Source organism: Actinomadura sp. NPDC047616 (assembly GCF_040642915.1).
In the GTDB taxonomy this organism is placed as follows: Bacteria; Actinomycetota; Actinomycetes; order Streptosporangiales; family Streptosporangiaceae; genus Spirillospora; species Spirillospora miaoliensis.
Map to the genome: position 1 here is coordinate 225,232 of NZ_JBEYTB010000003.1, position 55,976 is coordinate 281,207.

The window sequence follows — 55,976 nt, forward strand, 5'->3', positions numbered from 1 at the left end:
GTCACCCGCCCGTCCGGCGGCATCCACCTGTGGGCGCGGCTGCCGGACGGGACGAGCGACGTCGAGCTGGCCGACACGGCGCTGCGCGGCGGCGTGCTGGTGAGCGCCGGACGGCCGTTCTTCCCCGCCGAGCCGTCCGGCCCCCACCTGCGGCTCAGCTACGCCTCGGCCGCGTCCGAGGCCGAACTGGCCGAGGGCGTCCGCCGCCTGGCGGCCGCCCTGCACGCCGCTCCGGACGCCGCCGGCTAACCGTCCTGGGTGACGAAGCAGAACTCGTTGCCCTCGGGGTCGTGCCAGACCTGGAACGGGCGCGCCGGGTTGCCCAGCGGCTCGCCCGCCGGAGACGCGCCGAGACGCCGGGCGCGTTCGCCGGCGACGTGGATGTCGGGCACCCCCACGTCCAGGTGAACGCGGTTCTTGACCGTCTTGCCCTCGGGCACCCGCTGGAACGACAGCACGGGACCGTTCGGCCCCAGGGACTCCAGGTCGATCCAGTCGTCCTCGCGGGACGTCACCTTCATGTCCAGCAGCTCTCCCCAGAACGCCGCCAGGGCGTCGGGGTCGTTGCAGTCGATCGCCACGTTGGTCACCGTCGGCGCCATGGTCGCCTCCTTTGTCGACACCGGTCATCACCGTATGACGGTGTCTTCCCGCATCGCAACCGGTCAATCACGGATACCGGTGTCGCCCCTGGTAGCCTCGGTGCGGAGGGCAGGAGAGGATGATGGCCGAGATGCGAGCCGCGGAATCCGGCCCCGCCCTGCTGCTGCGGGACTTCGTCAACACGCTCGACGTCGAACGCGGCGTCGACCGCTTCACCACGCCCGGCGAGCTGGCGCGCTGGCTGGAGGGCCGCGGGCTGGTCGCGGGCCCGGCGCGCGCGACCAGGCAGGACGTCGCCGTCGCCGTCACCCTGCGCGAGGGCCTGCGCGCCGCCATGCTCGCCCACCACTCCCCCGCCGCCGGCCCGCCGCCCGCGGAGCTGGAGGGGGCGCTGGAGCGGCTGCCGCTGCGGGTCTCGCTGACGGACGGACGGCCCGTGCTCGTACCGGTCGGGTCCGGCGTGGCGGCCGGGCTGGCGCGGATCGCGGCGGCGGTCGTGGCGTCCACGGCGGACGGCACCTGGCCCCGGTTGAAGGTCTGCCAGGAGGACACGTGCCTGTGGGCGTTCCTGGACACGTCGAAGAACCGTTCCCGGGCGTGGTGTTCCATGCGCGTGTGCGGCAACCGCACCAAGACCCGCGCCTACCGGGCGCGCCGCCGCGCCGCGACCCCGGAGACGGCGACCCCGGAGACGGCTCCGGAGGCGGCGCCGGAGGCGGAAGGATCATGACGTGCGTCCGGGACGAGCGCGACCTGTAGCGTGATCGCGTACGCGCGAGGAGAGGACGGAACGTCATGGCCGATGTGGGCGTGCGGCCCGCGCGCCGCCCGGACGCGGCCGCCGTCGCCGACATCCAGGTCCGCGCCTGGCGGCGGTTCTACCGCGACCTGCTGCCCGCCGCCGTGCTGGACGAGGTGACCAGCCCGGCCGCCCGCGACCGCTGGCACGAGCGGTGGGCCGAGTCGATCACCGCGCCGCCGAGCCCACGGCACCGGGTGCTGGTGGCGGTGGCGTCCGACCTGGTCGTGGGGTTCGCCGCGCACGGCCCCGCCGACGATCCGGGCGCCGCCCCGGGCACCGCCGAACTGGTGACGCTGCTGGTGGACCCGGCGCACACCGGCGCCGGGCACGGCAGCCGCCTGCTGGCCGCCACCGTCGACCTGCTGCGCGACGACGGCACCGAGACGTTGATCACGTGGGTGTTCGAGGCGGACGAGGCGATGCGCGCGTTCCTCGGCTCGGCCGGGTGGGCGCCGGACGGGGCGTCCCGCACCCTGGACATGGGCGAACCGGTGCGCGAGATCCGCCTGCACACCGACATCCGCGAACCGCGGGACCGGCCCGAGCCGTAAAACCGGGGGCGGTGCGGGGCCGCTCCGGCCCGCCCTTATGTTGGAAGCCGTGCCCATGTCCATGCCCCTGACCTCGCCGACCGCGCCGACGCCGGCCCGTGCGACCGGCCGCCGCCGTTGGCTCGGCATGGCCGTGATCAGCCTGGGCGTCGCGCTGATCGTGGTGGACGCCACGATCGTCAGCGTCCTGCTCCCGCAGATCATCTCCGGGCTCGGCCTCACCAGCACCGACGCCGAGTGGGTGACGTCGGTGTACGCGCTGGTGTTCGCCGCGCTGCTGATCCCCTTCGGCCGGGCGGGCGACCTGTTCGGGCGGCGCCGCCTGTTCGTGCTGGGCGTGGGCGTGTTCACGGTCGCGAGCGTGGCCGCCGCGCTGGCGCCGGGCGGCTCGGCGCTGATCGGCGCGCGCGCCGCGCAGGGCGTGGGCGCCGCGATGATCCTGCCCGCCACCCTCTCGACGGTGCACGCGACGTTCACCGGACGGGACCGGGCCGTGGCGTTCGGGATCTACGGTTCGCTGATCAGCGGCATGGCCGCGCTGGGCCCGCTGGTGGGCGGCGCGGTGGCGTCCGCGTCGGGCTGGCGGTGGGCGTTCGGCGTGAACCTGCCGCTGGGCGCCGCGCTGGCCGCGGGGGCGCTGCTGCTCATGCCGGAGACCCGCGCGCCGCGTCCGGCGCGCGCGGGCGGACGGCGGGGCGCGCTGCGCGACATCGACTGGGCGGGCGGCGTGCTGTCGGCGCTCGGGTTCGGCGCGCTGATGTGCGGGCTGATCGAGGGCCAGTCCTACGGCTGGTGGACGGCGACCCGGGGGTTCTCGGCCGGGCCGTTCGACTGGCCCGCGACCGGGCTGTCGCCCATCCCGATCATGCTGGGGCTGTCGGCGGTGCTGCTGTCGGCGCTGGTGCTGGTGGAACGCGCGCGGGCCGCCGCGGGCCGCCCGGTGCTGCTCGACCTCACCCTGTTCAAGATCCCCGGCTTCCGGCGCGGGAACCTGACCCTGGCCCTGGTCAACGTGGGCGAGCTGGGCCTGCTGTTCGTGCTGCCGCTGTTCCTGCTGGGCGCGCACGGCAGCGCGCCGCTGCAGATCAGCCTGGCGATCCTGCCGCTGGCGGCGGGCGCGTTCCTGGCGGGCGGCGCCGCCGGACGGCTCGCGCAGCGCGGCGGCCCGCACCGGGTCGTCCAGCTCGGCATGGCGCTGGAGGTCGCCGCCGTCGTCGCGCTGGCGGTCACCCTCGGCCCGGCGACCGGCGGCCTCGGCCTGGCGCCGTGGATGCTGCTGTACGGGCTCGGGCTCGGCCTGACCTCCGCGCAGCTCACCAACGTGTCGCTGATGGACGTGCCGAGGGCGCAGGCGGGCCAGGCGTCCGGCACCCAGTCCACCTCCCGGCAGGTCGGCGCCGCCCTCGGCATCGCGTTCGTCGGCGCGGTGTTCGCCACCAGCCTCGGCAACGCCATGGCCGACCGGCTCCAGGACGGCCCCCTGACCGCGGACCGGCAGGCGGCGATCGTGCATGAGCTGCGCCACAGCGCCGGAACGTACGCGCGCGACCTGCACGACGCGCCCGGCATGGGCGACGTGGCACGGGCGGCGGACGAGAGCCTGGCCGTGGCGACGAAACGGGCCGTGCTGGCGACGGGCGCCGTCCTGGCGCTCGGCCTGGTGATGACGCTGCGGCTGCGTCCGGCCGCCGGCTCGGCGGGCTCCGGCGGAGGGCCGGGCGCACGCGGTGATCGGGATCGGCCAGAATCTAGGCGGTAACCCGTCCCGACGCACCGCGTCCCCGACCGAACAGCGTCCCCGAACAGCGTCCCTGAACAGAGGTCACCGTGGCCACGCTCTCCCAATGGGTCGCCGGATCCCGGCCCCGCACCCTGCCCGCCTCCGTCGTCCCCGTCGCCGTCGGCACGGGGGTCGCCATCGACCAGGACGGGTTCGTGTGGTGGCGGGCCCTGCTCGCGGCGTTCGTCGCGCTGCTGCTGCAGATCGGCGTCAACTACTCCAACGACTACAGCGACGGCATCCGCGGCACCGACGAGGCCCGCGTCGGGCCGCTGCGGCTGGTGGGCTCCAAGGTCGCCCCGCCCCGCCAGGTGCTGGCGGCCGCCCTCGGCTGCTTCCTCGCCGCCGCCGTGGCGGGCCTGGTGCTGGCCGCCGTGACCACCTGGTGGATCCTGCTGGTCGGCGCCGCAGCGATCCTGGCCGCGTGGTTCTACACCGGCGGCGCGAACCCCTACGGGTACCGGGCGCTCGGCGAGCTGTCGGTGTTCGTGTTCTTCGGGCTGGTCGCCGTCGTCGGCACCGTGTACGTCCAGACGGAGACGCTGCCGTGGGAGGCGTGGGCGGCGGCGGTGCCGGTCGGGCTGTTGGCCTGCGGGCTGCTGGTCGTCAACAACCTGCGCGACATCCCCACCGACGCCACGTCCGGCAAGCGCACCCTGGCCGTCCTGCTCGGGGACCGCCGCACCCGCGTCCTGTACGCCGCGTGCACCGCCCTGCCGTTCACCATCGTGCTGGCCGTGGCCGCCCCGCACCCGTGGGCCCTGCTCGCGCTGCTGGCCGCGCCGCTGTCGGTGCCGCCCGCGCAGACCGTGATGGGCGGCGCGACCGGCCCGGCCCTGATTCCCGTGCTGGGCCAGACCGGCCGTCTGCAGCTGGCGTTCGGCGCGCTTTTCGCCGTCGGCCTGGCCCTGTGAGCCGCGTCCCCTGGGCCTGCTCAACCAGCTCGGCCTGCTGGGCCTGCTAGGCCTGTTCGGGCGCGGCCAGCTCCCAGCGGATCTCGGGCTGGCCCGCGTCGACGAGGGCCTTGTTGACGGCGCTGAACGGCTTGGTGCCGAAGAACTTCTTGGCGCTCAGCGGGCTGGGGTGCGCCGACTCGAGCACGACGTGGTGCGCGCCCGTGACGAGCGGGGCCTTCTTGCGCGCGTACCCGCCCCACAGCACGAACACCACCCGGTCGGTCTTGTCGTTCAGCGCGCGGATGGCGGCGTCGGTGAACTGCTCCCAGCCCTTGCCCGCGTGCGAGCCCGCCTGCCCCTCGCGCACCGTCAGCACGGCGTTGAGCAGCAGGACGCCCTGGTCGGCCCACGGGGTCAGGTCGCCGGACTTGGCGACCGGCACGTCCAGGTCGGCGGCCAGCTCCTTGAAGATGTTGCGCAGCGACGGAGGCAGCCGCACGCCCTCGCGGACGCTGAAGCTCAGCCCGTGCGCCTGCCCCGGCCCGTGGTAGGGGTCCTGGCCGAGGATCAGCACGCGCGCCTGGTCGAACGGGCAGTGCCGGAACGCGTTGAACAGGTCCTCCCGGGGCGGGTACACGGTGCCGGAGTCGTACTCCTGCGCCACGAAGGCGCCCAGCCCGGCCATCGCCTCCGGGTCCAGCAACGGGCCCAGCCGGCGCCGCCAGTCGTCGGGCAGCAGCTCCATCAGGTCGAGCGACATCCACGCCTCCGTTTGGGGGGAAGTTTCGTTACGCGCACGCGCGGACGCGTGCGGGGCCGGCACGCCGTCGTCCGGCGCGTCCGTCTGCACGCACATTAGCCGCGCGCACTGACACACCGGGGACGAATCACCGGCGGCGACCAGAGCCATCCCTAAGATGAGGCCATATGCCCGACACCCCCCGTCGACGGCGCCTGGCCGCCTGCGCCGTCCTCGTCCTGCTCTGTCTCGCGGGGACCGCGGGGGGCTGCGGCCGCTCGTCCGGCCCCAGGACGCTGACCGTGCTGGCCGCCTCGTCGCTCACCGAGGTCCTCGGCGAGCTCACCACCGCCTACACCCAGACGCACCGGGACGTGCGGATGCAGACCGTCTTCGGCGGCTCCCAGGAGATGGCCGCGCGGCTGGAGGACCGCGGCACCGGCGACGTGCTGATCACCGCGGACGAGACGACGATGAACGACGCCGAGGCCGACCTCACCGGCCCCCGCCGCGTCGTCGCGCACAACTCGATGACGATCGCGGTCGCGCCCGGCAATCCCCGGCGCATCCGCGACCTGTCCAGCCTGACCCGGCCGGGCCTGCGGATCGCGATCGGCGCGGAGTCCGTCCCGGCCGGCCGCTACGCGCGTCAGCTGCTGGCCCGCGCGGGCCTGACCGTGCGGTGGACGTCCGAGGAGATCAACGTGCGGGCCGTGCTGGACCGGGTCCGCACCGGCGAGGCCGACGCCGGGCTGGTCTACATCACCGACCTGCGCTCGGCGGGCATCGCCACCAGCAGCGTGCCGATCCCCGCCGGGCAGAACGTCACCGCCACCTATCCGGCCGCCGTGGTCAAGGACAGCGCGCACGCGCGGGACGCGGGCGACTTCGTCGCCTGGCTCACCTCACCCACCGCCCGCGCGCTGTTCCACAAGTACGGCTTCGTCCTCCCGGAGGCTCCGCAGGCTCCGCAGGCCTAGCAGGCGGCGGCGGTCCAGGAGCATTCGAGGTCCGCACGCGGGGTGACCGTGCGGGCGGCGCGCCGGAGGGACGGACCGCCGGCGAGCCGGATCGCGATCCTGTCCTCGATGTCCTTGGGCGCGGACCGGGCACGGTAGCCGTTGAGGACGATCGAGAAGATCAGGCGGCGGTCGTCGGACCCCCTGACGTAGCCCGACAGGGCGGTGACGCCGGTGAGGGTGCCGGTCTTGGCGCGCACGTTGCCCGCGGCGGCGCTGTGCCTCATCCGGGACGCCAGCGTGCCGCCCACCCACGGGTGAGGGTGCCCGGCCACCGGCAGGGCGTCGGCGAAGGCGGGGAACCAGCGCCTGCCGCGCACCCGCAACAGCAGCTCGGACAGCTGCCGCGCCGTCGTCCGGTTCGAGCGCGACAGACCGGAACCGTCGGCGAACGTCAGACGCGAGGTGTCCACGCCGAGACGCCCCAGCTGGCGGCGCGTCACCGACAGGCCCGCGGGCCAGCTCCCGACGCCCTTCCTCTTACGGCCCATCGCCTTGACGAGGATCTCGGCGATGGTGTTGTTGCTGAGCTTCATGTAGGGGACGGCCAGCCTCCTCAACGGCATGGAGCGGCGGACGGCCACCCTCCTGGCGCGGGCGGGCGTACGGCCGCGCACGGTGGCGCCCTCGACGCGCACGCCGTGGGCGCGGAGCGCGGCGCGGAAGACGGCCGCCGCGTACAGGGTGGGTTCGTGGACGCTGCGCAACTGCCGGCGCACGGGCCCGTCCGCCGGATACGACCCGGTGACACGGATCGTGGTGGTGCCGCGCGGCCTGGTGATGGACAGCGTGGACCTCGTCCCGGGCGCGCCGGTCCTGGCCCGGTTGTCGACGGTGAGGTAGCGGGTCGAAGGCCACAACGCGACGTGGACGGGCGCGCCCCGACGGCCCGCAGCGACGTTCACCCGCACGGCCCCGGCGTGGAGTTCCCGATCCGGAGAAAGCGTCAGAGCGGACACCTGGGCGGCGTAGGCGTACTGCTCGTCGTCGGTCTCCCAGTCGCCCCCCAGGCGCCGGTCGTCGAAGTGGGTGTCGTCGGCGACGAGCCTGCCCTCGACGCGCCGGATCCCCGCCCTGGCCACCGCCCCGGCCAGCCGCCGGTAGTCGCGCGGCCGCAGCGTCGGGTCGCCGGTGCCCTTGAGATACAGGTCGCCGCGCACCCGCCCACCGCGACGGGGCCCGGACGCGACGGTCGTGCGGAACCGGTATCGGGGGCCCAGCACGCCGAACGCGGCCGCGAGGGTCTGCAGCTTCTGGTTGGACGCGGGCATCAGCGGCGTGTCGGCGCCCCGCTCGTACAGGGTCCGCCCCGTTCCCGCATCACGCACCACGACACCGACCCCGGCGCCCGCCAGACGCGGGTCGGCGAGGATGGCGCCGATGTCGCCCCGGAGGTCGTCCGGGTCGGCCACGACGGCACAGACCGCCGGCGTGGAGACGGCGGTGACGGCCGTCGTGGCCGCCACCACGGCGGCGAGCAGCACGCTACGCATGGCGAGAGCCTAGCGACGCAGCGTCACTCCAGCGTGGAAGGCAGGCGGCCGTTCTCGCACATGGCCACGCAGTCGTCGTGGCTCCTGAGCACGTCCAGGACGGCGGGATGCGGCGCGGCGTACACGGTGAGGTAGTCCTCCTCACCCAGCGCGGGGTCGGGACGGTAGGCCAGCGCGTCCTCCATGGCGGAGAACCGCACGTCGACGCCCGGCTTGTTGCCGCGCGGGTCGAGCCGCACCCACCGGTCGTCGATCAGCGCGGCGGCCAGCCCGTGCACGACGAAGCCGTCGCCGTCCCGCAGACGCTGGTAGCACAGCCCCGCCTGGACGCCGCCCGCCCGCAGCAGCGCCACGAACGCGTGCGCCTTGGCGTAGCACAGGCCGGTGCCCTCGCTCAGCACGTCCGACGCGCGCCAGGTGACACGGCGGTCGCCCGCGTCCAGGGAATGGGTCACCCGGTCGCGGACGTACTCGAACGCGCCCCGCGCGTAGGCGACGTCGTCGCCGGTGCGCAGCTCGGAGGCGACCCGCTGCACCACCGGATGCTCGTGGTCGATCGCCTCGTCCTCGGCGAGGTAGTCCCAGGGCTCCCCCGCGAAGCGCATCACAGCCCGAGCAGCGACTCGATGCCCACGGTGAGCCGGTCGGGCAGCCCGGCGACCGAACGCACGCCCAGCAGCACGCCCGGCATGAACGACTCGCGGTTCATCGAGTCGTGCCGGACGGTGAGGACCTCGCCGTGCCCGCCGAGCAGCACCTCCTGGTGGGCGATCAGGCCGGACAGGCGCACGGCGTGCACCCGCACTCCGTCCACGTCGGCGCCCCGCGCGCCCTTGAGCTCGGCGGTGGTGGCGTCCGGCGAGGGGCCCGTGCCCGCCTCGCCGCGCGCCGCCGCGACCAGCTCGGCGGTGCGGTGCGCGGTACCGCTCGGCGCGTCCGCCTTGTTCGGGTGGTGCAGCTCGATGATCTCGACGGACTCGAAGAACGGGGCGGCCTTCTGCGCGAAGTGCATCATCAGCACGGCGCCGATGCCGAAGTTGGGGGCGATGAGCACGTTGCCCTTGCCGTGCGCCGCCAGCCAGGACCGCACGGTGTCCAGCCGGGACGCGTCGAAGCCGGTGGTGCCCACCACCACGTGCAGGCCGTGCTCGACGCACCACCGCACGTTGTCCATGACCGCGTCGGGATGGGTGAAGTCGACCGCGACGTCGGCGGCGGCGAGCGGGTCGCGCACGTCGTCCTGGTCGACGGCGGCCACCAGCTCCATGTCGTCCGCGCCCTCCACGGCCCGGCACACCTCGGCGCCCATGCGTCCGCGCGCGCCCAGCACCCCGACTTTGATCACGTTCTCCTCCTGTTCGGACCGGTGACCGAGCCTATCCCAGCCGCAGGTCAGAGGGTAAAGTCGCGGTCGCCGAACGGGCCGATGACGGTGAGGGCCTGCGGCCCGGCCAGCACGTCGCGGGCCACCGCGCGCACGTCGTCCAGGGTGACGGCGTCGATGCGGGCCAGCACCTCGTCGACGGCCAGCAGCGACTCGTACACCAGCTCGCTCTTGGCGATGCGGCTCATCCGCGAGCCGGTGTCCTCCAGGCCCAGCACCATGCCGCCGCGCAGCTGCCCCTTGCCGCGTGCCAGCTCCTCTTCGGTCAGTCCGCGCTCGGCCACGGACGCGACCTCGTCCCGGCAGATGGACAGCACCTCGTCGACCTTGCCGGGCTGGCAGCCCGCGTACACGCCGAAGACGCCGCTGTCGGCGTACTGGGAGGTGTAGCTGTAGACCGAGTACGCCAGGCCGCGCTTCTCCCGGACCTCCTGGAACAGCCGCGACGACATCCCGCCGCCCAGCGCCGCGTTCAGCACCCCGAGCGCGAACCGGCGGTCGTCGCCGCGGGCGACGCCGGCGCCTCCGAGCACCAGATGGGCCTGCTCGGTGTCCTTGTCCAGCACGCGGACGGACGGGGACACCGAGACGGGCTCGCCGCCCAGCCGGGGCGGGTTGGGCAGCTCGTCGCCGGCCAGCCGGTCGGCGTAGGCCTCCCGCACCAGCCGGACGACCTCGTCGTGGTCGACCCGGCCCGCCACCGCCACGACCAGGTTCGGCAGGACGTAGCGCTCGCGGTAGTAGCCGTGGATGCGGTCCCGGGTCAGCGCGTTGATCGACTCGACCGTGCCCAGGATGGGACGGCCCAGCGGCTCGTCCCCGTACAGCGCGGCGGCGAACTCGTCGTGGATCAGGTCGCCGGGGTCGTCGTCGCGCATGTGGATCTCTTCGAGGATCACGCCGCGCTCGGCCTCGACGTCCTCGGGCCGGTTCAGCGAGGACGCCACCATGTCGCACACCACGTCGGCGGCCAGCGGCAGGTCGGAGTCCAGCACCCGCGCGTAGTAGCAGGTGTACTCCTTGGACGTGAAGGCGTTCAGGTCGCCGCCGACCGCTTCGACCGCGGCGGAGATCTCCAGCGCGGACCGGCGCGCGGTGCCCTTGAACAGCACGTGCTCCAGGTAGTGGCTGGCGCCCGCGTCGGCGGGGGCCTCGTCTCGGGAGCCGACGCCCGCCCAGATGCCGAACGCCGCCGAACGCACCGTCGGCATCGACTCGGTCACCACGCGCAGCCCGCCGGGCAGCACCGTCCGCTTGACCGGGCCGGAACCGTCGGTGCCGGGGTGGATGGTCTGGGTCGTTCCGGGCTCCTGCGCCCTCGCCGCCAGGGTCACGTGTCGCTCGCATTCACTCGGGGGCGGACGATCCGGCGCCTCGCGCCGGGTCGAAACGGGCCGACCGGCCACCCCAAGAGTAGGGGGAGGCCGGTCGGGAGGTCAGGCGACCGCAGCGAGGCTCCAGCGGAGCGCGGACCGCCTGACCGACTGACGGGGGTATGGGGGTCGCCCCCCATACGGTCAGGTGTTGCGCTGGGCCGCGTCGTCGCCTCCGCTGCGGCGGGTGCGGCGACGGCGCGGACGCCGGCGCTCGCCGCCCTCGGACTCGGAGGCGCCGCCGTCCTCGGTCGGCTCGGCGGTCTCGGCCACGGCGACCTCGCCGTCACCGTCGTCGTCGCCGGCGTCGGAACCGGCCGCGGCCTGCTCGCGCTCGGCGGTCTCGCGCTCGACGACGTCCACCGGCACCAGCGACAGCTTGCCGCGCTGGTCGATCTCGGTCACCTCGACCTGGATCTTCTCGCCGACCTTGATGACGTCCTCGACGTTCTCGATCCGGGCGCCGCCGTGCAGCTTGCGGATCTGCGAGACGTGCAGCAGGCCGTCCTTGCCGGGCAGCAGCGACACGAACGCGCCGAAGGCGGTGGTCTTGACGACCGTGCCCAGGTACCGCTCGCCCACCTCGGGCATGTGCGGGTTGGCGATCGCGTTGATCGCCTGCCGCGCGGCCTCGGCGGACGGGCCGTCGGTGGCGCCGACGTAGATCGTCCCGTCGTCCTCGATGGTGATGTCGGCGCCGGTGTCGTCCTGGATCGAGTTGATCATCTTGCCCTTGGGGCCGATCACCTCGCCGATCTTGTCGACCGGAACCTTGATGGTGATGATCCGCGGCGCGTTCGGGCTCATCTCCGCGGGCGCCTCGATCGCCTCGGCCATCACGTCCAGGATCGCCAGCCGCGCGCCCCGGGCCTGGCGCAGCGCCGCGGCCAGCACCTGGGCGGGGATGCCGTCCAGCTTGGTGTCCAGCTGCAGCGCCGTGATCACGTCACGGGTGCCGGCGACCTTGAAGTCCATGTCGCCGAAGGCGTCCTCGGCGCCGAGGATGTCGGTCAGCGTGACGTACTCGCCGCCCTCGTGGATCAGGCCCATCGCGATGCCGGCCACCATCGCCTTGAGCGGCACGCCCGCGTCCAGCAGCGACATGGTGGACGCGCACACCGAGCCCATCGAGGTGGAGCCGTTGGAGCCGACCGCCTCCGACACCTGCCGGATCGCGTAGGGGAACTCCTCGCGGCTCGGCAGCACCGGGATCAGCGCCCGCTCGGCCAGCGCGCCGTGCCCGATCTCGCGGCGCTTGGGCGAGCCGACCCGGCCGGTCTCACCGGTGGAGTACGGCGGGAAGTTGTAGTGGTGCATGTAGCGCTTGGTGCGATCGGGGTTGAGCGTGTCGATCGTCTGCTCCATGCGCAGCATGTTCAGCGTCGTCACACCCAGGATCTGGGTCTCGCCGCGCTCGAACAGCGCCGAGCCGTGCACCCGCGGGATCACGTGCGCCTCGGCCGCCAGGCTGCGGATGTCCTTGACGCCGCGGCCGTCGATGCGCACCCCGTCGCGGATGATGCGCTCGCGCACCAGCCGCTTGGTCAGGGCGCGGAACGCCGCGGGGATCTCCTTCTCCCGGCCCTCGAAGTCGGCGGCCAGCTTCTCCAGCGCGGACGCCTTGATCTCGTCCAGGCGGTTCTCGCGGGTCTGCTTGTCGGCGATCGTCAGCGCCTCGGTCAGCTCGGCGGCCGCGGTGGCGTTGACCGCCTCCAGCACGTCGTCCTGGTAGTCGGGGAACAGCGGGTACTCGGCGGTCGGCTTGGCGGCCTTGGCGGCCAGCTCGGCCTGCGCCTTGCACAGGGCGGCGATGAACGGCTTGGCGGCCTCCAGGCCCTCGGCCACCGTCTCCTCGGTGGGGGCCACGGCGCCGTCGGCCACCAGGGCCAGGGTGTCGCGGGTGGACTCGGCCTCCACCATCATGATCGCGACGTCGCCGTCCTCCAGCACCCGGCCGGCGACCACCATGTCGAAGGTGGCCCGCTCCAGCTCGGGGTGGGTGGGGAAGCCGACCCAGCGGCCGTCGATCAGCGCGACGCGCACGCCGCCGATCGGGCCCGAGAACGGCAGCCCGGCCAGCTGGGTGGACAGCGACGCGGCGTTGATCGCCACCACGTCGTACAGGTGGTCGGGGTGCAGCGACAGGATCGTCGCCACGACCTGGATCTCGTTGCGCAGCCCCTTGACGAACGACGGGCGCAGCGGCCGGTCGATCAGCCGGCAGGTGAGGATGGCGTCCTCGGACGGCCGGCCCTCACGGCGGAAGAACGAGCCGGGGATGCGCCCGGCGGCGTACATCCGCTCCTCGACGTCCACCGTCAGCGGGAAGAAGTCCAGGTTCTCCTTGGGCTTCTTGGACGCGGTGGTCGCCGACAGCACCATCGTCTCGTCGTCGAGGTAGGCGACGGCCGAGCCGGCGGCCTGGCGGGCCAGCCGGCCGGTCTCGAACCGGACGACGCGGATGCCGAGCGGTCCGTTGTCGATCACGGCCTGGGAGCTGTGCGCCCCTTCCATGCGCGCGCCCTGGCTCACGGGAATCTCGGTCACGGGAATCTCCTTGGTTTCTCGTGCGCCCTCGCGGCCCGGTTCCCGTGGATGTCGCGCTGTGCCGGTCTTCGATCGAAGCGCCCGGATCGTCCCACGTAGTCGTGCGTCCCCCACCCGTCTCCGGCGGAGGCATGATCCGGGAGCCACTACCGAGGACCGGCCCGCACCAGGGGGATGTCCGCGAGGCTCTTTCTGTGTTCAGTTATCCGGCCGGAGGCGGTTTCACTCCCGCCGGGCGGAAAAAGTCGGAGGGAGCGGCCCCGAGCGAGCCGCTCCCCCACCGTCCTAGCGGCGCAGACCGAGACGCTCGATCAGCCGCCGGTAGCGGTTGATGTCCTTGTTCTGCAGGTACTTCAGGAGCCGGCGACGCTGGCCGACCAGCAGCAGCAGGCCGCGGCGGCTGTGGTGGTCGTGCTTGTGCTCCTTGAGGTGCTCGGTCAGATCGTTGATCCGCCTGGTCAGCAGCGCGACCTGGACCTCCGGGGATCCGGTGTCACCCTCAGCGGTCGCGTACTCGGCGATGATCTTCTGCTTGGTAGCGGTGTCGAGCGGCACGTGGCTCCTTCAATGAGATCGTCATCCGCAGATCCCGCACCCTGGCGGGCGCTCGGGTCCGCATGATGCGTTCAGGAATAAGGGGGCGAGCCGCATGAGGGTGCAGCCCACCGGCCGGTATGGTTCCGGCGACTCTTCACCGTACCATGCCCGGCTTGTGCACCGGTCGCCGTCCCCGACGGACGGTGATCGTCCGGCTTCGCCCCGTGCGGGCCGCGTGACCCGTGCCGGCGTCCCGGCCGGTGCCGCCCTCCGGCCTAACTCGCGTCCGGGGCGGTGGCGGTGATCTCGCGGGTGCGCTCCACGTCCCGGTGCATCTGCTCGATCAGCGACTCGACCGAGTCGAACTTCAGCGTGTCGCGCAGGCGGGCCTGGAAGTCCACGGCCATGTGCTCGCCGTACAGGTCCAGGTCGTCGCGGTCGAGCGCGTACGCCTCGACGGTGCGCTCGCCGGTGCCCTCGAACGTGGGGTTGGTGCCGATGGAGATCGCGGCGGGCCAGCGGAAGCCCGGGTAGCGGTCGGAGTCGCACACCAGCCACCCGGCGTAGACGCCGTCGCGGGGGATCGCGGTGTGCGGCAGCGTCTCCAGGTTGGCGGTGGGGAACCCCAGCGCGCGTCCCCGCATGTGCCCGCGCACCACCACGCCCTCCACGCGGTGCGGGCGGCCCAGCGCGTGCGCGGCGCTCTCGACGTCGCCCGCGTCCAGCCGGGAGCGGATGTAGCTGGAGGAGATCGTGTCGCCGTTGGCCACCAGCGGCATGCCCTCGGCGGTGAAGTCGTACTTCTCGCCCAGCTCCTGCAGCAGCGCCACGTCGCCCTTGGCCCGGTGGCCGAACCGGAAGTCCTCGCCGACGATCACGTGCGCCGCGTGCAGCCGGTCGACCAGCACCGACTGGACGAACTCGTCCGGCGGCACCTTCGACAGCTCCAGCGTGAACGGCACCACGACCACCGCGTCGGTGCCGAGGCCCTCCAGCAGTCCGATGCGGCGCCCGGTGGTCGCCAGCAGCGGCGGATGGGTGCCCGGCCGGACGACCTCGTCGGGATGCGGATCGAAGGTGATCACCACCGACCGCAGGCCGCGCGCGCGGGCCAGCTCGGCGGCCCGGCCGACGATCCGCTGGTGCCCGCGGTGGACGCCGTCGAACACGCCGATGGTGACGACCGACCTGCCCCAGTCGGCGGGAACCTCGTCGAGGCCATGCCAGCGCCGCACCATGCACTCCCCTGCGTCGGAACCTGCCTGCCCGGTCTTTCCTGTCGCATCACAGACTGCCATGCGCGGCCCCGCCACACGACCGAGGGGGCCGCCTCACGACGACGACACCCGCCGGACCGCGAAGAGTTTACTCGGGGGCAACAATGGCCGGGCGACCCGCTACGGGACGAAGACGGCCAGCGGCTTGGCCACCCTGCCCTGCTCCTCCATCAGCGCCAGCAGCGTCCCGTCGGGCGCGAACACCCCGACCGGCCCCGGCCCCAGGCCCGCCGCGGGCAGCCGCCCGCCGTGCATGACCTTGCGCGCCTCGTCGGCCGACACCTCGCGGCGCGGGAACGCGGCCGCCACCGCCTCGGCCATCGGCAGGATCTCCAGCTTCTCGGCGAGCTGGTCCAGCGTGCGGGCCATGGCCAGGTCGTAGGGGCCGACGCGGGTGCGGCGCAGCGCGGTCAGGTGGCCGCCGCAGCCGAGCGCGGCGCCCAGATCGCGGGCCAGCGCCCGGATGTAGGTGCCGGACGAGCAGGTGATGGACGCGTCCACGTCCACCAGGTCACCGTGGCGGCGCACGCCGGTGACGGTGAACGCGTGCACCGTCACCGGACGGGCCGCCAGCGCCACCTCCTTGCCCTCGCGGGCCATCTTGTAGGCGCGTTTCCCGTCCACCTTGATCGCGCTGACCTGCGGCGGCACCTGGCTGATCGGCCCGGTCAGCGCCGCGACCCCGGCGCGCAGCGCCTCGTCGGTCACGTCCGCGGCCGACGCGACGGCGGTGATCTCGCCCTCGGCGTCGTCGGTGTTGGTGGACTGGCCGAGCCGGATCGTGGCGTCGTAGCCCTTCTCCGTCAGCGCCAGATGCCCCAGCAGCCGGGTCGCCGCGCCCACGCCGACCACCAGCACGCCGGTGGCCATCGGGTCGAGGGTGCCGGCGTGCCCGACCCGCCGGGTGCCGGCCAGCCGCCGCATGCGGCCGACCACGTCGTGGCTGGTCCAGTCGGCGGGCTTGTCGACGACGACCAGCCCTGAGATCTGTGCGCCGGTGCTCACCCTGCTCCCCCGTGGGTCCGCTGGTCGCCGGGGCCGCGCAGCACGGCGCGCAGCCGGTCGATGGTGTCGGCGGGCTCGCCCGTGGCGGTGAACGCCGCGGCGGTGCGGTGCCCGCCCCCGCCGAGCTCGCCGCAGGCGCCGCCCACGTCGACCCGGCCCCGGGACCGGGTGGAGACGTACCAGTCGCCCTCGTCGGTCTGCTTGCACACCACCGCGACCTCGGCGTCGTCGGCCCGCCGAAGCTGGTCGATGACGCCTTCGAGCTGGTCGTAGGGGACGCCGCGGTCGGCGCGGTCGGCCCGGCTGATCGCCGTCCACAGCAGGCCCAGGCCGCCAGCGGCGTCGCGGTCGAGCCGGGCCCGGCCCAGGGCGCCCGCCAGCACCTGCAGGTAGCCGAACGACGCGCGGTCCCACAGCTCGCGGCTCACCTCGTCGGGACGCACCCCCGCCTCCAGCAGCCGCGCCGCCATCGCGTGCACGGCGGGCGTGGTGCACCGGTACCGGAACGATCCGGTGTCGCTGGCCAGGCCCGCGTACAGGCCGAGGGCGATGTCGCGGGTGAGCGGGACGCGCAGCAGGCGGATCAGCTCGTCCACCAGCATCGCGGTGGCCGCCGCGTCCGGGTCGACCAGCCGGACCTGCTCGTGCCCGCAGGGGCCGAACCCGCCGCCGGCCGCGTGGTGGTCCAAGACGATCAGCGTCGCGGCGGTGCGCGCCCGCGACGCCAGCGACCCCAGCCGGTCCACCGCCGCGGTGTCCAGCGCGATCATCAGCTGCGGGGCGGCGGGCATCCGCCACGGTTCGACCAGCAGGTCCTGGCCGGGCAGGAACCGCAGGCTCGACGGGACGGTGAACGGCTCGCCGAACGAGGCCAGCACCTGCTTGCCCAGGGACCGCAGCGCCAGGGCCAGCGCCAGCATGGAGCCCAGCGCGTCCCCGTCGGGGGTCACATGGCAGGCCAGGCAGATCTCGTCGGCCTTGCCGATCAGCTCGACCGCGCGGTCCCAGTCGGGGCCGGACCAGCGGGCCGGCGCGTCGCCGCGGCCGGACTCGCCGCGACCGGGTTCACCGCCGCCCGACCGCGCGCACGGCGCGGCGGCGCGACGCTCGGCCCCGGGGCCGCACCGGCGCCCGGCGGCGCACCGGATCACCTCGGCGTACGGCCCCTCCCACGGCCCCAGGGCCTCGACCTCGGACCAGGTCTCGGCGCCCTCGGGCAGACCGGCACCGCCCCGCGCGGCGGCGATCCAGCCCTCCCACGGCATGGCGGGCAGACCGGGCTCGGGCGGCGTCGCGGGCTGGGAGGCCTGCGCGGTCGTCTCCCCGGGCCGGCTCTGCGGGCCCCAGCGAAGGTGCGGCGGGGTCGCACCGAGTAGGGCCGAGCGCCTCGCGCGCCCCTCCGGTTCAGTCATCTGACGAGTGTCCCGCCGCGCCGTCCCCGCCGTCTGTGCCGTCGGGCTCCTCATCGGCCTCACCCGTGCGGTAGGGGTTGGCATCCCCCGCCGGTGTGGCCGACCGGGCGGCCTGGGCCACCTCGGCGTCCTTGGCGCGGGCCTTGGCGAGCAGGTCGTCGATGTGCGCGGCGTTCTCGATCACGGCGTCCGGGACGAAGGTGATGCTCGGCGTGTGCCGGATGCCGGTCTTGCGGCCGACCTCCGACCGGATCACGCCCTTGGCGCTCTCCAGCGCCGCGGCGGTCTCCTTGCGCTCGCCCTCCGAGCCGTAGACGGTGTAGTAGACCGTGGCGTCGCGCAGATCGCCCGTGACGCGGGTGTCGGTCACGGTCACGAAGCCGAGCCGAGGGTCCTTGATCCGCCGCTCCAGCATCTCGGCGACGATCTGCTGGATGCGGTCGGCGAGCTTGCGCGCCCGGGCTGCGTCCGCCATGGTCGCACTCCTTTTCTATGGTCCTGGCAGGGCCGGGGCGACGCGGGGATCTCGCGCCCGGCCCGCGGGGCTCGGCACCGCGCCCCCGCGCCCCCGCTCAGTCTTCGTCGTTGAACAGCCGCCGTCTGGCCGACAGCAGCTCGATCTCCGGACGGCCCGCGACGAGCCGTTCGCAGTCGTCCAGCACCTGCGAGCAGTTGCCCGCCGTGGCCGACACCACCGCCACCGCGATCTCCGCCCGCCGGTGCAGATCGAGCGCGCCGGTCTCGGCGACGGCCACCGCGGGGAACCGCCGGTTCACCTCGGCGATGATCGGACGCACGACCGACCGCTTCTGTTTCAGCGAACGCACGTCGCCCAGCAGCAGATCCAGCGTCAGCGCACCCACGTACACCTGGTCGGTCACCTCGGGTAGTCGATATGACCCCGCGCGCGTGCGGGGTGTGGAGGCCGCCCCGCGGGAACGCTGCGTCCGGAGCGGGCCGGGGGCGACGGCGCCCTCCCCGCGGGCGGTGCCGGACCGGTCACGGCGACGCGGCCCGGCTGCCGGTCGGGGGCCCGGCGGCCGTCATGACGCAAGGGTAGAAGATCCACCCGGCGTCCTGTCACGCGGTTTTCGGGAACAGGACCGCGGGCCGTGTCGCCACGGCCCGCGGCCCGTCCTCGCTCGCGCGACTCGGTTCGGTCGGTTCGGTCGCGAGTGTCAGTCGCGCGGCTTCTCGCGCATCTCGAAGCACTCGATGACGTCACCGAGCTTGATGTCGTTGTAGCCGACGCCGATACCGCACTCGAAGCCCTCGCGGACCTCGGTCGCGTCCTCCTTGAACCTGCGCAGCGACGACACGGTGAGGTTGTCGGCCACCACGACGCCGTCGCGGACCAGCCGCGCCTTGGCGTTGCGCTGGATGACACCCGAGGTGACCATCGAACCGGCCACGTTGCCGATCCGCGGCACCTTGAAGATCTCGCGGATCTCCGCGGTGCCGAGCTGGACCTCCTCGAACTCCGGCTTCAGCATGCCCTTGAGGGCCGCCTCGACCTCCTCGATCGCCTGGTAGATGACCGAGTAGTAGCGGATGTCCACGCCCTCGCGGTCGGCGATCTCCTGCGCGTTGCGCTCGGCCCGCACGTTGAAGCCGATGATCACCGCGCCGTCGGAGGCCAGCGACAGGTTGACGTCGTCCTGCGTGATCGCGCCGACACCGCGGCGGATCACCCGCAGGGTGACCTCCTCGCCGACGTCGATCTTCAGCAGCGAGTCCTCCAGGGCCTCCACCGAGCCGGACACGTCGCCCTTGAGGATGAGCAGCAGTTCCTGCCGCTCGCCCTGCTTGATGAAGTCCTCCAGGGACATGCTGCGGCGGGTGCGCATCAGCTCGGCGTTGCGCTTGCGCGCCTCGCGCTTGTCGGCGATCTGCCGGGCGACCCGGTCGTCGTCGACGACCAGGAAGCTGTCGCCCGCGCTGGGCACGGCGGTCAGGCCGAGCACCTGCACCGGACGCGACGGCGGCGCCTCCTCGACGTTCTTGCCGTTCTCGTCGAGCATCGCCCGCACGCGGCCGTGCGCCACGCCGCAGACGATCGAGTCGCCGACCTTCAGCGTGCCGCGCTGCACCAGCACGGTCGCCACGGCGCCCCGGCCGCGGTCGAGGTGGGCCTCGATGGCCGACCCCTGGGCGGGCATGTCCGGGTTCGCCTTCAGGTCGAGCTCGGCGTCGGCGGTCAGGATGATCGCCTCGAGCAGCCCGTCGATGTTGGTGCGCTGCTTGGCCGACACGTCCACGAACAGGGTCTGCCCGCCGAACTCCTCGGCGACCAGGCCGTACTCGGTCAGCTGGGCGCGCACCCGCTGCGGGTCGGCGCCCTCGACGTCGACCTTGTTGACCGCGACCACGATCGGCACCCCCGCCGCGGTGGCGTGGTCGATCGCCTCGGTGGTCTGCGGCTTGACGCCGTCGTCGGCGGCGACCACCAGCACCACCAGGTCGGTGGTGTCGGCGCCGCGGGCACGCATGGCGGTGAAGGCCTCGTGACCCGGGGTGTCGATGAAGGTGATCTTGCGCTCTTCGCCGTCGACCTCGGTCTCGACCTGGTAGGCGCCGATGTGCTGGGTGATGCCGCCGGCCTCGCCCGCCTGGACGTTGGCGTGCCGGATGGCGTCCAGCAGCTTGGTCTTACCGTGGTCGACGTGACCCATGACGGTCACGACCGGCGGACGCGGGCGCAGGTTGTCCTCGCCGCCCTCGTCCTCGCCGAACTCGATGTCGAACGACTCCAGCAGCTCGCGGTCCTCGTCCTCCGGGCTGACGATCTGGACGTCGAAGTCCAGCTCGATGCCCAGCAGCTTGAGGTCCTCCTCGTTGACCGACTGGGTCGCGGTGACCATCTTGCCCAGGTGCAGCATGATCTGCACCAGCGAGGCCGGGTTGGCACCGATCTTCTCGGCGAAGTCGGTCAGCGACGCGCCCTGCGGCAGGCGGATCGTCCTGCCGCCGCCCCGCGGGGCCTGCACGCCGCCGATCGCCGGCGCCTGCATGCTGTCGACGAACTCCTGGCGCCGCTGCCGCTTGGACTTGCGGCCCCGGGCCGGACGCCCGCCGGGACGCCCGAAGGCGCCCTGCGTGCCGCCGCGACCGCGGCCGCCGCCACCCGGACGGGGACCGCCGAAGCCGCCGCCACCGCCGGGACGGCCGCCGGCACCGGTGCGCGGGCCGCCGAAGCCGCCGCCGCCACCGCCCGGACGGCCGCCACCGCCGCCGCCGCCGGGACGACCGCCGCCGGGACGACCGCCGCCACCGCCGCGCGCGGGACCGCCCGCGCGTCCGGGGGCACCGGCGGGCCGGGACGACGGCATGTTCATCGGGCTCGGCCGCGGACCGGCCGGACGCGGCGGCATGTTCGACGGGCTCGGCCGCGGGCCGCCGGCGCCGGGCGCGCCGGGACGCGCGCCGCCGCCCGGACGCGGGCCGCCGGGACGGTCGCCGCCGCGCTGGTCGCCGCCGGGACGCGGGCCCGGACGCGGACCCGGCTTGGGCGCCTGGCCCATGCCGGTGTTGGTCGAGCTGAACGGGTTGTTACCGGGACGCGGACCGCCCGGGGCGCCGCGGCCACCCGGACGGGGGCCGGGACGCGGGCCCGGCTTGGGCGGCCGGGGACCCGGCTTGGGGGCGCCGCCGGAGGGCGCGCCACCGGGAGCCTTCGGCGCCCGCGGCGTCGGCGCGGGACCGCCCTGCGCCGCGGCGGGCTGCTGCCCGGCGGGCTGCTGCGGGGCGGGCTGCTGTTGCTGGCCCGGCTGGCGCTGGCCCGGCGCGGGCGGCACCGGGGGACGCGGACCGGGACGAGGGCCGGCCGCCGGGCCCGGCTTGGGCGCGGGCGGACGCGGCGTGGGCGCCGCCGGACGCGGCGGCGCGGGACGAGCGCCCTGCGCGCCGGGGGGACCCGGGCGGGGCGCGTTGGGCCGCGGCGCGTCGGGCGCCGAGGGCCTGCGCGGGGCGACCCTGCGGTCGCCCTGCTTGGACGCGTTCTTGCCGGACGCGTTGTCTGAGAAGGCTTCTGTGAGCCTGCGTACGACCGGCGCCTCGATCGTGGAGGACGCCGAACGGACGAACTCGCCCATTTCACGGAGCTTGGCCATGACGACCTTGCTCTCTACACCGAACTCCTTGGCGAGTTCGTAAACCCGGACCTTCGCCACTGCACTCCCTACTCGGTCCGGGGGTGCGGCCTCCGGACCGTCGTTACCTTGCCGTACTCATCGCGGCGTGCTCATCGAGCGCTCATAGCAATCTCGACCTGCTTCCGACTAGACGTCGCTTACCGTTGGCCATCCTGCTGCCGCGCGTCCCGCGCCGCAAGCCGCGCTCGCAGCGCGGAGGTGTCGAGCGGCCCCGCCAGGCGGAAAGCCCGGGGGAACGCCCGACGCCGCTCTGCGAGCTCGAGACATCCGGGATCGGGGTGCAGATGTGCGCCCCGGCCCGGCATCCGCCCACGAGGATCGGGGACGATCACGCCCTCGACCGCCACGAGGCGCAGCAACTCGGACTTGGCCGTGCGAACCCGGCAGCCCACACACGTACGCAGTGGAGCCGCCCGCTCGCGTGACACGAGTCTACCGCGCCGAGGCGTCGGCGGGACCTGTCGCATGCTCTCCTGATGTAGTCGATCCTGATTCGCCGGTTCCGGCCGCCTTCGGGGCTTGTGTCCCCGGGGCTTCGCCGGTGCCTCCGGCCTGCGCCGCGGCACCGGAACGCTCCGTTCCGGACCGCTCGGGCTGCTCGGCCCCGGCCCCGGGTCGTTCGGCCCCGGACCGCTCGGCGCCGCCCTGCTCGGTGTCGGAGCGGATGTCGATCCGCCAGCCGGTGAGCCGGGCCGCCAGCCGGGCGTTCTGCCCCTCCTTGCCGATGGCCAGCGAGAGCTGGTAGTCGGGGACGATCACCCGGGCCACCCGGCCGCCCTCGTCCACCACCTCCACGGCCGACACCCGCGCCGGGGACAGCGCGTTGCCCACGAACTCGGCCGGGTCCTCCGACCAGTCCACGATATCGATCTTCTCGCCGTGCAGCTCGTGCATGACGTTGCGGACGCGGCTGCCGAGCGGGCCGATGCACGCCCCCTTGGCGTTCACCCCGGGCTTGCGCGACCGCACCGCGATCTTGGTGCGGTGGCCGGCCTCCCGGGCGATCGCCGCGATCTCCACGGTGCCGTCGGCGATCTCGGGCACCTCCAGGGCGAACAGCTTGCGCACCAGGTTGGGGTGGGTGCGCGACAGCTGCACCGACGGGCCGCGATGGCCCTTGCGGACCTGCACCACGTAGGCGCGGATCCGCTCGCCGTGGTCGTAGGACTCGCCCGGCACCTGCTCCTGCGGGGGCAGGATCGCCTCGATCTTGCCGAGGTCGACCAGGACGTTGCGGGGGTCCTTGCCCTGCTGGATGATGCCGGAGACGATGTCGCCCTCGCGACCGACGTACTCGCCGAACGTCAGCTCGTCCTCGGCGTCGCGCAACCGCTGCAGGATGACCTGCTTGGCGGTCGTCGCCGCTATACGTCCGAAACCGGTCGGGGTGTCGTCGTATTCCCGGACGGCGTTTCCTTCTTCGTCGGTCTCGGTCGCCCAGACCGTGACGTGCCCGGTCTGCCGGTCGAGCTCCACCCGGGCCTTGGGCGCGGCCCCCTCGGTGCGGTGGTAGGCGATCAGCAGGGCGTCTTCGATGGCCTTGACGGCCACGTCGAGCGAGATGTCCTTCTCGCTCTCCAGACTGCGCAGTGCGGTCATGTCGATGTCCACGAGGCTCCCCCCTCTAGTCCGGCTCGGCCGGCGAACGCGTTTCCTCGGCCTCGTCGGCGGAGCCGCGGGGGGCTTTCCTGCCCGCGGGGGAACGATCCCCCGCACCCGCCGGCCCTTCGGGTTCGGACGCGCCGTCCCCGGCGTCGTCGTCCGCCCGCCGGAACTCCACCTGCACCCGGCCGCGCCCCAGCTCCTGGAAGTCGAAACGGCGCCTGGTCACCCCGCCGGACACGGGCCCACCCCCAGACCCCTTGCCCCGCCTGCCGGTGCCCTTCGCGGAGGAACGCCCCTTGGCGGGGGACGACCCTCCCGCGCCGTCCGGCTCCTGGGAGGTGACGACGTCGATGACGACCGCCTCGTCGTCAGCGGACACCACCCGGCCCTCGATCTGGCCGCCCGCGGTCAGCGGCGCCACCACCAGCCGCCCGCTGGCGCGCCGCCAGTGCCGCGGCTCGGTGAGCGGACGGTCGACGCCGGGCGAGGTGACCTCCAGCACATAGGGCGCGGTGCCCATCACGTCGTTCTCATCCAGCAGGTCGGAGGCGCGCCGGCTCAGCTCGGCCACGTCGTCCAGGCTGACCCCGCCGTCGGCGTCCACCACGATGCGCACCAGCCGGCGCCGCCCGGCGGGCCGCACGTCGACCTCCTCCAGGTCGAATCCCGCGTCCGCCACCGCCGGCCCGAGCACCCGGGTCAGCTGCGCCACGGCCTCCTCACGGCTCGGCCCGCTCATGACCGTCCTCCACGCGCGCACGAGACGCCGGCGCGGCCCCGCTGAGCGTTGGGGCCGGACTCCACGCCCATGGGACCTCCAGTTTGTCGTTCTGAAACCGCGGCGTGTCCGTTGACAACTCAAGACTATCGACAGCCGGACACCTCAGCGCTCTTTCGGACAGGTCACCGGCGCGCCGGATATGGAATGCTTGAGCTGGCCTGATGAGCAGAAGACTCGTCGCGGCCCGTCCTCGCCACACCATCCCGGGGGTCGTCCCCCACGAGGTCTGGGAGACACGTTTGCCCGAGGCCAGCACGGTGTCCCGGCGGGCGGTGCTGGGGGGCACCGCCGGGATCGCCCTTCCCGCGCTGGGCGGCTGCGGCCGCGAGCCCGCCGCGCCCCCCGCGCTCGATCCCGAGCTGACGATCCTGGTCGGCGCGATCGCGGCCGAGCAGGATCTGATCGCGTTGTACGAGGCGGCGCGCGGCGCCCACGCGGACCTGGCGCCACGGATCGACCCCGCCCTGGCCCACCATCGCGAGCATCTGGCCGTGCTGCGCCGCCACTACGTGCCCGGATCCGGCCGGCTCGCGAGCTCGGCGCCGGCTCCCTCGCCCGTGGCGCAGCGCGTCCCCGGCGACCCGTCCGGCGCGCTGGCCGCGCTGCGCCAGGCCGAGAGCCGAGCCGCGGCCGCCCGGGCGGCCGAGGTGGGCCGTGCGGGCCCGGGGCTGGCCCAGCTTCTGGCCAGCATCGGCGCCTGCGAGGCCGGGCACGCCGCGGCATTGGCGGGGTCCGCGTGAGCCGTTCGGTGGACGCCCTGCAGGAGGCGCTGAAGGCCGAGCACGCCGCCGTGTACGGCTACGGGGTGGTGGGCGCCCGGCTGCGCGGCGCGCTGCGCCGGTCGGCCACGGCCCACTGGGACGCCCACCGGCTGCAGCGCGACCGGCTGATGGCGCGGATCTCCCAGCGCGGCGCCCGTCCGGTGGCGGCCGCGCCCGCCTACCGCCTGCCCGTGCGGGTCACCTCGGCGCGTACCGCCGCCGAGCTGGCCGCCGCGCTGGAGGACGGCGTGGTGACCGCGTACGCGGGGCTGGCCGGTGCGCCGGAGGCCGCGCTGCGCACGCTGGCGGCCCGGGCGATGCAGGAGGCGGTGGCCCGTTCGGTGCGCTGGCGGAACGGCGCCGGCCTGCCGCGGGCGAACGGCGCGGCGTTCCCGGGCCTGCCGCCGTCTGCCCTGACGCCCAGGCAGCGGCCGGGCGCCGAGCCCGGCTGAACGACTCGGATTGCCGCGGCGACCTTCGGGAACAGTTTCGCCCCGAGTGATCGTTCACCCGGATTGCAGGAGTACTGGGGAGATCGGGGGAGCTTGACCGGTATGACCGTTATTGATCATCGCGAGACCCTCGCCGCGAGCCTGGAGGAGCTGCGCGCCGTGTACCGGGCGCGCATCGACCAGCTCGCGGCCGAGCGCGACGAGGCCCGGCGCCAGGCGCACCGCGCCAAGGAGGAGGCCTACGTCGCCCGCGCCAACCTGGCCAGCCTGACCGCCCGCGTCCAGGAGCTGCTGGCCGCCGCCGCGCGCCATCTCCCGGACCTCGCCGTCGAAGGCCCGGACGACGTGCCCGCGCTGGAGGGCCGGGCGGGCGAGGAGAGGCGCAGCCTTCCCGCGGGGCCCAAGGCCCTGCCCGCCCCCAAGGCGGACGCCGCGCGCTCGGACGGCTCGCGATAACACCCGCACGGCGGCCGGGCGCACCGGCCGCCGTGGTCTCTCCCCCCCACACACACGGCATGGGCGTACGGATCCCCGGGGTCAGGAGTGCCACGCGTTGATGTGGGAGTGCAGGTCGCGTGACCACATCGTGTTGGACAGCACCCCGACCTTGATGCCGCGCTCGCGCAGGGCGGCCAGGACGGCGGGCACGTCGGGATCGGTGCGGGTGTGCGGCGTCCAGACGTCGAAGAGGGTGCCGAGCAGGGCCTCGGTGGCCTCCAGCCCGGCCAGGGCGAACACCTCGGCCAGGGTGGCGCTGCGGTGCTCGTCCTCGCCGCGCCGCCACAGCCGCAGTTCGGCCTCGGCGAGCGCGGCGGCCGCGCGCTCGGCCCGCTCGGGCGGCAGGTGGGCGGCGCAGATCCGCCGCCAGATGTCGGCCGGCTCGACGTTGTGCCAGGGGGTGAGGGTCCCGCCCCAATCGAAGATCACCGCTGCTATCGCCATGGCCGGAGGGTAACCGCCGCGTCCGACGGCACGGGGTGGAGATCAAATATCCGGATTTCGTCTGCCTTCAACGGGAATGCTGTCGGCGTCGAAGCGGTTGCCGCAGTCACGGCGGTGTGGGCCTTCGCGGAGGGGAGCGGGTCATGGGCGACGTCGTCACCGCGCCGGCTCCCGCCGCGCGGGAGAGCGCGCCGGTCGCGCCGGAGCCGTCGTCGCGGCGGCGCGGGATCTGGGTGCAGCTGGGCGTGCTGGCCCTGACCGTGGGCGCGCTGGCGGCGTTCCGTGATCGCCTACCCGACTTCGGCGCCATGTGGGGCGCGGCGCGCCGGGCCGAGCCCGGCTGGCTGGCCGTGGCCGTGCTGGCGGCGGCGGGGTCGATGGGCGCGTTCGCGCGGCTGCAGCGGCGGCTGCTCCGCATCGGCGGGCTGCGGATCTCGCTGCGCCGGGCGTTCGCCGTCACCTACGCGGGCAACGCGCTGTCGACCACGCTGCCCGCGGGGCCCGCGCTGAGCGTCGTCTACACCTTCCGGCAGTTCCGGCGCAGCGGCGCCTCGGCGCGGCTGGCCACTGCGGTGATCCTGCTGGGCGGGGTCATCACCACGACCGCGTACACGGTCATCGGCCTGGCGGCTCTGATCGCCGATCCGCGCGCCCGGACGCCGGTGCTGCTGGCGCTGGGCGCGGCCGCGGTCCTGGCCGGCGCGGTGGCGGTGGCCGCGCTGCGGGCGGGCGTGCGCGCCCGAATCGTGGCGTTCGGCCGCCGGTGCGTCCGCCGGGTGGTCGGGCATCGCCGGATCGCCCCCTACGTCGAACGACTGTGGGAGGGGCGCCAGGTGCTGCGCCCGTCCCGGCGCGACTGGGCGGCGCTGGTCGTGCTGGCCATGCTGAACTGGGTGTTCGACATCGTGGCCCTGCACGCGGCGGCCCTGGCGGTGGGCGTGGAACTCGCCCCGCAGGCGGTGGTGCTGGCCTACTTCGCCGCGCAGGCGGCGGGCAGCGTGCTGCCGGTCCTGCCGGGCGGGCTGGGCGCGATCGAGAGCAGCATGGCCGGGGCGCTGGTGGCGTTCGGTGCCGCACTGATCCCCGCCGGCGCGGCCGTGGGCCTCTACCGGCTGGTGTCGTACTGGGGCGTGGTGGCGGTCGGGTGGCTGGCGTGGGTCGTCCTGCACGAGGGGCCGCGCCTGTCGGAGGGCACCCGGCGGCGGCTGGCCGCGCTCGGCGACGCGCTGCTGCGGGGCTGCTCGTCGGTCGTGCTGCTGCTGCCCTACTCGGTCCCGCCGGGCATGCGCGGCGCCGAGCCCCGCAACGGCTGAGCCCCTCCAGCACGCCTTCAGCCCCCTCCTCCTTCGCCTTCGCGCCTTGTTGCGATGGTGCCCTGCTGCTAATCTCCCAAGCGAGCGCTTGGTTAAACGCTTGGTCACCTGGCGAGCAGAGCATCATCACCGGAGGCTCGATGACGTCCCTACGGGTCAGCCTTGGCTACGAACTTGAGGTGCGCGGGCGTTCCCGCGAGGTCGAACGGCGCGCGTTCGAGAACGTCATGGACCAGGTGGTGCTGGCCGACGGCCTCGGCTTCGACACCGCCTGGTTCGTCGAGCACCACTTCACCCGGGGGTTCTCCCACTCCTCCGCGCCCGACCTGGTGCTGGCCGGGATCTCCCAGCGCACCGAGCGCATCCGGCTCGGCCTCGGCGTGGTGCTGCTGCCGTTCCAGTCGCCGATCCGCACCGCCGAGCGGGTGGCCACGCTGGACGTGATCAGCGGCGGCCGGGTGGAGTTCGGCACCGGACGCGGCGCCTCCCCCCTGGAGTACCAGGCGTTCCAGCGGCCGTTCGAGCAGTCCCGGCGGATCTGGGAGGAGTCGCTGGAGGCCGTCCTGGAGATCTGGAACGCCGACGGGCAGCCGGTCACCCGGTCCGGCGAGTACTTCGAGATCCCGGGCGTCTCGGTGTACCCGCGGCCGGCGCAGGAGCCGCATCCGCCGGTGTGGGTGGCCTCCACCTCGCTGGACGGCTACCTGGCCGCCGCGCGCAAGGGCTACAACCTGCTCGGCATGACGATGCTCAAGGGCCTGAGCGACGTGGCCGACGACATCGCCAAGTACAAGCAGTGCCTGGCCGAGCACGGTTTCGACCCCGCCACCCGCCGCGTCGCGCTCATGATCCCCTGGTACGTCGCGCCCAGCCAGCAGGAGGCCGTGGACACCGCCGCCGACCCCGTCCTGTGGTACCTGCGCCGCCAGGTCAACCTCGTCGCCCCGCCCGACTACACCGACGCCCGGCACGCCACCCACCGGGTGCTCGGCCAGCAGGCCGCGGGCATGCCGCCCGACGAGGCCATGGCGGTCCTGCGCGAGGAGACCATGGTCGTCATCGACGACGTCGAGGGCTCGCGCCGGGCCGTCGAGCGCATCCGGGCGGCGGGCGCCACCGACCTCATCCTCCAGGCCCAGGTCGGCGGCCTGGCCCACGAGCACGTCTGCAACTCGATGAAGCTGTTCATGCGCGAGGTCGTCCCGCAGGAGGCGCAGTGAGCTGGCCCACCCGCAGCACCTTCCCGGCCGGACGGTCCGCCGCCGGGCTGCTGTCGGTCTCCCCGGAAGGCGAACTGGTCGTCCCGCTGGGCGCCGGCGACCGCGCCGCCGCGCTGGACCTTGCCGCGCAGACCCTGGCGGCGGCGGGCGTCGGCGCGGACGACCGCGTCGTCGTCGCGCTCAACAACGACGGCGAACCGGCCGGGGCGCTGATCGCCGAGGCCGCCGCGCGGGTCGCGGGGGCCGCCGCGTCCGTCGGGCCGCGCGGGCGGATGCGCCTGCACACCGCGCTGGAGAGCGTCGGCGCCACCGCCCTGGTCGCCACCCCGACCGGCGCCATGGACTTCCTCGCGCGGCTGCACCTGGAGTTCCTGCTCGACCCGCTGGACCTGGAGCTGCGGCACATCCTGCTGGTGGGCGAGATCCCGTCCGCCAACGCCGGCGCGCAGCTCGCCGACGAGTTCGACGCCTCGGTGCGGGAGCTGTACGCCGACCCGTTCTTCGGGGTGCCGCTGGCGCAGCGCGCGCCGTCCGCCCCCACGCTCTCCCCCGTCCGCGACGGCCTGCTGGGGCTGGCGCCGCCGGACAAGGACGTGCTCCTGGACGCCCCCTACGGCGAGGGCGCCGCGGAGCTGGTCGTCACACCGTCCTGGCACGCCACGCTCGGCGCGGCGACGCTGCGCACCGGCCACGCGGTGCGGCTGGCGGGCGGCGAGCAGGGCGTGCCCGCGCCCGCGCACACGGTCGGCGAGCACGTGCTGGTCCGCGGCCGCTGGTTGTCCGTGCCCAAGATCGCGGCCGCGCTGGCGCGGATCGACGGGGTCAGCCGGTGGGACCTGCGGATCAGCCGGGACGGCACGCTCGACGCCGCCGCCCTGCACGTGACGTTCAACCGCGACACCCTCGTCGCCAACCCGATGTGGAAGAAGCGGATCGCGCAGGCCCTGTACGCGCTGACCCCGGTCACCGTGGACGTCGTGGTCGAGGAGGAGGTCGCCGAGGAGCGGCGGCCCGGCACCGTCACCGACCTGCGCGGCCACCACCTCGGCCGGGACCGCGCGCAGCTCTCCTAGGCGGTCCACCCCCCGTTCTCCTCCGCCCCACGGCCGCGACCCGCCGCGGGGCGGAGGGGTCCTCTCTCCGGAGGAGGCGCGATGCAGTTGGAACCGGTACCCGCCTGGGGAACGATCCCGCGGATGCTGCGGGACCAGGCCGCCCGGCACGGGGACGTGGAGGTGGTACGCGCCGGGGACGTCTCCCTGACGCTGTCGGAGCTGGCCGAACGCGCCCGCGCGGTGGCGCGGGGCCTGATCGCGCTGGGCGTCTCCCCCGGCGACCGGGTGGCGGTGTGGGCGCCCAACACCCCCGACTGGGTGGTCGCCGCGTACGGGATCTGGGACGCCGGGGCGATCATCGCGCCGCTGTCGACGCGGTTCCGGGGCATCGAGGCGGGCGAGATGCTCCGCAAGGCGGGCGCCAGGGTGCTGCTGGTCGCCGAGGGTTTCATGGACGTCTCCCAGCTCGGCATGCTGGCCGGCGTCGCCGGGGAGCCGGCGGACGGCCGTCCCTACCGCGACCTGCCCGACCTCGCCCACGTGGTCGTCCTGCCGCCGGGCGGCGCCCCCGCCCGTCCCGGCGTGGCGGCGTGGCGGGAGTTCCTCGCGGACGGCTCGTCGGTGCCGGTGGAGGCGGCCGAGGAGCGGGCCGCCGCCGTCGGCCCGGACGACCTCGCCGAGATCATGGCCACGTCCGGCACCACCGGCGCGCCCAAGGGCGTCATGCTGCACCACGAGCAGCTGCTGCGCGGCTACTGGGACTGGGCCGAGATCGTCACGCTGCGCGAGGGCGACCGGTACCCGGTCATCGCCCCGTTCTCGCACGGCTTCGGCATCAACGCCGGGCTGCTGGCCTGCGTGCTGCGCCGCGCCACCATGATGCCGATCGCGGTGTTCCGGCCGGACGAGCTGATGGACCTGATCGAGCGCAACCGCGTCAGCGTCCTGGCCGGCGCCCCGCCCATGTTCTTCAAGATCCTGGACGAGCTGCCGGGACGGGACGTCTCGTCGCTGCGGGTGGCGATCTGCGGGGCGGCGGCCGTGCCGCCCGAGCTGATCCGCCGCCTGGTCGACCGGGTCGGCCTGGAACGCATGATCAACGCGTACGGGCTGATGGAGGGCACCGTGGTGTCGATGACCCGGCCCGAGGACCCGGTCGAGGTGATCGCGGGCTCCACCGGACGCCCCGTGCCCGGGGTGAGCGTGCGGATCGTCGACGACGACGGCAAGGACCTGCCGCCCGGCGAGCGCGGCGAGATCCTGGTCGGCGGCTACGGCGTGATGCGCGGCTACTGGGACGATCCGGCCCGTACGGCCGAGGCGGTCGACGCCGACGGCTGGCTGCACACCGGCGACATCGGCACGCTGGACGAGGCGGGCAACGTGGCGATCGTCGACCGCAAGAAGGAGATGTTCATCGTCTCCGGGTTCAACGCCTACCCCGCCGAGATCGAGGGCCTGCTGCTGCGCTGCCCGCTCGTCGCGCAGGCCGCGGTGATCGGGGTGCCGGACGAGCGGCAGGGCGAGGTCGGCTGGGCCTACGTGGTGCCGCCGCCGGGGACGTCCCCGGACCCCGCGGAGATCATCGCCTGGGCCCGCGCCAACATGTCCAACTACAAGGTGCCGCGCCGGGTGGTGCTGCTGGACGCGCTGCCGGTCAACCCCAACGGCAAGATCGACAAGCCGGCGCTGCACGCCCGCGCCGCCGGAAAGGAGCCCTGACCGGCCGCGGAACGGTTGCGGAACGGTTGCGGAACGGTGTCCGAACGGAGGCCGGACGACGTGGACACCGGCCCGGGAAGAGCAATTCGCGGCACCGCACGGCCGCCGAATCGCGCAATCACCACCCCCTTTACCAGGCCATTCATTGCGCCGCGCAATGGCGGCGTGGCCGGGGGCCGATATTCGCTCTGGACTTCCCCCGCCGGCGACTGCGACAATCGCCTTCCGTCGCGGTGCATCTGAACTGGGGGAACGCGGGAAAATGCGGGCGGGGCGCGTGGTGGCCGACGCCGGAGCCGTGCTCCGGCAGTGGCGGCAGCCCAGAGAATTCCGGATCCGGGCGAGCGCGTGGCCCGCGGACGCACTGGCCGTCCTCGCCGATCTGTCCGCGTCCCGCGACGCCGGCGCCGTACCGCCCGCCGGCCCCGGACAAAACCGGCCGGAAAACCCGCCGGCGGCCGGGAAAGACGACGCCGAACCCGCCGCCGAACCCGCTCCCGAACCCGCCGCCGAAGCCGACACGCAACCCGACACCGGACAGCAGACCGCCACCGCAGCACAAAAACCGGAATCGGACCACGAAACGGCGTCCGAAACGGTGTCCGAAACGGCGCCCGGCCTGCCGGGACGCGCGGCGGCCGACGTGGCGACCAGCATCTGGCGGCTGCGCGGCAAGCTCGCCGAGTCGCCGGTGGAGCCGCCGCGGGCCGTCGTCCGGCATCTGGAGTCGGCGTGGGACGCCCTCGCCGAGGCCGGCGTGCAGGTCCAGGACCATCTGAACGCCCCGTTCGACTCCGGGCTGGCGCTGACCGTGGTGGCCTTCCAGCCGACGCCGGGCCTGTCCCGCGAGCAGGTGGTGGAGACCGTCCGGCCCAGCGTCTACCTGCACGACCGCGTCGTCCAGCGGGGCGAGGTGATCGTCGGCACCCCCGTCCCCTCCGACCAGCCGACCCCCGGACCGTAAGGAACCGCACCGCCGATGACCAGGACCACCATCGACTTCGGCATCGACCTCGGCACCACCAACAGCGCCATCGCCCGGCTGAACGGCGTCGACGCCGAGATCGTCAAGAACAACGACAACGCCGACACCACCCCCTCCGCGGTGATGATCGACCGCCGCGACCGGCTGTACGTCGGCGACATCGCCCGCAAGCGCAGCGAGCAGGACGTCGCCAACACCTGCGTCGAGTTCAAGCTGCGGATGGGCACCACCGGCCAGGACAAGCTGTTCGAGGCCAGCGGGCGGACGCTGTCGCCGGAGGAGATGTCGGCCGAGGTCCTCAAATCGCTCAAGCGGGACGTGGCGCAGCGCACCGGCGAGGACATCTCCGCCGCCGTCATCACCGTGCCGGCGGCGTTCGACCTGAGCGCCTGCGACGCCACCCGCCGCGCGGCCGCGCTGGCCGGGCTCTCGCACGCCCCGCTCCTGCAGGAGCCCACCGCCGCCGCGCTGGCCTACGGGTTCCAGTCCGCCGCCGACAACGTGTTCTGGCTGGTGTACGACCTGGGCGGCGGCACCTTCGACGCCGCCGTGATCAACGTGCGGGACGGCGAGTTCACCGTCGTCAACCACCGGGGCGACAACTTCCTGGGCGGCAAGCTCATCGACTGGGCGATCGTCGAGGAGCTGCTGATCCCGGCGGTGGCGCGCGAGCACGGGCTGACCGACCTCGGCCGCGGCGAGCCGCGCTGGCTGGGCGCGGTCAACAAGCTCAAGCTGGCCGCCGAGGCCGCCAAGATCCGGCTGTCGCAGGCCGACTCGGTGAACATCTTCGACGAGCTCAAGGACGCCGACGGCCGCACCTACGAGATCGACGTCGACCTGACGCGCGCCGACGTCGAGCGGCTGGCCGAGCCGTTCATCGTCCGGTCGGTCAACCTGTGCCGCAAGGCGCTGGCCGAGAGCGGGCTGGGCCCCGGCGACATCGAGAAGGTGCTGCTGGTGGGCGGGCCGACGCTGTCGCCGTACCTGCGCGAGCGCCTCGCCGACCCCGCCGAGGGCCTGGGCATCGCCCTGGACCACAGCCAGGACCCGATCACGGCGGTGGCGCGCGGCGCGGCGATCTTCGCGGGCACGCAGCGGCTGGAGGACACCGTCCCGGCCGCGCCGCCGCCCGCCGGCCACTACGCCGTCGAGCTGGAGTACCGCCCGGTCGGCCCCGACACCGAGCCGTTCGTCGGCGGCAGGGTGACCGGCGGCCCCACCGCCGGGCTGTCGATCGAGTTCGTCAACCCCGAGGCCAAGCCGGTGTGGCGCAGCGGCAGGATCGAGCTGTCGCCGGACGGCGCGTTCGTCACGACGCTGTGGGCCGAGCGGGGCCGCGCCAACACCTTCCGCATCGAGCTCACCGACGCGACCGGCGCCGCCCGCGAGGTGACGCCCGACGAGCTCACCTACACGGTCGGAGTGGTCGACACCCAGCCGCCGCTCACCCACTCCATCGGCGTGGGCCTGGACGGCAACGAGGTGGAGTGGCTGATCAAGCGCGGCACGCCGCTTCCGGCGCGGCGCCGGATCCTGCTGCGCACCACGGTCGGGATCAGCCGCGGCCAGGGCGAGGGCATGATCCGCATCCCGGTGCTGGAGGGCGAGTACGACCGCGCCGACCGCAACCGCCGCATCGGCCGCCTGGAGGTCTCGCCCGGCCAGGTGCGGCGGGACGTGCCCGAGGGCAGCGAGGTCGACCTGACCATCGTGATCGACGAGTCGCGGCTGGTGGTCGCGCGCGCCTACGTCCCGATCCTGGACGAGGAGTTCGAGCACGCCATCAACCTGCGCACCGAGACCGTCCCCGAGCACGCCGAGCTGGCCCGCGACGCCGAGGCCGAGAAGCGCCGGCTGGCGGCGGCGCGGCGGCTGGCGACCGAGCTGGACGACCCGCCCGCGCTGCGGGTGCTGGCGCGCATCGACGCCGAGAAGATCGTCCAGGACGTGGAGGCGATGGTCGACGCCGCCCGGGTCGACACCGACGCGGCCGTCACCTGCGGCAAGCGGCTGCTGGACCTCAAGGCCGCCATCGACGAGGTCGAGGACGCGCTGGAGTGGCCGATGCTGGTGCAGGAGGCGCGCGAGGTCGTCCCGGCCGCTCGCGAGATCGTCACCCAGCGCGGGCGCCCGCAGCACCAGCAGCTGCTCACGGCCGCCGAGAACGCGATCCAGGAGGCGATCACGGCGCACGACGCGGTGCTGCTGCGCCAGCGCGTGAACGAGCTGCGCACGCTGGTGATCCAGGTGCTGGACGAGTCCGGCGACCTGCAGTACCTGGCGTTCGACGAGCTGCAGGTGCTGCAGCCGGAGATGCGCGACCCGAACGAGGCCGCCCAGCTGGTCGCCACGGGCCGGCGGGCCGCCGAGACCGGCGACGTCGCCACGCTGCGCCACGTCAACGACCAGCTGCGCGGCATGCTGCCGTCGCCGCCGCCCCCGCCCGACCCGTTCAGCACCGTCCGGCGGGGCCGATGACCGGCACCGCCGCACCCGCCGTGCGGGAGCCCGCGGACGAGCCGCCGGACGGGCCGGGCGCGCTGCTGCGCGCCGCCCGCGAGGTGACGCTCGCCCAGGCCCGGACGCTGGCGCGGCACGGACGCTACGCCGAGGCCGAGGAGCTGCTGCGCGCGTCCGACCCGGACGCCGCGACGCTCGACCTGCTGGCCCGCGTCCACGCCCAGCAGGGGAACCTGGACGAGGCCGACCGGTGCTGGGCCGAGGCCGAGCGTCTCGCCCCCGGCACCGCGGAGTTCACCGCGGCGCGGGCGCGCATCGCCGCCATCCGCGGCGGCGGCGCGCGCGGCCCGGTCGCGGCCGGCACGCTGGCGCGCCGCGTGGGCGTGCCGCTGGTGGCGCTGGTCATGCTCGCGCTGCTGGTCGACATCCGGTTCGGCACCGGCGATCCGGAGCCCGCCGCCGCGCCCGTCACCGTCCCGGCGTCCCCGTCGCCGTCCTCGTCGCCGTCCTCCGCCGCCGCCGCGAGCGCGGCGCTGGACGGTCTCGACCTGCGGGTGCCGGGCGTGCGCGCACGGCGGTCGCCCGGGGAGATCTCGGTGACGTTCCGACGCGGGCTGTTCCGGCGCGACGCGGTGCTGTCGGCCGACGGCCGGGCCGTGCTCGCCGCGCTCGGCGCGCGGCTGCGTCCGGCCGCGGGCCGCCTGGAGGTGGCCGTCATCGGCCACACCGATCCCTCGCCGCTGCGCGCGGGCGGCGACTACGCCGGGAACATGGAACTCGGCATGGCCCGCGCCACGGTCGCCCGCGAGGTGCTGCGCGAGGCGTCCGGCGTGCCCACGGCCCGCATCTCGGTGGCGAGCCTGGGCGGCGCGCTGCCGCCGTACCGCGGCGCCGGGGCGGACGCCGCGGCGCGCAACCGGACGGTGACCGTGCGGATCTCCGCGACCGGCGGGGGGTGAGCGTGTTCTTCGACGAGGTGGGGCCGGAGCTGTACCGCGAGAACGCCTTCCGGATCACGGGGCTGGCGGTGGACGCAACGGCCCGCGACATCCGGCGGCGTTCGGAGGAGCTGCGGCTCAAGGAGCGGCTCGGGGTGTCCCAGGGGGCGGGCGCGACGGTCCTGCCGCTGTCGCCGCCTCCGGACGCGACCGTCACCGACCAGGCCATGCAGCGGCTGCGCGATCCGGCGCGCCGCCTGGAGGACGAGTTCTTCTGGTTCTGGCCGTCCCGCGACGGCGGCCCGGACGAGGCGATCGCCGCGCTGAGACGCGGCGACGCCGACACCGCCGAACGCCTGTGGCAGGAGTCCTCGGCCGACCCGGCGACCGCCGCGCACAACCTGGCGGTGCTGGCCCACCTCCGCGCCCTGGACCGGACGGCCGAGCACGAGCACGGGGACGGGCTCGACCCGGCCGGCCGCGCGCTGTGGGCCAAGGCGTTCACGTACTGGACGAGGGTCGTCGCCGATCCCGCGGTCTGGACCCTGGTGGACACCCGCGTCAGCCAGATCGCCGATCCGCGGCTGACCCCGGAGACCGCGACGCGGATGCGGTCGCGGCTGCCCGCCGCGCTGCTGTCGATCAACGCCCGGCTGGCCGTGCGCGCCGCCCGCGACGGCCGGCACGACGACGCGGCCGCGCACGTGGCGCTGATGCGGCGGTCCGGGTTCGCCACGGCGACGGTCATGGACGTCCTGGCCCACGCGGTGGAGCCCGACACGGCCCGGCTGCGCTCGCTGGGCGAGAACGCCGAGCGCACCATCGACGCCGACCCGGCCCGCGGCGCCGAGGTGACGGCGCGGTTCCTCGAGCAGGCCATGTCCCTGCTGGGCACGCTGCGCGCCCTGCTGGGCGACGACGACCCGGCCATCCAGGGCGCGGGCGACGAGATCGCCTCCCGCGTGCTGCGCTGCCTGGTGCCCTACGCCCGTGCCACCGATGACTGGCCGACCACCACCGGGCTGCTCGAACGGGTGCAGCCGCTGGCGACCACCGAGTCGGTCCGCACGCGCATCGAGGAGAACCTGGCCGCCGCCCGCAGCAACCTGCTGTTCGCGACGTGCTGGTTCTGCAAGGCCAACCCCACCGACGAGGCCAGCACCCACGAGCAGAAGATGTGGGGCGACCTGCAGACCGAGTACGTCGGCCCCTACATCCGGTACAACTGGCAGCGGATCGCGATCGGGGTGCCGCGCTGCGCCCGGTGCGCGGCCCGGCACCGGCGGACGATCCGGACGGGCAGATGGGCGACGCTGCTCCTGCTGGCGGCGGCGGTGCTCACCCTGGTGGTGCTGGACAACAGCCTGGTGCTCGCGATGGTCCTGTTCGGCGTCTGCATGGTGACCTGGTTCGGCAGTCTCCCCGTGTACGGCCTGCCGCGCGGCGCGTTCCAGCAGGTGATGGCGTTCGACCCGGTCCGCGAGCGGATGTCGGCGGGCTGGAAGCTGGGCGAACGGCAGGGCGGGAGCCAGACCTGACCGGGCGTCAGCGGCGGGGGCGCCACTGCACGAGGGCGGTGTCGTCGTCGACGTCGGCGAACACGGCCTCGACGGGCAGGCCGGGCCGCAGCAGGCCGGGGTCGCCGTCGACGAGGTTGCCGTACACGAGCAGGTCGTCGCCGTGGCCGAGACCGTCGTCGAGGCGGACGAGCAGCACCGTGAACGGCACCTCGTCGGCCATGGACGGCATGAACACCTGGTGGTTGACGATCCAGCTGTAGACGCGGCCGGTGCCGGACGCGGGCGTCCACTCGTACTCCAGCGAGCGGCACCTGTTGCAGACGGCGCGGGCCGGGAAGCGCGGCGTGCCGCAGCCCGCGCAGCGCTGCACGAGCAGCTCGTGCCGCCGGACGGCCTCCCACCAGGGCGCCGAGTCGCGGTCGGCCTGGGGGCGGGGACGTTGCCGAAGGCTCACGTGTCGCTCCTGAGTATCAGCGCCGAGGTGCCCGCGAGCACGTATCCCGGCTGGGCGGTGGACAGGGCGACCTCGGCGCCGGGCACCTGGCGGTCGCCGGCGGCGCCGCGCAGCTGGGCGACGGCCTCGGCGATGTGGTTGATGCCGTGCACGTATCCCTCGGACAGGAACCCGCCGTGGGTGTTGACGGGCAGCTCGCCGTCGAGGGCGATCGCCCCGGACGCCGCGTACGGGCCGCCCTCTCCCTTGGCGCAGAAGCCGTAGTCCTCCAGCTGCACCAGCACCGAGTAGGTGAAGCAGTCGTACAGCTCGGCCACGTCGATGTCTCCCGGGCCCACGCCCGCCATGGCGTACAGGCGGGGCGCGAGCCGGGCGGCCTCGGTGACGGTGAAGTCGGTGCCGGTCCCGGAGAACAGGCTGTCGCCCCCGCCCCAGGCCGCGCCGGACACCAGCACGGGCGGCCGCCGCAGGTCGCGGGCGCGTTCGCGGGAGGTGACGACGACGGCGCAGGCCCCGTCGGTCTCCAGGCAGCAGTCCAGCAGGCGCAGCGGTTCGGCGATCCAGCGCGACGCCAGGTAGTCGTCCAGGGTGATGAGGTCGCGTTTGAGCGCGCGGGCGTTCTTCACCGCGTTGGCGCGCTGGGTCACGGCGATGTGGCCGAGGTGCTCGTGCGTGGTGCCGTAGGCGTTCATGTGCGCGCGGGTGAACATGGCGAACTGCTGCGGCGGCGCGAAGTACCCGTACGGCGCCTGGTACTGTGCGTCGAAGACGGGTGCGGCGCCCCGTCCGGTGCCGCCCATGCGGAACTCCGAACGCGCGTTGATGGCCCGGTAGCACACCACCGTGTCGGCGACGCCCGCGGCGACCGCCATGGCGGCCTGGCCGACCACCGAGTGCGAGACGCTGCCGCCGCCGAACTGGTCGAGGTACCAGGAGACCTCGGGGACGCCGAGCGCGGGCGCCACCACCCACGGCGGCGTGGAGTCGCCGACGCGGTGGGTGGCCAGCGCGTCCACGTCGTCGACGGACAGGCCCGCGTCGTCCAGCGCGGCCAGGATGGCCCGCACGGCCAGGGTGAGCGTCGACACCCCCGAGTTCTTGTTGAACGGGGTGTAGCCGACCCCGGCGATCGCGGTCCGGTCACGGAAGCCCGCCACGCACACCCTCCTTACCAAGCAATCGCTTGTTTATCAGGACCCTACTCCGCCGAAGGTCCTAGGTCCAGGATGGGACTTTCGTCGCGTCCCGCCGGTTACGGGAATCGATCGGGCGCCGGGTGCATTGTGATGGCACGCGGGGGCGGGCGGTCCCGTACGGCCTGACGCCGGAGCCGACCCGGCTTGACACCGCGAACGGGGCCGCCCTATCGTCCAAGCAAGCGCTTGGCTAAGAGAAGGGATCGGGCAGATGGCCGACGCCGCGACGGCGGCCGTGCCGGACGGGGCGGCCACCGGGCCGCCGACCGGCCGGGCCGCGCGCCGCCCGGCCGAGCGACCCGCCGGCCAGGGAGTGGATCGTCGTATGCACGGATCGCCCAACGGCTCGTCGGCGTCCCCGGCCAACGGGGCGGTGACCGACATCGACTCCGCGCGGTTCCGGTCGGTGCTGGGCCGGTTCGCGACCGGGGTGGTCGCCATCACCGGCATCGAGGCCGGCGGCCGTCCCACCGGCCTGGCCGCCAACTCGTTCACCTCCGTGTCGCTGGACCCGCCGCTGGTGGCCTTCTGCGTGGCGCACACCAGCACGACCTGGCCGCGGCTGCGCAGCGCGCCCCGCCTGTGCGTCAACATCCTGGGCGAGCGGCAGCTGGACGTGTGCAAGCAGCTGGCCGTCAAGGGCGGCGACAAGTTCGCCGGCATCGGCTGGAGCGCCTCGCCCAGCGGCGGGCCGGTCATCGACGGGGCGCTGGCCTGGATCGAGTGCTCGGTCGAGGACGAGCACGTCGCGGGGGACCACATGATCGTGGTGGCGCGGGTGCACCACCTGGACAAGCTGCACGACGGCGAGCCCCTGCTGTTCTACAAGGGCGGCTACGGCCGCTTCGACGGCTGAGCCGCGCGCCCGCGCCCGCCGGCTCTCACGGAACCGGCGCGTCCTCCGGCGTGGTGCGCAGGCGCGCCAGCACCTGGACGGGGTCGGACAGCACGTCGGCGAACGCGAACTCCGCCGCCCCCACCAGCGTGGTGTCGTCCCCCAGCGCGGCCGTGCGCAGCTTCACCCGCTCGCGCGGCGCGGCCAGCGCGCCCGTCGCCAGCACGCTGCGGATCTGCGCGGCCGCGCCGAGGTAGACGTCGCGCAGCGTGCCCCCGAAGATGACCATCCCGGGGTTGAAGATGTTGACCAGGTCGGCGACGCCGCGGCCGAGCCAGGTGCCGACCCGGTGCAGGGCGTCGCGGGCCACGACGTCGCCGCGCGCCGCCGCGTCCACCACCGCGCGCACCGCCTCGCGTCCCGGCACGTCCGGCGACTCGCGCCGCCCGGCCAGGTCGAGCAGGGTGCGCTCGCCGACCTCGGCCTCCAGGCAGCCGCGCGACCCGCAGGCGCAGCGGCGGCCGCCCGGGTTGACGACCATGTGGCCGATCTCGCCGCCGTAGCCGTCCTCGCCGCCCAGCAGCCGCCCGCCGGTGATGATGCCGCCGCCGACGCCCACGTCGCCGTGCAGGTAGATCAGGTCGCTGACGCCCACGCCCGCGCCGCGCTCGTGCTCGGCCAGCGCGCCCAGGTTGGCGTCGTTGCACACCGCGACCGGCACGCCGAGGCCGAGCCGTCGCGACAGCACCTCCCCGACGGCCACCTCGCGCACGTCCAGGTTCGGGCCGAACATGACGCGGTCGTCGGAGCGGCGCACGATGCCGGGGAACGCCAGCGCCGCGCCCACGCAGGTCGCCTCGTCCCCGGCCTTGCGCATCAGCGAGCGCGCCGCCGCCGCCAGCGCGCCCACCATCTCGTGCGGATCGGCCGCCGCCCCCGGGGCGGCGGCCGCCGCGTCCGCGGCGGGGCGGGCGGCCTCACGGCGGTCGAGGATGACGCCGCCGAGCCCGACCCGCGCCACGGTGAGCCGGTCGACGCCCACGTCGAACGCCAGCACGTACACCCGCGTCGACTCCGGCCGCACCACCAGCGACGGCCGTCCCGCGCGGCGGCCGGGACGGCGCGGCAGCTCCTCGCGCACCAGCCCGGCCGCAGTCAGGTCGGACGTCAGCGCCATGATGGTGCTGCGGTTGAGCCCGAGGGTCTCGGCGAGGGTGGCCCGCGACGCCGGGCCGCGCACGTGCACGAAGCGCAGCAGCGCGCCCAGGTTGTGCCGCCGGATCTCCTCCTGGGACGGGCCTGCCTTCATCATGCGGGCGGCTCCGCCGCCTGCGGGGTGACGTCCGCGCCGAGCGGGCCGCCCGCCGGTCCGCCCGGGCGCTCGTCCGGCGGCTCCAGGGTCGCGCTGCGCCCGGCGGTGATCAGCTCGACGACCTGGGTGTGGGTGACGTCGGCGGTGCGCACCTGGGCGACCATGCGGCCCAGGTACAGCGCGGCGATCCGGTCGGACACCGCGAACACGTCGTTCATGTTGTGCGAGATCAGCACCACGGCCAGGCCGCGGTCGGCCAGGCGCCGCACCAGCTCCAGCACCTGCCGGGTCTGCGCCACCCCCAGCGCGGACGACGGCTCGTCCAGGATGACGACCTTGGAGTCGCCGAGCACCGCGCGGGCGATCGCGACGGTCTGCCGCTGCCCGCCCGACAGCGCCCACACCGGCTGGCGCACCGAACCGGTCATCCGCACCGACAGCCCGGCCAGGATGTCGGCGGCGACCTCCTCCATCTCGGCCTCGTCCAGCACCATGCCGCGGCGGCGCTCGCGGCCGAGGAACAGGTTCTGCACGATGTCGAGGTTCTCGCACAGGGCCAGGTCCTGGTGGACGACCTCGATGCCGAGCGAGGCCGCCTCGCGGGGGTTGTCGACCCGGACCGGCCGGCCCTCGAACAGGTACTCGCCGCGGTCCCGCCGCACGATCCCGGCCATGCACTTGACCAGCGTGGTCTTGCCCGCGCCGTTGTCGCCGACCAGCGCGGTGACCTCCCCGGGGTAGGCGACGAAGTCGACGTCGTGCAGCACCGTGACGGGTCCGAAGCTCTTGTGGACGCCGCGCAGGTCCAGGACGGGCGTGACTGCTGACATGCCGAGGGGCTCCCACCGTGCCGCCCCGCCGAGGGCTGCGGAGCGGTCCTGACCGGTGAGCCTAGCAGTTCCCCAGCTGGCGGCACCGGCGTCCGGCGCCGCGCGGCCGGCGGGCTGAGCGGGACCGGCCCACGCGGGCCCGCCCGCCGGGGACCCGGTACGGGCCGGGCCCCCGGCTCGGTCGCCGCCCCTGCCGCGCGGGAACCATCCGGACAGGGCGGGCAGGTTCACCGCCCCGTCGCCGCCCGCCGCCGCCGGGCCAGCGCGTCGATGCTGGCGGCCAGCAGCAGCACCGACCCGGTGATGAGGTAGTTGGCGTACGCCTTGGCGCCCAGCAGGCCGAGGCCGTTGGCGATGGTGGCCACGACCAGGCCGCCCAGCACCGCGTCGCGGGCCTTGCCCCGCCCGCCGAACAGGCTCGTCCCGCCGATCACCGCGGCGCCCACGCCGAGCAGCAGCGTGTTGCCCGCGCCCGCGTCGGGGGTGACCGAGTTCAGCCGGGACGCGGCCACGATCCCGCTGAGCGCCGCCAGGCCCGAGCAGATCATGAACACGGACATGCGGATGCGGGTCACGTTGATCCCGGCGCGGCGGGCGGCCTCGGCGTTGCCGCCGACGGCGTAGATGTGCCGCCCGTAGGCGGTGCGGGCGAGCACGAACGTGCACACGATCAGCAGCACGCCCACCAGCGGCACGCCCCACGGGATGCCCGCCAGCGTGATCAGCGGGCTGGGCGCCCGGTCCAGGCTGAGCAGGTAGGTGCCGAACAGCAGCGCCGCCGCGACCACCGCGGACTGGGCGACCACCAGTTCCAGCGGACGGCCCGCCAGCTCGCGCGCCCGCTGCTGCTGCCAGCGCCGCAGCTGGATCGCGGCGTAGCCGACGGCGCAGACCAGCGCCAGCACCCAGCCCAGCCAGACCGGCATGTTCTTGTTGGCCAGCGCCACGATCACGTCGTCGCGCACCGGCACCGTGCCGCCCTCGCCGATCAGCCGCAGCGTGATGCCCTGCAGGCCGAGGAACAGCGCGAGCGTCACCACGAACGACGGGATCCGGATCACCGCCACCAGCCAGCCGATGGCGGTGCCGATCACGATGCCGGCGGCCACCGCCGCCAGCACCGCCACGTACCACGGCTGCCCGGCGTCGACGATGAGCTTGGCCATCACCGCGGAGCACACGCCGCTGGCGACCCCGGCCGACAGGTCGATCTCGCCGAGCAGCAGCACGAACACCAGGCCCATCGCCAGGATCGTCACCGGCAGCGCCTGGACGAACAGGTTGGCGATGTTGCGCTCGCTCAGGAAGGTCTCGGGGCGCAGCGCGGTGAACAGCACCACCAGCCCGACCAGGCCGAGGATCGCCGGGAGTGCGCCGAGGTCGCCCGAGCGCACCCGGCCCCAGTAGTCGAGCGCGGCCGACCGCACGTCGTGCGTCCTGCGGTCGACGGCGAAGTCGGAGTCCGCCAGCGTCGCCGCGGCGGCGCCCTTTGACATTTCGGTGGACATCGCGGTTTTCCTTAGATGGTCTCGGCCGCGGTCGCCGGGGCGAGCCCCAGGTCGCCGGACCGGCCCGCGGTGATCAGTTCGACGACCTGGGCGTGGGTGACGTCGGCGCGCCGCACCTCGGCGGCCACCCGGCCCAGGTAGAGGGCGGTGATCCGGTCCGCCACCTCGAACACGTCGTTCATGTTGTGCGAGATCAGCACGACGGCGTGGCCGGTGTCGGCCAGCCGGCGCACCAGATCGAGCACCTGCCGGGTCTGCGCCACGCCGAGCGCCGCGGTGGGCTCGTCCAGGATGACCACCTTCGACTCCCACAGCGCGGCCTTGGCGATCGCGACGGTCTGCCGCTGCCCGCCGGACAGGCTGGCCACCTGCTGCCGGACGGACTTGACGGTGCGGACCGACAGCCGGGCCAGCGTCTCACGCGCCGCCTCCTCCATCGAGTCCTCGTCGAGCACGATGCCCCGGCGCCGTTCCCGGCCGAGGAACATGTTCTGCACGATGTCCAGATTGTCGGCGAGGGCCAGGTCCTGGTAGACGACCTCGATGCCGAGCGCCGCGGCGTCGCGGGGGCCGCCGATCTGCACCGGCCGGCCCTCGAACTCGATCCGCCCCGAGTCGATCGGGTGGATCCCGGCGATGCTCTTGATCAGGGTGGACTTGCCCGCGCCGTTGTCGCCGACCAGGGCCATCACCTCGCCGCGGTGCACGGCGAAGTCCACGTCGTGCAGGACGTGGACGGGACCGAAGCTCTTGTTGACCCCGGTCAGGCGGAGTACGGGTTCACCGTTGTCTGCCACGTGTTTCCCTTCGGGAGCGGGTGGCCCGCGGCGGGCCCCGGGCGCGCGCGGCGCAGCACGGCGCGGGAGGAGCGCGCGCCCCCAGCGGAGGGGCCCGCCACGGGGGTCACTGGATGCCGGCGTCCTTGCACTTGGCGGCGTACTCGCCCTTGCAGAGGTCTTCCTTCTTGACGAACCCGTCGTCCACGACCTGCTTGACGTTCTCCTTGTACACCGCGATCGGGTTGAGCAGCACCGAGGGCACGTCGCGCTTGCCCTGCGGGTCGTTCACCGTGCCGGTGGTCTCGGCCTTCTCACCCTTCAGCAGCGCGACCGCCAGCTTGGCCGCCGCGTCGGCCTCCTGCTTGACCGGCTTGTAGACCGTCATGCACTGGTTGCCGTCCAGAATGTTCTGCAGCCCCTCCAGGGTGGCGTCCTGGCCGGTCACCGGCACCTTGCCCGCCTCGGAGTTCTTCTTCAGGATCGAGATGGCCGCGTTGCCGACCCCGTCGTTGGCGGCCAGCACGCCGTCGATCTTGCCGTTCTGCTGCGTCCACATCTGCTCGAAGATCGTGGCGGCCTGCTGGTTGTCCCAGTTCGGCACCGCCTGCTCGGCGACCTTCTTGTAGGTGGAGACCTTGTCGAGCACGCTGTGCGCGCCCTGGGCGAAGAGCGTGGCGTTGTTGTCGGTGGCCGCGCCGTTGAGGTAGACGATGTTGGCGTTCTTGTCGCCGAGGCACTTCTGCAGGCCCTTGCCGAGCTCCTCGCCGACCTTGACGTTGTCGAACGAGACGTAGTAGTCGGCGACGCCGCCCAGGGTGAGCCGGTCGTAGTCGATCGTCTTGACGCCCTGCTGCTGCGCCTTGCGCTGCACGGCCGCGGCGGAGTTGGAGTCGATGCCGTCCACCACCAGCACGGTGACGCCGTTGGTGATCATCTGGTCGGCGATGGTCTGGAACCGCTGGGTGTCGCCCTCGGCGTTCTGGATGTCGTACTGCACCCCGGCCGCCTTGAACGCCTGCTCCAGGTACGGCCGGTCGAAGCTCTCGTAACGGACCGACGACTTGGTGTCCGGGAGGATCACGCCGATCTTGCCCTTGGACGACTCGGACGAGGTCTCGCCGGAGTCGTCCCCGCACGCGGTGAGCGTGAGCGCCGCCGCCACCGAAACGGCGGTGAGGCTGAGGATCCCCTTGCGCATCTGCACGGGTCCTTTCTCGGGGGTCGGCCGCGCCGGCGCGGCCGGGGGTTGACGGGGTGGGAACGCGCGCGGCACCGTGACCGGGATCACGAACCACGCGTATGTTGTGCCCCGCAACATATGTCGCGCCCCCCGGGAACGCCAAGACACTGCCGCCACCTAATTTATTGGAGCCGGTAACAATCCCGTAACACGAGATCAACCCGGGTGCCCGCCACCTGCCCGGTCCGGCCGGGCATGCGGCGGCACATCACCGCAGCGTGAGTCGAATGTTTCCCGCCTCAACATTCGCCCGGCCGGAGGCCGCGGGCGGCGGCGGGGGGAGGGCATGCCGAAAGCGTGATCATGCAGGCCCGGTTGCCGGCGGCTGCATGATCACGCCGTCTCGTCCGTCATGCGGCGCGCGGGGTCAGTCCGCGGCCAGGACCGCCGCGACGCGGGCGGCCGCGGCGGTGACGTCGTCGGCGGCCGCGATGCGCTCCGCCCACGACCACCAGTACCACCACCCGTCCGCGCCGTCCTCCACCAGGATGTTCTCCGTGAGAACGGATGCGGCCGGATTCATCACGTGCAGGCTGGGCGAACCGTCGCGCGGGACGGTGAGCCGCGCGCGCATTCCCCGCCGCCGCAGCTCGTCGCCGAGCTTCTCCAGATAGTCGATCCGCGTTGCGGACAACGCGGCCGTTCCCGTGTCAGGCGCCATCTCGTCAGGCGTCATCTCGCTTCTCCAACCTGGGGCGCCCCCGCGCCCCGCCATGGACTCCGCGCGGCCCGACGAGGCCAGCCTTACGCGTCACCGGGACGGACGCAAGCACTTCGGGCAGGTCAGCGCGGCCATCCGGCCCCCATGGCAGGCGATCCGGGATATCTTGCGCGTAGGACACGCATGCGGAAGGCAGGAGACCGATGACGCAGGGTTCCGCGAAGCTCACCAGGCCCGACCTGCCGCTGCCGGGCCGGACCGGCCGCGCTCCCGGCACCGGAAACTGGCACCGCTTCCACTACCCGATCGGCGTGTTCGTCATCGCCTACGGGGCTACCGGACTGCTCACCGCGCTGATCTCCTGGGATGACCGCCGCGCCGAGCTGGCCGACTACCTCGGCTCCGGCCCGGCCGCCCCGGCACTGGTGCTGGTCAAGGTCGTCGAACTGCTGCTCGTGCTGCTCACCGTGGCCGGTCTCGTCCGGCGGCGGGACGTGTGGCTGCTGCCCGCGCTCACCGGCTGGGCGGCCGGTTTCGCCCTGTTCGCCGTGGTGGACGTGGTCAAGGGCCGCTGGGGCGGCCTCCTGGAGCACACCCTGTACCTGGCCGGGTTCGCGTTCCTGCTGTTCCTGTCGTATGCGCTGAGCGTGCGGGCGCGGGTCGGCCGCGGCGCCGTGCGGCGCCCGGGAGAGCGCCCGGTGGCGGGCGCCGGCGCGGGTTCCGACGCGAATTCCGATTCGGGTTCCGATTCGGGTTCCGGCTCGTCGGACTCGGATCTGCGGCCGAGCGGGCTCACCCGCACCCAGGAGCTGGCGCTGGAGGCGCTGAACCGCTGGCAGCAGCGCCTCGAGCGGCAGCAGCAACAACAACAGCAGCAGCAGCCGCCCGCCTAGGCGGGCACCCGGGTCAGGTGACGATCCAGCCGATGGCGGTCATCGTGCCGGGCGGGACCTCGGTGAACCCCGCGTCCCGCACCGCCACCGTCGCGTGCTCGACGCACCGCCGCCAGGGCACGTCCCTGATGACGTACACCCGCAGGCCGCCCTCGATCCACGCGTGCGCCTGCGGCGGGGGCGCCTGACGCAGCAGCAGGTGCGCGGCGTGCCCGCTCTGCGCGGCGGCCTTGCCGGTGCTCATCGTCACGTCCGGGTTCAGCGCGATCGCCGCGTACGGGGGTTCGGGCGGCGGCTTGGGCTCGTCCTCGTCGGGCAGGTCCAGGCCGGCGACCTGCAGCTTGGCGATCTCGGGCGGCACCTCATCGACGGCACCGGGCACGAACGCCCGCACCTGCGCGCCCTGGACGTCCACGGTCACCCCGGGGAGCCGCTGCACGTCCGACCACCGCGCCCCGCGCGCCCGCCGCGTCACCTTGCGGATGCGGCCCGCCTCCCAGCGGGCCACGAACGGGTGCCACTCCCCCTCCGGGTCGGCCGCCCGCGGATCGGTGAGCAGCGTCGCGACCGCGGTCGCGGCGGCCGCGCACACCGCGGCGTGCGCGGGCGGCGACGCCTTCTCGGCGCGCGCCACCAGCTGCATCGCCCACGGGGGCTCGTCGAACGGGTCGGTGGAAGGTCGCACGCCTGGAGTATTCCATTCCCCGCCCGGTGCCAAGAGCATGGCCCGTCCGGGACTTCCCCCGGCCGGTTCTGGGTAAAGCAACCCGTATCGTCCCGCCGGACGTATGCACGGGTGCAGGGGAACGTCCGCGGGGCGCGCCTCGTAGGAGGGAACGAGGGAACACGGCGGAGAGGTCGGCTCGGAGGTCGCCGGTGACCAGTGGTGCCTGGAGCAATTCCATACCGGGAATCGGAACGTTCTTCGTCGGCATCGACGTGGCGCCCGGACGCTACCGGTGCGAGGACGGCAAGGGCGGCTGGTGGGTGCGGTTCACCGGACCGGGCGGGGGCGAGCCGGTCGGGTCCTGGCCGCTGCCCGCGGGCCCCACCGAGATCGAGATCGCGCCCACCGACTTCGCGTTCGAGACCCACGTCGGGACGTACTGGCGCAAGATCGCTCCGCCGCGCGGCGAGGACGGCGAGGGGGGCGCGGCCGACGTGCGCCCGGTGGCCGACCCGTCGCTGCGCGCCGAGCTGGACCGCATCGTCGCCCGGCAGCGGCCGCTGATGTGGCTGGCGCCGCTGACCGTGCTCGGCGTCGGCCTGGTCGGCTCGCCCGTGCTGGGGTCGCTGTGGCTGCTGGGGCTGGCGATGCTGGCCATGCTGGTCGCGCTCGGCTCCCCCGCGTTCTCGCTGGACCTGCGGCGCGCCCGCGAGCTGGCCCGCCGCCGCGACCGGTACCTGACGCCCGAGGACTTCGACGAGGAGGGCCGCGCGCTGCTGGCCCGCGTGCAGGCCGCCGTCGACGCGGTGCGCGACTCGGAGGTCAACCAGGAGGGGCTGCTCGACGCGCTGGACAACGCCGTCACCCTGCCCCGCCAGGAATGGGAGATCGCGCAGGTGCTGGCGCGGCAGTCCCGGCTGCGCGGCGAGCAGCGCGAGGTCTCCGAGTCGGCCGGGCTGCCGGAGGTGGAGGCGGCGCTGCGTCCGCTGCGCGAGAAGCTGGACGTCTCCGTGGCGGCCGTGACGCGCCGCGTGGAGGCGCTGGAGCGCTACGCCGAGCGCACCCGGGCCGCCGACGAGGCGCTGCGCGCGCACCGCCACCTGGAGACGCTGGCCGCCAAGGCGCACGAGTACGACGAGCTGCTGGCCGACACCGTCCGCGACGACCTGGCGATCCCGGCCATCGAACGGCTCACCGAGCACAGCGAGGAGCTCGTCCGCACGCTGCGCAGCCGTCTCGCCGAGGCGGCCGAGGCGGGCGGCGAGGCGGGGGGCGAGCTACCGCCGCCGCCCCGGTGACCGCTCAGGCGAGGGCGGCGACGACGATGGTGGCGTCCAGGTCGTCGCAGGCGGCCGGCTCCGGTCGCAGGCCGTGCTCGGCGGCGGCCCGCAGGGCGTCCGGGAGCTGGCGCCGGCTGGTCTCGAACAGCAGGTGGCCGCCGGGCGCCAGCCACGACGGCGCCTCCGCGATGACGCGCCGGGCGACCCGCAGGCCGTCCGCGCCTCCGTCGAGGGCCGTCCGCGGCTCGTGGTCGCGGGCCTCGGGCGGCAGGAAGGCGACCTCGCCGGTGGGGACGTACGGCACGTTGGCGACCAGCACGTCCACCCGGCCCCGCAGCGCGGACGGCAGCGGGTCGAACAGGTCCCCCTCGTACACGTGCGCGGCGGCGAGGTTGCGGCGGGCGCAGGCCACCGCGGCCGGGTCGATGTCGGCGGCGTGCAGGTCGAGGCGGCCGGCGGACGCGGCCAGCACGGCGCCCACCGCGCCCGAGCCGCAGCACAGGTCGACGGCGACGCCGCCCGGCGGGACGAGAGCGGCCGCCCGCCGGGCCAGGAACTCGGTGCGGCGGCGCGGGACGAACACGCCGGGGTCGACGGCGACGCGCAGCCCGCAGAACTCCGCCCAGCCGACCACGTGCTCCAGGGGCATGCCGTCGGCGCGCCGGACGACCATGGCGTCCAGTTCGGCGGGGGTGCGGGCGGCGGCGAGGAGCATGCGCGCCTCGTCCTCGGCGAAGACGCAGCCGGCGGCCCGCAACCTGGTGACGACGTCGGAGAAGGACAAGAGCTACACCAGCTCCCGGACCTGGGCGGGCGAGCGGAACACCTCGGCGCGCATGCCGGCCTCCCGCGCGGCGACGACGTTGCCCTCCCGGTCGTCGAAGAAGAGCACCTCGCCCGGGGCGACGCCCAGCCGCTCGGCGCAGATCAGGTACGCGCGCGGGTCGGGCTTGGCCACGCCGATGCGGCAGGAGTAGGTCAGCGCGGCGAAGCGCGACAGCCAGCCGCCGTGCCGGGCCTCGAAGCGCGGCACCAGCTCGTCGATGATGTTGGACAGCAGGCCGAGGGTGCGGCCGCGGTCGGCCAGCTCGACGATCAGTTCGACCATGGCCTCGTCGACGTCGACCCAGCTGTCGAGATCGGCCTCGACCAGGGCGGGCACGTCGGGGAAGGCGGTGCCGAGCCGGCCCGCCACCGCCGCCCAGTAGGCCGCGCCGTCCTGGCCGGCGTCGTAGGGGGGACGGCACTCCCAGTACGCCTCCCAGAAGGCGGTGGCGGACTCGCCGGACACCCCGGCCACCTTCTCGATCCGCCGGATCGCCTCGGGGCTCTGGGTTCGGGCGATCACTCCGTACAGGTCGAACACGATCACATCGGCCATGCGTCCGAGCCTACGGCCCGGTCCGGACCGGAAAGGATCACCAAGCGCTTGGTGCGCGGCGTTAACCTGGTGGTGACAGGCGACTTGAACAAGCGGTTGGGCGCGAGCGGCATAATGAGAGGGTGACGACCACGAGCACCAATTCAGGACGACCCAAAGCCCGCACCACCGGTGAGGGCGCCACCCGCCGCCGCGGCCGCGGTTCGCCCGCGCTGGCCTCGGAGCGGCGTGAGCACCTGATCAGGCTCGCGGCCGAACTGTTCGCCGAGAAGGGCTACCAGGCCACCACGGTGCGCGACATCGCCAAGGAGGCCGGGATCCTGTCCGGCAGCCTCTACCACCACTTCAACTCCAAGGAGTCGATCGTCGACGAGATCCTCTCGGGGTTCTTCGACGAGGTGATGTCGTCCTACCGGTCCGTCATCGAGGAGGGGCGCGATCCCCGGGAGACCATCGCCGGGCTGGTGCGCATCGCGTTCGGCACGCTGGAGCCGCACCGCGCCGCCATCACGGTGATGCAGAACGACTGGAACTACCTCAAGGACCGCCTGGACTACCTGACCAAGTCCGAGGACGAGGTCGAGAAGATGTGGGTCGACACCATCCGGGCGGGCCAGGAGCAGGGCCTGTTCCGCGCCGACATCGACCCCAAGCTCACCTACCGGATGATCCGCGACACGATCTGGGTGGCGGTCCGCTGGTTCCGCCCCGGCGGCCGCCTCGACGCCGCCGGGCTGTCCGAGCACTACCTCAAGGTCATGTTCGACGGCATCAACACCCACTGAGACACCGGCCGCACAGAGCCCGGGCGCCCGCCGGCGCCCGGGTTTTCCGTTGCCTGCCGGGCGGGTTCGCCCCTTACCCCATGGAGAGTCCATCGGGCGGTGAAAGCACCGAAACGGAGTGTCGGCGTCTCGTCCGCTCTCCTGCCCGCATATCGTGGTAACGATCGCATATTGCCTGGTCAGAGTGACGCTCCGCGCCGACGGGACGCTGCTATCCATATGGGTGGACCGGGGGGAAAGGGGCACGATGACGGCTCAACGGGGTGCCGCCGACCACGGCGAGCCGCCCGAGGCGGAGTTCCGGGCCGCGATGGTCCGCGGCCTGCAGGAGCAGTTCCCCGGCGTCCGCGTCTGGTACGGCGAGGCCACCGGTTCCTGGTGGGCGATGGTCGCGCTGCGCGGCGGCCCCCGCCTGCTGGAGGCCCCGACACCGCAGCAGCTCCGCGAGGCCATCCTCAGCGCCCTGTCCATCGGCTGACCCCCTGTCCCCGCCCTATCCTCCCGGGCGCGTGAGGACGGCCGCGCTTCCGTAGCCGCCGCCGAATCCGGTGACGAGCGCGACGGCGGCGTCCGCGACCTGGTTGACGCCCGTGCCGCGCAGTTGCCGGACGGCCTCGGCGACGTTGTTCAGGCCGTGCACGTACCCCTCCGACAGCAGCCCGCCGTGCGGGTTGACCGGCACCCGCCCGTCCCAGGCGATCTCCCGCGAGCGCAGGACGGCCCCCAGGGCGTCACGGGCGGCCAGGCCGAAGTCCTCGAGCTGGCGCGGGACGAGCCAGCTGTAGGCGTCGTAGAGCAGGGCCACGTCGATGTGGTCGGGTTTCATGCCCGCCGCCTCGTACAGGGGCCCGGCCAGGTAGGCGGAGAACACGCGCGTGATGTCCTCGGCCTTGTCCATGGCGGACGCGCCGGGCCCGCCGCCGCGGACGACGGCGTGCACGCGCGGCGCGTCGGGGGCGCGGTCGGCGCGGGTGACGACCAGCGCGCACGCCCCGTCGGTCTCCTGGCAGCAGTCCAGGCGGCGCAGCGGCGAGGCGACCATGGGGCTGTCCAGGTAGGCGGGCAGGTCGACGCGGTCGCGGCGCATGGCGCGCGGGTTGCGGGCGGCGTGCACGCGGGACTGGTCGACGACGGCGTGGGTGTGCTCCTCGGTCAGGCCGGTGTCGTGCAGGTAGCGCTGCCCGGCGAGCGCGAACTGGTGCACCGGGCCCGCCATGCCGTACGGCTGCGTGAACTGCTCCTCGGCGCCCTCGCCGAGCTTGAGGCCGAGGGCGTTCATGCGCCTGCCGGATCGGCCGTTGAGGGCCCGGTAGATCAGGACGGTCCCGGCCAGGCCGGCGTCGACGAGCATGGCGGCGTCGGCGAGGATCGAGGCGCTCTGCGTGCCGCCGCCGTAGATCTCGTTGTGCCAGCCGACCTCGGGCATCCCCAGCGCGCGGGCCAGGTACAGCACGGGCGCCGAGTCGCCCAGGTGGTAGCACAGGATCGCGTCGGGACGGTCGACGCCCGCGTCGGCCAGGGCGGCGCGGCACGCCTCGGCGGCCAGCTCCAGCTCGGTGCGGCCGGACGCGCGCGACAGCGCGGTCATGCCGATCCCGGAGATCGCCGCCTTGCCGGAGAAACCCTGTCTGCCGGTCACCGCCCGTCCCTCCGCGCACGGATGCCGACCGCCGGAGACGGGGCGCGATCCGTCCCCGGCGGGCGGCGTCCCAGCGGCCCGCGCGTCCCTGGATGCGCGCGGCCCTATGAGGCGACGCTAACCCGAACCGGCTGACTAGACAAGCGCTTGCTCGGTTACCGCAGCTCGTACTGGACGGCGGCGCGCCGCGCGACGAGCGGCTTGATGTACTGGTCGACGACGGCGCGGTGCGCGGGGTGGTCGCGGTAGGCCACGTAGCCGTCCCTGTCGGCGAAGTCGGCCACCACCACGAAGTCGTGGTTGCCGGGGTTGACGCCCGCGTCGGCGCCCACGCTGTACGCCTGGATCTCGGGGATGATCCCCGGCAGTTCCAGCAGCCGGTCCGCGACCTCCTGCTGCTGGGTGGTCGTGCCCTCCACCCAGCCGAACATCACCACGTGACGGAATCCGCTCATGCGCGCCACGTTAGCGTCCCGTCCGCGCTCAGACCTCGCCCAGCTCGGCGGCGACCATGGCGCCCAGCTCCCAGCACTCCTCCAGGTCGGCCTTGCCGGGCTCGCCCGTCACCACCACCGGCGGGCGCACCGCCCGCCACTTCAGGCCCGTCGTGATCGCCTCCAGGGCGCGCAGGGCGCCGGTGGCGTCGTTGTTGCCGTGCAGGTACGCCCCGAACGGACGGCGGACGGTGGCCTCCAGGCAGGGGTAGTAGACGGTGTCGAAGAAGTGCTTGAGCGCGCCGGACAGGTATCCGAGGTTGACCGGGGTGCCCAGCAGGTAGCCGTCGGCCTCCAGGACGTCCACGGCCGTGCAGGTCAGCGCCGGGCGGGCCACCGCCTCCACGCCCGCGACCTGGTCGGTGCCCGCGCCCGCCCGCACCGCCTCGTACATGGCCTGCAGGGTCGGCGACGGCGTGTGGTGGACGATCAGCAGCCTTCTCATCGCAACCGGCTCCCGGGGATCATCGCCTCCGGCGATGATAGGTGAACAGGGATGAACGACCGAACCGGGGAATGAGTTCCCGAAGATCATGGTTGCGGTTCGGCGGAGGTGTCGATCGTGGAGCGCACCCGGCCGGAGGCGTCCCTGCGGGCGCCGGCGGCGGTCACCGCGGCCGTCGCCGTACTGCTCGCGGTGCCCGCGCTGGGCGACGCCCCGTCCGCCGTCGTCGCGCTGTCGGTGCTGGTGACGGGCAATCCGCTGGCGCCGCCGCACGCGCTGGTGCTGGCCGCTGCCGTCGCCCTGCTGGCACGCGGCGTGCTGCTGCGCCGCCGCGCCGCCTGGTACGGGCTGCTGACCCTGGTGGCGATGGGCGTGCTCGCCGTGCTGGCGGGCCAGGACCCGCTCTGGCGGCTGCCGCTGCTCGCCGCGGCCGCGGCGGTTCTGTGGCGGCTGCGCGACGGCTTCCCCGTCCGGCCGCATCCCGAGCGGGTGCGCGCGGCGGTGCGCGCCGGCGCTGTGCTGGTGGTCGCCTCGGCGGCCGCGGCGGTGCTGGTCGGCGGGGTGTCGGTCCGGTCGGTTGGCCATGACGTGGCGTTCGGCCTCGGCGCCATGGGCGCGCCGCTGGACGGGGCGTCCTGGCTGCCGGGGGTGCTGGGCCTGACCGGCGGAACCGGGCTGCTGCTCATCGTGATCACGTTGCTGGCGGCCGATCCGGCGCCGCCGCCCGGGGCCGAGGACGAGCGGCGCCGCGTCGCCCGGCTCGTCGCGCATCCGGCGTCCGACACCCTGGCCCCGTTCGCGCTGCGCCGCGACAAGTCGTACGTGTTCAGCCCGGACGGCCGGGCCGCGATCGGCTACCGCGTGCTGTTCGGCGTCGCGGTGGCGGGCGGCGACCCGGTGGGCGATCCGGCGTCGCACGAGGCCGCCGTCGCGCGGTTCCTGGAGATGTGCCGCCGCGCCGGCTGGCGGCCCGCCGTGCTGGGCGCGGGCGCCGAGCTGCTGCCGCTGTGGGCGCCGCTGCGCTCGTTCGGCTTCGGCGACGAGGTGATCATCCGTACGGGCGGGTTCGCCCTGGAGGGGCGGCGGATGCGCAACGTCCGGCAGGCCGTCCGGCGCACCCACAACGCGGGCGTGACCGTGCGGATCCTGCGCGAGGGCGAGCTGGCGCCCGAGCTGCGCGAGGCGCTCGGGCAGGTCGCGGCGCGCTCGCTGGGCGGGGCGTCCGAGCGCGGTTTCTCCATGAACCTGGACGAGCTGCTGACCGGCTACCACGCCGGCGCGCTGATCGCCGTCGCCCACGATCGCGCCGGGGAGCCGATCGCGTTCCAGCGGTACGTGGTCGCCGGGTCGGGGATCAGCCTGGACGCGATGCGGCGGGCGCCGGGCGGGCCCAACGGCGTCAACGAGCGGCTGATCGTCGAGGTCGTCGAGTACGCGCGGCGGCACGGCGTGGCGACGGTGTCGCTGAACTTCGCGGCGTTCCGCGAGCTGCTGGAGGCCGAGGAGCGCGGCCTGGCCGAGCGCGCCGGGTACCGGGCGCTGCACCTGCTCGACCCGTGGATCGCGGTGGAGTCGCTGTACCTGTTCGACCGCAAGTTCCGGCCCGCGTACCGGCCGCGCAGCATCGTCTTCCGGTCCTGGTGGGACATCGCCTGGCTGGCGGCGGCGCTGCTGACGCTGGAGTTCGGCCGGCCCCGGCCGGTGCCCGCGCCCGAGGAGCCGCTGCCCGGCGCCGCCGGCCTGCCGCAACGTCCCTGATCAGCACGCCGGGGCGGGGAAGCCGCCGCGCCGTGCCGGCGGCGCTCCCCGCCCGGCCGTGGTTTTGCCTGCTAGGCTTCCCAAGCGAGCGCTTGGTACGTAATGATGGGACCGGCGTTGTCCCGACCCGGCGGACGCCGGGGGCGCCCCCGCGCACGCGCCGGGCCCGGTGAAGAAGGAGCCGTAGACGTGGCCGACCGCCCGATGAAGTTCTCGACCTTCCACCTGTTCCACCAGAACGCGGGCCAGAGCGCGCGCGAGGTGTACGACTACCAGATCGAGGTGATCGAGCTTCTGGAGGAGCTCGGCTTCGACGGGGTGTGGGTCGCCGAGCACCACTTCCGGGACTACGGGGTGGTGCCCAACATCTTCACGATGCTGGCCCACCTGGCGGCCCGCACCGAACGGCTGCGGCTGGGCACCGGCATCGTCGTGCTGCCCCTGCACAACCCGATCCACGTGGCCGAGGAGGCCGCGATGGTGGACCTGCTGT

The 55,976-nt window shown here is 74.0% G+C and carries 56 protein-coding genes (2 of these 56 only partly in view); 24 read left to right on the forward strand and 32 right to left on the reverse strand.

What is annotated here, in order from left to right; translation table 11 throughout:
* Positions 1-249, forward strand: partial view of a PLP-dependent aminotransferase family protein gene (locus tag ABZ801_RS08630; RefSeq protein WP_344942646.1) — the 3' end only. The gene continues 1,161 nt to the left of window position 1, outside the view; the window shows 249 of its 1,410 coding nt (coding positions 1,162-1,410); its start codon lies off the left edge, out of view; the stop codon is at positions 247-249.
* Here ABZ801_RS08630 and ABZ801_RS08635 read toward each other — a convergent pair.
* On the reverse strand, positions 246-602 hold the full coding sequence (locus ABZ801_RS08635; protein WP_344942643.1) for a VOC family protein: 357 nt from the start codon (positions 600-602) through the stop codon (positions 246-248). The two genes, ABZ801_RS08630 and ABZ801_RS08635, sit on opposite strands and share 4 nt — an antisense overlap.
* Positions 603-733: 131 nt before the next feature.
* Here ABZ801_RS08635 and ABZ801_RS08640 point away from each other — a divergent pair, with 131 nt between their 5' ends.
* The 4 genes from ABZ801_RS08640 (at position 734) to ABZ801_RS08655 (ending at position 4,650) form a co-directional block, all read left to right on the forward strand.
* Positions 734-1,333, forward strand: coding sequence for a CGNR zinc finger domain-containing protein (locus ABZ801_RS08640; protein WP_344942641.1), 600 nt, complete (start codon positions 734-736; stop codon positions 1,331-1,333).
* 65 nt (positions 1,334-1,398) lie between these two features.
* On the forward strand, positions 1,399-1,956 hold the full coding sequence (locus ABZ801_RS08645) for a GNAT family N-acetyltransferase (protein WP_344942638.1): 558 nt from the start codon (positions 1,399-1,401) through the stop codon (positions 1,954-1,956).
* A 55-nt stretch (positions 1,957-2,011) separates the two neighbouring features.
* Positions 2,012-3,715 (forward strand): MFS transporter, encoded by a 1,704-nt coding sequence (locus ABZ801_RS08650; RefSeq protein ID WP_360695679.1) that lies wholly within the window; start codon positions 2,012-2,014, stop codon positions 3,713-3,715.
* 68 nt (positions 3,716-3,783) lie between these two features.
* Complete coding sequence (locus ABZ801_RS08655) at positions 3,784-4,650, forward strand: 1,4-dihydroxy-2-naphthoate polyprenyltransferase (protein ID WP_344942635.1); 867 nt, start codon at positions 3,784-3,786, stop codon at positions 4,648-4,650.
* Positions 4,651-4,696: 46 nt separating this feature from the next.
* Here ABZ801_RS08655 and ABZ801_RS08660 read toward each other — a convergent pair whose 3' ends face one another.
* Positions 4,697-5,392 (reverse strand): uracil-DNA glycosylase, encoded by a 696-nt coding sequence (locus tag ABZ801_RS08660; protein ID WP_360694629.1) that lies wholly within the window; start codon positions 5,390-5,392, stop codon positions 4,697-4,699.
* Between the two features lie 167 nt (positions 5,393-5,559).
* Here ABZ801_RS08660 and modA point away from each other — a divergent pair, with 167 nt between their 5' ends.
* The gene (gene modA, locus ABZ801_RS08665) at positions 5,560-6,351 is read left to right on the forward strand and encodes a molybdate ABC transporter substrate-binding protein (protein WP_344942629.1); all 792 of its coding nucleotides are present in this window, start codon (positions 5,560-5,562) and stop codon (positions 6,349-6,351) included.
* On the opposite strand, the gene dacB is transcribed toward modA, so the two are convergent.
* From dacB to rimP, 15 genes are all read right to left on the reverse strand, one after another.
* A complete protein-coding gene (gene dacB / locus ABZ801_RS08670) occupies positions 6,348-7,883 on the reverse strand; it encodes a D-alanyl-D-alanine carboxypeptidase/D-alanyl-D-alanine-endopeptidase (protein WP_360694633.1) in 1,536 nt (511 codons plus the stop codon). The two genes, modA and dacB, sit on opposite strands and share 4 nt — an antisense overlap.
* 23 nt (positions 7,884-7,906) lie before the next feature.
* Positions 7,907-8,488: a transglutaminase family protein gene (locus tag ABZ801_RS08675; protein WP_344942769.1), complete on the reverse strand. Its 582-nt coding sequence runs from the start codon at positions 8,486-8,488 to the stop codon at positions 7,907-7,909.
* On the reverse strand, positions 8,488-9,228 hold the full coding sequence (gene dapB, locus ABZ801_RS08680) for a 4-hydroxy-tetrahydrodipicolinate reductase (protein ID WP_360694636.1): 741 nt from the start codon (positions 9,226-9,228) through the stop codon (positions 8,488-8,490). Before dapB ends, ABZ801_RS08675 begins: the two co-directional genes overlap by 1 nt.
* Positions 9,229-9,275: 47 nt before the next feature.
* Positions 9,276-10,601 (reverse strand): pitrilysin family protein, encoded by a 1,326-nt coding sequence (locus ABZ801_RS08685; RefSeq protein WP_360694639.1) that lies wholly within the window; start codon positions 10,599-10,601, stop codon positions 9,276-9,278.
* 183 nt (positions 10,602-10,784) lie between these two features.
* Positions 10,785-13,154, reverse strand: coding sequence for a polyribonucleotide nucleotidyltransferase (locus tag ABZ801_RS08690; protein ID WP_344942766.1), 2,370 nt, complete (start codon positions 13,152-13,154; stop codon positions 10,785-10,787).
* 318 nt (positions 13,155-13,472) lie between these two features.
* A complete protein-coding gene (rpsO, locus tag ABZ801_RS08695) occupies positions 13,473-13,742 on the reverse strand; it encodes a 30S ribosomal protein S15 (protein WP_344942619.1) in 270 nt (89 codons plus the stop codon).
* A gap of 257 nt (positions 13,743-13,999) precedes the next feature.
* Positions 14,000-14,959, reverse strand: a complete 960-nt coding sequence (locus tag ABZ801_RS08700; RefSeq protein WP_344942616.1) for a bifunctional riboflavin kinase/FAD synthetase — start codon at positions 14,957-14,959, stop codon at positions 14,000-14,002.
* A 162-nt stretch (positions 14,960-15,121) separates the two neighbouring features.
* Positions 15,122-16,006 carry a tRNA pseudouridine(55) synthase TruB gene (gene truB / locus ABZ801_RS08705; RefSeq protein ID WP_344942612.1) on the reverse strand — a complete coding sequence of 295 codons (885 nt, stop codon included), beginning with the start codon at positions 16,004-16,006 and terminating at the stop codon, positions 15,122-15,124.
* Positions 16,003-17,418: a DHH family phosphoesterase gene (locus ABZ801_RS08710; protein WP_344942610.1), complete on the reverse strand. Its 1,416-nt coding sequence runs from the start codon at positions 17,416-17,418 to the stop codon at positions 16,003-16,005. The genes truB and ABZ801_RS08710 overlap by 4 nt, the downstream gene beginning before the upstream one ends.
* Positions 17,411-17,893, reverse strand: a complete 483-nt coding sequence (rbfA, locus tag ABZ801_RS08715) for a 30S ribosome-binding factor RbfA (RefSeq protein ID WP_344942607.1) — start codon at positions 17,891-17,893, stop codon at positions 17,411-17,413. The genes ABZ801_RS08710 and rbfA overlap by 8 nt, the downstream gene beginning before the upstream one ends.
* Positions 17,894-17,990: 97 nt before the next feature.
* Positions 17,991-18,299, reverse strand: a complete 309-nt coding sequence (locus tag ABZ801_RS08720) for a DUF503 domain-containing protein (protein WP_344942604.1) — start codon at positions 18,297-18,299, stop codon at positions 17,991-17,993.
* Positions 18,300-18,596: 297 nt separating this feature from the next.
* Positions 18,597-21,587 (reverse strand): translation initiation factor IF-2, encoded by a 2,991-nt coding sequence (gene infB, locus ABZ801_RS08725; RefSeq protein WP_360694646.1) that lies wholly within the window; start codon positions 21,585-21,587, stop codon positions 18,597-18,599.
* A 119-nt stretch (positions 21,588-21,706) separates the two neighbouring features.
* A complete protein-coding gene (locus tag ABZ801_RS08730; RefSeq protein WP_344948484.1) occupies positions 21,707-22,036 on the reverse strand; it encodes a YlxR family protein in 330 nt (109 codons plus the stop codon).
* Positions 22,002-23,168, reverse strand: coding sequence for a transcription termination factor NusA (gene nusA / locus ABZ801_RS08735; protein WP_360695684.1), 1,167 nt, complete (start codon positions 23,166-23,168; stop codon positions 22,002-22,004). The genes ABZ801_RS08730 and nusA overlap by 35 nt, the downstream gene beginning before the upstream one ends.
* A 25-nt stretch (positions 23,169-23,193) precedes the next feature.
* A complete protein-coding gene (gene rimP, locus ABZ801_RS08740) occupies positions 23,194-23,913 on the reverse strand; it encodes a ribosome maturation factor RimP (RefSeq protein WP_360694650.1) in 720 nt (239 codons plus the stop codon).
* A gap of 203 nt (positions 23,914-24,116) precedes the next feature.
* Between rimP and ABZ801_RS08745 the strand changes: the two genes are divergently transcribed.
* From ABZ801_RS08745 to ABZ801_RS08755, 3 genes are all read left to right on the forward strand, one after another.
* Positions 24,117-24,695, forward strand: coding sequence for a hypothetical protein (locus tag ABZ801_RS08745; RefSeq protein ID WP_360694653.1), 579 nt, complete (start codon positions 24,117-24,119; stop codon positions 24,693-24,695).
* Positions 24,692-25,168 (forward strand): ferritin-like domain-containing protein, encoded by a 477-nt coding sequence (locus ABZ801_RS08750; RefSeq protein WP_360694656.1) that lies wholly within the window; start codon positions 24,692-24,694, stop codon positions 25,166-25,168. The genes ABZ801_RS08745 and ABZ801_RS08750 overlap by 4 nt, the downstream gene beginning before the upstream one ends.
* A gap of 102 nt (positions 25,169-25,270) precedes the next feature.
* Positions 25,271-25,624, forward strand: coding sequence for a hypothetical protein (locus tag ABZ801_RS08755; protein ID WP_360694659.1), 354 nt, complete (start codon positions 25,271-25,273; stop codon positions 25,622-25,624).
* Positions 25,625-25,705: 81 nt separating this feature from the next.
* Here ABZ801_RS08755 and ABZ801_RS08760 read toward each other — a convergent pair whose 3' ends face one another.
* Entirely contained in the window at positions 25,706-26,110 is a 405-nt protein-coding gene (locus tag ABZ801_RS08760) for an HAD family hydrolase (RefSeq protein ID WP_360694662.1), read from the reverse strand.
* A 143-nt stretch (positions 26,111-26,253) separates the two neighbouring features.
* On the opposite strand from ABZ801_RS08760, the gene ABZ801_RS08765 reads away from it, so the two are divergent.
* The 8 genes from ABZ801_RS08765 (at position 26,254) to ABZ801_RS08800 (ending at position 37,344) form a co-directional block, all read left to right on the forward strand.
* A complete protein-coding gene (locus ABZ801_RS08765; protein ID WP_360694665.1) occupies positions 26,254-27,423 on the forward strand; it encodes a lysylphosphatidylglycerol synthase transmembrane domain-containing protein in 1,170 nt (389 codons plus the stop codon).
* Positions 27,424-27,563: 140 nt separating this feature from the next.
* Entirely contained in the window at positions 27,564-28,643 is a 1,080-nt protein-coding gene (locus ABZ801_RS08770; protein WP_360694668.1) for an LLM class flavin-dependent oxidoreductase, read from the forward strand.
* Positions 28,640-29,716: a hypothetical protein gene (locus tag ABZ801_RS08775; protein ID WP_360694671.1), complete on the forward strand. Its 1,077-nt coding sequence runs from the start codon at positions 28,640-28,642 to the stop codon at positions 29,714-29,716. The genes ABZ801_RS08770 and ABZ801_RS08775 overlap by 4 nt, the downstream gene beginning before the upstream one ends.
* Before the next feature lie 81 nt (positions 29,717-29,797).
* Positions 29,798-31,420 (forward strand): AMP-binding protein, encoded by a 1,623-nt coding sequence (locus tag ABZ801_RS08780; RefSeq protein ID WP_360694674.1) that lies wholly within the window; start codon positions 29,798-29,800, stop codon positions 31,418-31,420.
* 262 nt (positions 31,421-31,682) lie between these two features.
* The gene (locus tag ABZ801_RS08785; protein ID WP_360694677.1) at positions 31,683-32,384 is read left to right on the forward strand and encodes a hypothetical protein; all 702 of its coding nucleotides are present in this window, start codon (positions 31,683-31,685) and stop codon (positions 32,382-32,384) included.
* A gap of 15 nt (positions 32,385-32,399) precedes the next feature.
* A complete protein-coding gene (locus ABZ801_RS08790) occupies positions 32,400-34,886 on the forward strand; it encodes an Hsp70 family protein (protein WP_360694680.1) in 2,487 nt (828 codons plus the stop codon).
* Positions 34,883-35,827 carry an OmpA family protein gene (locus ABZ801_RS08795; RefSeq protein WP_360694683.1) on the forward strand — a complete coding sequence of 315 codons (945 nt, stop codon included), beginning with the start codon at positions 34,883-34,885 and terminating at the stop codon, positions 35,825-35,827. Before ABZ801_RS08790 ends, ABZ801_RS08795 begins: the two co-directional genes overlap by 4 nt.
* Positions 35,824-37,344: a hypothetical protein gene (locus ABZ801_RS08800; RefSeq protein WP_360694686.1), complete on the forward strand. Its 1,521-nt coding sequence runs from the start codon at positions 35,824-35,826 to the stop codon at positions 37,342-37,344. The genes ABZ801_RS08795 and ABZ801_RS08800 overlap by 4 nt, the downstream gene beginning before the upstream one ends.
* Before the next feature lie 7 nt (positions 37,345-37,351).
* Here the strand turns inward: ABZ801_RS08800 and ABZ801_RS08805 are convergent, their stop codons facing one another.
* Positions 37,352-37,780 carry an OB-fold domain-containing protein gene (locus ABZ801_RS08805; RefSeq protein WP_360694688.1) on the reverse strand — a complete coding sequence of 143 codons (429 nt, stop codon included), beginning with the start codon at positions 37,778-37,780 and terminating at the stop codon, positions 37,352-37,354.
* Positions 37,777-38,937, reverse strand: coding sequence for an acetyl-CoA acetyltransferase (locus ABZ801_RS08810; protein WP_360694691.1), 1,161 nt, complete (start codon positions 38,935-38,937; stop codon positions 37,777-37,779). The genes ABZ801_RS08805 and ABZ801_RS08810 overlap by 4 nt, the downstream gene beginning before the upstream one ends.
* 364 nt (positions 38,938-39,301) lie before the next feature.
* On the opposite strand from ABZ801_RS08810, the gene ABZ801_RS08815 reads away from it, so the two are divergent.
* Positions 39,302-39,832 carry a flavin reductase family protein gene (locus ABZ801_RS08815; RefSeq protein ID WP_344948437.1) on the forward strand — a complete coding sequence of 177 codons (531 nt, stop codon included), beginning with the start codon at positions 39,302-39,304 and terminating at the stop codon, positions 39,830-39,832.
* Positions 39,833-39,857: 25 nt separating this feature from the next.
* Here ABZ801_RS08815 and ABZ801_RS08820 read toward each other — a convergent pair whose 3' ends face one another.
* The 6 genes from ABZ801_RS08820 to ABZ801_RS08845 all read right to left on the reverse strand — a co-directional run bounded on the left by ABZ801_RS08820 (position 39,858) and on the right by ABZ801_RS08845 (position 46,156).
* On the reverse strand, positions 39,858-41,120 hold the full coding sequence (locus tag ABZ801_RS08820; RefSeq protein ID WP_360695687.1) for an ROK family transcriptional regulator: 1,263 nt from the start codon (positions 41,118-41,120) through the stop codon (positions 39,858-39,860).
* Positions 41,120-41,953 (reverse strand): ATP-binding cassette domain-containing protein, encoded by an 834-nt coding sequence (locus ABZ801_RS08825; RefSeq protein WP_344948434.1) that lies wholly within the window; start codon positions 41,951-41,953, stop codon positions 41,120-41,122. Before ABZ801_RS08825 ends, ABZ801_RS08820 begins: the two co-directional genes overlap by 1 nt.
* Before the next feature lie 227 nt (positions 41,954-42,180).
* Positions 42,181-43,461: an ABC transporter permease gene (locus tag ABZ801_RS08830; protein WP_344948431.1), complete on the reverse strand. Its 1,281-nt coding sequence runs from the start codon at positions 43,459-43,461 to the stop codon at positions 42,181-42,183.
* A gap of 11 nt (positions 43,462-43,472) precedes the next feature.
* Entirely contained in the window at positions 43,473-44,258 is a 786-nt protein-coding gene (locus tag ABZ801_RS08835) for an ATP-binding cassette domain-containing protein (protein WP_344948428.1), read from the reverse strand.
* Between the two features lie 106 nt (positions 44,259-44,364).
* Complete coding sequence (locus ABZ801_RS08840) at positions 44,365-45,438, reverse strand: substrate-binding domain-containing protein (RefSeq protein WP_344948425.1); 1,074 nt, start codon at positions 45,436-45,438, stop codon at positions 44,365-44,367.
* Positions 45,439-45,847: 409 nt separating this feature from the next.
* A complete protein-coding gene (locus tag ABZ801_RS08845) occupies positions 45,848-46,156 on the reverse strand; it encodes a hypothetical protein (protein ID WP_344948422.1) in 309 nt (102 codons plus the stop codon).
* A gap of 188 nt (positions 46,157-46,344) precedes the next feature.
* Here ABZ801_RS08845 and ABZ801_RS08850 point away from each other — a divergent pair, with 188 nt between their 5' ends.
* Positions 46,345-47,034 carry a hypothetical protein gene (locus ABZ801_RS08850; protein WP_360694698.1) on the forward strand — a complete coding sequence of 230 codons (690 nt, stop codon included), beginning with the start codon at positions 46,345-46,347 and terminating at the stop codon, positions 47,032-47,034.
* Between the two features lie 13 nt (positions 47,035-47,047).
* Here the strand turns inward: ABZ801_RS08850 and ABZ801_RS08855 are convergent, their stop codons facing one another.
* The gene (locus ABZ801_RS08855) at positions 47,048-47,719 is read right to left on the reverse strand and encodes a hypothetical protein (protein ID WP_360694701.1); all 672 of its coding nucleotides are present in this window, start codon (positions 47,717-47,719) and stop codon (positions 47,048-47,050) included.
* A gap of 191 nt (positions 47,720-47,910) precedes the next feature.
* Here ABZ801_RS08855 and ABZ801_RS08860 point away from each other — a divergent pair, with 191 nt between their 5' ends.
* Positions 47,911-48,999 (forward strand): hypothetical protein, encoded by a 1,089-nt coding sequence (locus ABZ801_RS08860; RefSeq protein WP_344948413.1) that lies wholly within the window; start codon positions 47,911-47,913, stop codon positions 48,997-48,999.
* Positions 49,000-49,003: 4 nt separating this feature from the next.
* On the opposite strand, the gene ABZ801_RS08865 is transcribed toward ABZ801_RS08860, so the two are convergent.
* Together ABZ801_RS08865 and ABZ801_RS08870 are read right to left on the reverse strand one after the other, a co-directional pair.
* Positions 49,004-49,765, reverse strand: coding sequence for a putative protein N(5)-glutamine methyltransferase (locus ABZ801_RS08865; RefSeq protein ID WP_360694704.1), 762 nt, complete (start codon positions 49,763-49,765; stop codon positions 49,004-49,006).
* A gap of 3 nt (positions 49,766-49,768) precedes the next feature.
* Positions 49,769-50,362 carry an HAD family phosphatase gene (locus tag ABZ801_RS08870; RefSeq protein WP_360694707.1) on the reverse strand — a complete coding sequence of 198 codons (594 nt, stop codon included), beginning with the start codon at positions 50,360-50,362 and terminating at the stop codon, positions 49,769-49,771.
* Positions 50,363-50,484: 122 nt separating this feature from the next.
* Here ABZ801_RS08870 and ABZ801_RS08875 point away from each other — a divergent pair, with 122 nt between their 5' ends.
* Complete coding sequence (locus ABZ801_RS08875; protein ID WP_344948404.1) at positions 50,485-51,147, forward strand: TetR/AcrR family transcriptional regulator; 663 nt, start codon at positions 50,485-50,487, stop codon at positions 51,145-51,147.
* Between the two features lie 247 nt (positions 51,148-51,394).
* On the forward strand, positions 51,395-51,625 hold the full coding sequence (locus tag ABZ801_RS08880) for a hypothetical protein (protein WP_344948401.1): 231 nt from the start codon (positions 51,395-51,397) through the stop codon (positions 51,623-51,625).
* A gap of 15 nt (positions 51,626-51,640) precedes the next feature.
* On the opposite strand, the gene ABZ801_RS08885 is transcribed toward ABZ801_RS08880, so the two are convergent.
* From ABZ801_RS08885 to ABZ801_RS08895, 3 genes are all read right to left on the reverse strand, one after another.
* Complete coding sequence (locus ABZ801_RS08885; protein ID WP_360694711.1) at positions 51,641-52,786, reverse strand: acetyl-CoA acetyltransferase; 1,146 nt, start codon at positions 52,784-52,786, stop codon at positions 51,641-51,643.
* Between the two features lie 155 nt (positions 52,787-52,941).
* A complete protein-coding gene (locus tag ABZ801_RS08890) occupies positions 52,942-53,241 on the reverse strand; it encodes a Dabb family protein (RefSeq protein ID WP_360694714.1) in 300 nt (99 codons plus the stop codon).
* 28 nt (positions 53,242-53,269) lie between these two features.
* Complete coding sequence (locus tag ABZ801_RS08895; protein WP_360694717.1) at positions 53,270-53,725, reverse strand: flavodoxin; 456 nt, start codon at positions 53,723-53,725, stop codon at positions 53,270-53,272.
* Positions 53,726-53,842: 117 nt separating this feature from the next.
* Between ABZ801_RS08895 and ABZ801_RS08900 the strand changes: the two genes are divergently transcribed.
* Positions 53,843-55,483, forward strand: a complete 1,641-nt coding sequence (locus tag ABZ801_RS08900; protein ID WP_360694720.1) for a phosphatidylglycerol lysyltransferase domain-containing protein — start codon at positions 53,843-53,845, stop codon at positions 55,481-55,483.
* Between the two features lie 204 nt (positions 55,484-55,687).
* A protein-coding gene (locus ABZ801_RS08905; RefSeq protein ID WP_360695690.1) for an LLM class flavin-dependent oxidoreductase crosses the window boundary here: on the forward strand, positions 55,688-55,976 show its start. The gene runs 770 nt beyond the window's last position; only the first 289 of its 1,059 coding nucleotides appear in the window; it begins with the start codon at positions 55,688-55,690; its stop codon lies off the right edge, out of view.

Bases quoted from the DNA above. Each gene is read 5' to 3' on its own strand.
- ABZ801_RS08730 (WP_344948484.1), bottom strand. From the start codon at position 22,036: ATGCGACAGGTCCCGCCGACGCCTCGGCGCGGTAGACTCGTGTCACGC.
- rbfA (WP_344942607.1), bottom strand. From the start codon at position 17,893: ATGGCGGACGCAGCCCGGGCGCGCAAGCTCGCCGACCGCATCCAGCAG.
- ABZ801_RS08870 (WP_360694707.1), bottom strand. From the start codon at position 50,362: ATGGCCGATGTGATCGTGTTCGACCTGTACGGAGTGATCGCCCGAACC.
- rimP (WP_360694650.1), bottom strand. From the start codon at position 23,913: ATGAGCGGGCCGAGCCGTGAGGAGGCCGTGGCGCAGCTGACCCGGGTG.
- ABZ801_RS08690 (WP_344942766.1), bottom strand. From the start codon at position 13,154: ATGGAAGGGGCGCACAGCTCCCAGGCCGTGATCGACAACGGACCGCTC.
- ABZ801_RS08785 (WP_360694677.1), top strand. From the start codon at position 31,683: ATGCGGGCGGGGCGCGTGGTGGCCGACGCCGGAGCCGTGCTCCGGCAG.
- ABZ801_RS08795 (WP_360694683.1), top strand. From the start codon at position 34,883: ATGACCGGCACCGCCGCACCCGCCGTGCGGGAGCCCGCGGACGAGCCG.
- ABZ801_RS08880 (WP_344948401.1), top strand. From the start codon at position 51,395: ATGACGGCTCAACGGGGTGCCGCCGACCACGGCGAGCCGCCCGAGGCG.
- ABZ801_RS08760 (WP_360694662.1), bottom strand. From the start codon at position 26,110: ATGGCGATAGCAGCGGTGATCTTCGATTGGGGCGGGACCCTCACCCCC.
- nusA (WP_360695684.1), bottom strand. From the start codon at position 23,168: ATGACCGCACTGCGCAGTCTGGAGAGCGAGAAGGACATCTCGCTCGAC.
- ABZ801_RS08830 (WP_344948431.1), bottom strand. From the start codon at position 43,461: ATGTCCACCGAAATGTCAAAGGGCGCCGCCGCGGCGACGCTGGCGGAC.
- ABZ801_RS08845 (WP_344948422.1), bottom strand. From the start codon at position 46,156: ATGACGCCTGACGAGATGGCGCCTGACACGGGAACGGCCGCGTTGTCC.
- ABZ801_RS08660 (WP_360694629.1), bottom strand. From the start codon at position 5,392: ATGTCGCTCGACCTGATGGAGCTGCTGCCCGACGACTGGCGGCGCCGG.
- ABZ801_RS08635 (WP_344942643.1), bottom strand. From the start codon at position 602: ATGGCGCCGACGGTGACCAACGTGGCGATCGACTGCAACGACCCCGAC.
- ABZ801_RS08765 (WP_360694665.1), top strand. From the start codon at position 26,254: ATGGGCGACGTCGTCACCGCGCCGGCTCCCGCCGCGCGGGAGAGCGCG.
- ABZ801_RS08850 (WP_360694698.1), top strand. From the start codon at position 46,345: ATGACGCAGGGTTCCGCGAAGCTCACCAGGCCCGACCTGCCGCTGCCG.
- ABZ801_RS08675 (WP_344942769.1), bottom strand. From the start codon at position 8,488: ATGCGCTTCGCGGGGGAGCCCTGGGACTACCTCGCCGAGGACGAGGCG.
- ABZ801_RS08825 (WP_344948434.1), bottom strand. From the start codon at position 41,953: ATGTCAGCAGTCACGCCCGTCCTGGACCTGCGCGGCGTCCACAAGAGC.
- dacB (WP_360694633.1), bottom strand. From the start codon at position 7,883: ATGCGTAGCGTGCTGCTCGCCGCCGTGGTGGCGGCCACGACGGCCGTC.
- ABZ801_RS08640 (WP_344942641.1), top strand. From the start codon at position 734: ATGCGAGCCGCGGAATCCGGCCCCGCCCTGCTGCTGCGGGACTTCGTC.
- ABZ801_RS08645 (WP_344942638.1), top strand. From the start codon at position 1,399: ATGGCCGATGTGGGCGTGCGGCCCGCGCGCCGCCCGGACGCGGCCGCC.
- ABZ801_RS08890 (WP_360694714.1), bottom strand. From the start codon at position 53,241: ATGAGCGGATTCCGTCACGTGGTGATGTTCGGCTGGGTGGAGGGCACG.
- ABZ801_RS08895 (WP_360694717.1), bottom strand. From the start codon at position 53,725: ATGAGAAGGCTGCTGATCGTCCACCACACGCCGTCGCCGACCCTGCAG.
- modA (WP_344942629.1), top strand. From the start codon at position 5,560: ATGCCCGACACCCCCCGTCGACGGCGCCTGGCCGCCTGCGCCGTCCTC.
- ABZ801_RS08820 (WP_360695687.1), bottom strand. From the start codon at position 41,120: ATGAAGGCAGGCCCGTCCCAGGAGGAGATCCGGCGGCACAACCTGGGC.
- ABZ801_RS08745 (WP_360694653.1), top strand. From the start codon at position 24,117: ATGAGCAGAAGACTCGTCGCGGCCCGTCCTCGCCACACCATCCCGGGG.
- ABZ801_RS08710 (WP_344942610.1), bottom strand. From the start codon at position 17,418: ATGACTGAACCGGAGGGGCGCGCGAGGCGCTCGGCCCTACTCGGTGCG.
- ABZ801_RS08650 (WP_360695679.1), top strand. From the start codon at position 2,012: ATGTCCATGCCCCTGACCTCGCCGACCGCGCCGACGCCGGCCCGTGCG.
- ABZ801_RS08840 (WP_344948425.1), bottom strand. From the start codon at position 45,438: ATGCGCAAGGGGATCCTCAGCCTCACCGCCGTTTCGGTGGCGGCGGCG.
- ABZ801_RS08815 (WP_344948437.1), top strand. From the start codon at position 39,302: ATGCACGGATCGCCCAACGGCTCGTCGGCGTCCCCGGCCAACGGGGCG.
- ABZ801_RS08770 (WP_360694668.1), top strand. From the start codon at position 27,564: ATGACGTCCCTACGGGTCAGCCTTGGCTACGAACTTGAGGTGCGCGGG.
- ABZ801_RS08790 (WP_360694680.1), top strand. From the start codon at position 32,400: ATGACCAGGACCACCATCGACTTCGGCATCGACCTCGGCACCACCAAC.
- ABZ801_RS08755 (WP_360694659.1), top strand. From the start codon at position 25,271: ATGACCGTTATTGATCATCGCGAGACCCTCGCCGCGAGCCTGGAGGAG.
- ABZ801_RS08780 (WP_360694674.1), top strand. From the start codon at position 29,798: ATGCAGTTGGAACCGGTACCCGCCTGGGGAACGATCCCGCGGATGCTG.